This window comes from Faecalibacterium sp. An121 (genome assembly GCF_002160915.1).
Lineage (GTDB): Bacteria > Bacillota > Clostridia > Oscillospirales > Ruminococcaceae > Faecalibacterium > Faecalibacterium avium.
In genome coordinates this window covers 1-49443 of record NZ_NFLM01000019.1, presented here as the reverse complement: position 1 = coordinate 49443, position 49443 = coordinate 1, and the positions used below count along the sequence as shown (strand labels likewise).

Genomic DNA, 49443 nt, shown 5'->3' with positions numbered 1-49443 from the left:
CCCTGGAACCCCGAGCTGCCGCACTTGACACGGCAGCTCTTTTTGTGTCTAAAAGGATTAGAAAGTGCTGCTCTTATACTGATGGGATCTGCTGAGACGGGGGATTATGGGGCGGTTACCATATGTCCACTATTTGCCTTCGTTCAAAGCTGTTACAATGAAGATAAATGAATCCTACGCTTTATTGATCGCATCCTTTTTCCCAGCAGGCGAGATCGTCCATGGAAATGCCGATTTTCACCGTAAAGTTGTATGGATCGCTTTCCATTCCATTTTCTCGTAAAAAGTCCTTTGATCGACTCCCCACCGTTATCCTGTATCTCGCTCTGCAAGAGAGCCAGCCCCTCATCGCCCAGCTGTAGGCACTTTTAGACACCGGCAGCGCGCTTTTGATCTGAAACGTCACGAAAAAGGCGACAAGAGATCGATTCTCTTGCCGCCCTTTTCTACAAAATCCATCTTCTTTTTCAAAAATCGAACGGACCGCCCGCTGGCTCGGCTGGGTTTGCTATTTTAGACAATTCCCTTTATCCAAAATATCCATTCAAATAATCAGCCGTATCCTTGCTCACTTCAAACGTCATATCGAATCCGCCAATTTCAAAGCTGACATACGCTCCATTGTATAGGGTAATGGTAGCAATATCATATAGCGTTCCATCCGTATCCGTCTGCCCCAGTTTGATGGTTTCCTCTTGCGCCAAATTGAAAGAACCAATTTCCGCCGCATTATCTGGCAGCGTTTTTAATTCCCATTGGTCTAAATTCAGCGCCGAAACAAAATCTTCGATTTTCTCTGTGTCAGTAATCGTATCAACAACTTCCGATGTATCAGCGGAAATAACTGCTATTTCCTGCGCTTTTGCAATATCATCGCCATAATCAAAAGCACTTGTGTTTTCCTTGGCTTGACAGCCGCAAAGAAGCGTCAGTATTGCCACGAATGCAATCCATGTTTTTTTCATAATATTCTCACTTTCCTTTCTGTTGATAGGCTTCATTCATAATTAGCAGTCGATAGGCACGAACAAGACCAGACATATAAATACAGAAAAATATTCCAATTCCTGCAACAATCATTCCCGCAGCTAAAGAAATATTATTTTCTAAGGTTAATTCTGCTGGAACAATTAAAGGGAAAAACAGAAAGCCCAATGCAATGAAGGCAATTCCGATCAAGTTAAATAGTTGAAGAAATTTCTTTTTTTCTGCGTATGCTGTATTTAATTCAGCCTCTACGGCTTTGTCAAATAGTAGTGGCTCATTCCAGAGTTTTCTATATGGATTATCTGCTATTTTGACAGAGAATAAAAGAACGATCCCCACAATCCATACCAGCATAAACAGAAGTGTGAAAATATCTGACCACATAAACGAGAGTGAAAGGCTTCCGACCATGATACCTACGGCAAGTGCAATTCTAAGATGTTTCCACTTTTGGTACAAAAGAAAACCATTTGCCATTTCTCGACTGACATAAATTCCTTTTTCATCTGGGCTTATCTCTGGCTTTTCTGTATCTTCTTCGTTGAGAAGATAGTCCAAAGATACATGAAACAATTTACTCATTCGGACAATTTTTTCAGTTTCAGGGTATCCATTATCACGCTCCCATTTGCTGATTGATTGTCTGGATACTCCTAACTGATAAGAAAGTTCCTCTTGCGATAGTCCAGCTTCCTTTCTCAATTTTTGTATTTTTTCTCCAAAGGTCATTCTGTGCTCCTCCTGTCGCTATCAGTATACACTTTTTGCCGATAGAGCACCACCAACATACGGTTTCTTTTCCGCAACGTGCAGTTGCAACCATGCGTTGCATACGATTTTTCGCGTTTTTTCATTCTACATCTCAGCCGCAAGAGAGTGAACAGCTGCAACAAAGAAGTCATACAAGATTGTGGTCCGCTGTCTATTTTTCCTGTGCATTTCTTTACGGCATACCATCATTCGAGCCGGAGCCGTCGCCATCACCCCATTCCAGCGGCGTTCATTTTGTCCGCCCGCTGGCTCGGCCGGCTTTGCCGTCTCCCCTATAAACGGGAAGTTCGTTATCCCACTCATACGCCAGTTTTGGTCCGCCGCCAAATTGAATGAGACCACAATACGCAAATCCTTCTCGGACCAGTATGTGCTGCATTCCTTTGTTTTCATCTTGCGTATCCACTCTGATAGCATGGATATTCTTTGATAGACATAGCTCTTTTATCAAGTCAAACGCTTCCTTCGATCGTCCACCGCCTCTTGCCTTTTTATTGAAAGCCATTCTATGAACCACAGCATAGGGTCTATTCGTTTTCCAAGCCCCCTCTATTTGGCGATACGCAGGTTCATCGCCAATGATAATGCAACAATATCCAACGATCCCTTGTTCATCCACAAAGGTATATCCCATATTTTGAGCAATATCCTCGAGAATGGTCTCCCGCGTAGGATAATCAGGGCGCCACTGCTCAAACCCTAAAGATTTATGATAGGCTCTCGCGTCCTCTATACATTGATAACATATTTCAGCCTCATTTGCTTTAGCTTTCCTCAATTCCATTTCAGCAGACTCCTTTCTTCTCACAAATTTTCCTTCATCGCTCATTCCTGCCTGCGATTCATTTTAGCATCCTTGGAACGATATTTCTACCGGTCATCCACAAAATATTTTACGAAACAGTGGGGCGGCTGTCTGCTCTCTTATTTATGTTGCTTTAAAGAGCACTTGCGGACCCAATGCACGCCTGCAGCAATACCATGCCACCTACGGCCTGGTCTACATCGCGGTGTGGCTGCTGGCGTATGACTGGCGGCCGGTCATCGCCCATCGGATCCAACAGCAAAAGCCCCTGCAAAAGCAGGGGCTTTTCTTTCGATGTAGCATTCAGTTTTGGGCGCCGCCGTCCTTGCCCTTGCGGCCAAAGCGGTATTCTTTGCCGTCGCGGATGCGCTGGAGGTTGGAGCGGTGCATATAGAACACCATGGCTCCCATGATGGCCGCGCCGATGGTGGTCACCGCCAGGTCGCGGCCGGGCAGGCCGGTCAGCAGGCCATAGCCCAGCGTCAAAAAGGGATAGCTCACTGCCATGACGATGCTGCCCAGGGACACCATACCGGTGGGGATCAGGCAGGCCAGAAAGATCACCAGCAGGAAGGGGATCAGGGCCGGCTGCACAGCCAGGATGGCGCCGCCTGCCACCAGCACGCCCTTGCCGCCCTTGAAGCCGAAGTACAGGGGTTTGAGATGGCCCACCACCGCCAGGATGGCCGCCAGATACACCCCCAGGTAAGCCGAAAAAGTCTCCCCGGACAGGAAGGTAAACAGCCACCGGCCGATGCAGACCGCCAGGACGCCCTTCAGCACATCCCCTGCCGCCGTCATGGCCGCGGCCCGCTTGCCAAAGGTGCGCAGCATATTGGTCATGCCCGCCGCGCCGCTGCCGTGGTTGCGCACGTCATCGTGATAAATAAACTTGGACACCAGAATGCCGGTGTCGATGCTGCCCAGCAGGTATGCCTGCAGGGCCGCAGCCAGAACGATCGCCAGGTCCATCCACATGGAATTTTACCTCCTCATCTTGCCGCCGGGCCGGTATGCCCGGCGCCTGTCAGCCTTACCTTACCACAGTGCGCGGCTTTTTGCAAGTATCAGACATCTTTTGCGCCCACCTGGCCGGTGCCGCGCTCACGGACCACCAGGCGGATGGGGGTATGCTCCAGACTGAAGCTCTCCCGGATCTGGTTGATCAGATACCGCTGGTAGCTGAAGTGGAACAGGGGCTTGGAGTTGACAAAGGCCACAAACGTGGGAGGCCGGGTGGAGGCCTGGGTCAGATAGAAGATCTTCAGCCGGCGGCCCTTGTCCGTGGGCGGCTGCACCCGGGCCGTAGCCCGTGCCAGCATCTCGTTCAGCACGCCGGTGGGCACACGGGCGCCGTTCTGGGTATCCACATCCCGGATCAGCCGCATCAGCCGGTCGATGTTATAGCCGGTCTGGGCCGAGATGAAGAGGATGGGCGCATAGCTCATAAAGCTGAAGCACTCGGCATAGCCCCGGCGCTGCAGTTCCATGGTGTTGGTCTCCTTGCCCTCCACGGCGTCCCACTTGTTCACCACAATGATGCAGGCCTTGCCCTGCTCGTGGGCATAGCCCGCGATCTTGCTGTCCTGCTCGGTAAAGCCCACCGTAGCGTCCACCAGGATCAGAGCCACACGGCTGCGCTCCACCGCCGCCAGGGCGCGCACCACCATGTAGCGCTCCAGCCCCTCGCCGATGTTGGAGCGGCGGCGCAGGCCCGCGGTATCGGTAAAGATGAACTTGCCGAACTGGTTGTCCACCGGGGTGTCGATGGCGTCCCGGGTGGTGCCCGCCTCGTCGGCCACGATCATCCGGTTTTCCCCCAGGATGCGGTTGGTCAGGCTGGATTTGCCCACGTTGGGCCGTCCGATGATGGCCACCGGGATCCGGTCCTCCTCCACCACCGTCTCGGAGAAATCCAGGTGGGCGCAGACCGCGTCCAGCAGGTCGCCGGTGCCATGGCCATGGACGGCAGATACCGGCATCACCTCGTCAAAGCCCAGGTTGTAGAACTCGTACAGCTCCATCGGGGGATCGCCTACGCTGTCGCACTTGTTCACCGCCAGGATCACCGGCTTGCGGCTGCGGCGTAGCATATGGGCCACCTCCTCGTCCGAGGCGGTCAGGCCCGAGCGCACATCCACCACAAAGACGATGCAGTCGGCGGTATCAATGGCGATCTGGGCCTGCTGGCGCATATGGGCCAGGATGCCCTCGGTGGCCTTGGGCTCGATGCCGCCGGTGTCCACCAGCAGCAGTTCCCTGCCCTGCCACTCGCAGGGCGCAAAGATGCGGTCCCGGGTGATGCCCGGGGTATCCTCCACAATGGCCAGACGCTGGCCGCACAGTTTATTGAACAGGGTGGACTTGCCCACATTGGGCCGGCCCACCACTGCGACAATGGGTTTACTCATGGCTTGTTTCCTCCTTCTGGGGCTTTTTGCGGCGGGAGATATGCAGCCCGCTGCGCAGCAGGGCCCGGGCCTCTTTGCCGCCGTCGGCCGGCAGGATCTCCACCTTCACCCCCAGCCGCTGGGCCAGCTGCTCCACCGTGATGCTGTCCAGGAACATATCCCGTTCGCTGCGCAGCATCACTTCGGGCACCCCCAGCACATCGCTGGTCAGCTTGCCCGCGCACTGCTCGATGATGTCCGTGGCGGTCACCAGGCCCGCCACCCCCACGTTGCCGCCAAAAAAGCGGTTCCGGATGGGGTGCACCGTCACCGTGATCATGGGATACTGGTGGTGCAGCTCCTCCATCATGGCGGTGATCAGGGGCGCCGCCATGGTGCCGGTGACCACATCCATCTTCTTTTCCCGATAGACCGCGTGGGCGCGCTCCAGCTCAGCCCGGAAGCTGTCCTCATACAGCCGCCACATCCCCACGCCGTTTTCCAGCTGGGCAAAATCCTCATAGAACGACGCCGGCGGGATGGGCCGCCCGGCGTTCAGATACCACTCGTCGCTGGGATAGACGATACGGCTGCCATAGCGGGCTTTGGCCTGTTCGCCAAAGTCCTCCATCAGGTCGATCACCGCGGCGCTGGAAGGGCCGTCGTAGGGCGTCTGCGGGTACAGACCCTGGCGGTAGTCGGTGATGCCGCAGGGCACCGCCGCGATGCTCTGGACGGCAGGGCCCAGCTCGAGCAGGTCGGTCAGGGTGCGGCGCAGTTCTTCCCCGTCGTTGATGCCGCGGCACAGCACCAGCTGGCAGTTCACCGCGATGCCCGCCTCGGTCAGGCGGCGCAGATATTGCAGGGTCTCGCCGCCCCGGCGGTTGGCCAGCATCATCGAGCGCAGCTGGGGGTTGGTGGTATGCACCGAGATATTGATGGGGGAAATATGCATCCGGATGATCCGGTCGATCTCCCTCTGGTGCATATTGGTCATGGTGATATAGTTGCCGAACAAAAAGGACAGCCGCTCGTCGTCGTCCTTGAAGTAGAGGCTCTCCCGCATCCCCGGGGGCATCTGGTCGATGAAGCAGAAGATGCAGCGGTTGGCGCAGGAATGCTTTTTGTCCCCCAGGTAGGTGGCAAAATTGCACCCAAAGTCCTCGCCGGGCTGGCGGGCCACCTCCAGCTCCCGGATGGCGCCCTGCACGCGGGCGGTCAGGTGAAAGCCGGGGCTGTCGGTGTAAAACTGGTAGTCCAGCGCGTCGTTGATGGCGTTGCCGTCCACCGCCACCAGCTCGTCCCCCGGGCCCAGGCCCAGCGCCTGGGCGTCGCTGCCCGGGGCCACTGTGTCGATCTTGATGGCCATAGGCCGTCTCCTTTCTCGTCGCAAAACAGGGCGGGCACAGCGGCCCCCCGGAGCGAAAGCAAAGAAGAAGGGGAAGGCATAACACGCCCTCCCCTTCTGTCATACATCCATTATGCCACCAAGTAAAATGCAAATCAGCCCTTCTTGATGACTTCCTCGCCCTTGTAGTAGCCGCAGTTGCCGCAGGCCTGGTGGGGGAGCTTGAAAGAGCCGCAGTTGCTGCACTTCACCAGCGTGGGGGCCTCCAGCTTCCAGACATTGCTGCGACGATTGTCGCGGCGGGCCTTGGAAAGATGTCTCTTGGGTACTGCCATAGTTTGCACCTCCTTGGATGGAATATCAATTCAGCAGTGATCTCAGCACGCTCAGCCTCGCGTCCGGCTGTGCGCTTTCTTCCGGCGCAGCCGGGCAGGAGCAGGGACGTTTGCGCCCGCACTGGGGACACAGCCCCAGGCAGTCGGCACTGCACAGCAGCACCGTGGGGATCTGGAAGCAGAACTCCTGGTACAGCCAGTCGTCCAGATCAAGGCACCCCTCTGCGTTGAGGGGCAGCTCAAAATCAGGGTCGTCCAGGTCCCGTTCCCGGGCTGTCCACTCCGCGTCCACCTGCACGTCCAGGCAGACAGGGTCGAGACAGCGTGCGCATTCGCCATGCACCGATGCCTTGGCCCGCAAAGTCATATGCACCTCGTTCCCTTCCGCCCTGGCGGCAAAGCCGGCTGTGACAGGGTCCTCGATACGGGCGCCGGCAAAATCCCGCCCCGACAGATCGCAGTCGAATGTCTGCTGCCAGTCGGCGCGGCCGGACGCCATGAACCTCCTCAGGTCAAATTGCATAGTACACCTCTAAAAAGCTGCCTTGTAAGTATAGCGCCAAAGGGGGCTTGTGTCAAGCCCCAAATTGCGTACAAGTGGAGAAATTTTCTTGCCGGGCTCAAAACACGGCGAAAGCCGGCGCGCTGTCCGGCGCACCGGCTCCCGTCCCTGCTTTACAGAGCTTGCATCTTTTTTACAGATACTTCTTGACGTTGTGGGGCAGGGTCGCCTCGTCGGCGCTGACGGTGACGGTCACCCGCACCGAATCCCCTGCGATGGCGGCCATCTCGTCCAGCACCACGCCCAGACGGTTGACGTCGTGGTCCAGCACCTTCAGGATGCCGTCGATGTAGATATCGGTGATGTCATAGTTGCTGGCCATCAGACCTGCCACAAAGCCGTAGAGCATCTCGCCGCCCTGGATCTTGTACTCGTCGAGGTCGATGAGGCGTGCAGCCGAGGCGATGTCATAGGTGAGCTTCATGCCCTTTTCCACGACAACGACGCTGCCCTTGCTGGTGCGGACCGATTCGTTGATCATATCGATCATAGCCTTGGTCTTGCCCGAACCCTTGGTGCCAACAATCAGTCTAATCATAATAATGCCTCCTGTATTTTCCTCGCCTCGCGGCGGGAGAGTTCCTTTCGTTTGGCTTCGGCCGTTCCGCCAAAGCCGACCGGGGTGTTTACTTGAGCTTAGCCTCCAGCTCGGCGGTCAGGCTCTCATAGCCAGGCTTGCCCAGCAGCGCGAACATATTCTTCTTGTAGCTCTCGACGCCCGGCTGGTTGAAGGGGTTGACCCCCAGCAGATAGCCGCTGCAGGCGCAGGCACGCCAGAAGAAGTAGATCAGGTAACCCACATTGTAGGCCGACAGGTCGTCCACGTCGATCAGCAGCTGGGGCACGCCGCCGTCGGTGTGGGCCAGGATGGTGCCCTCCATCGCCTTGCGGTTGACCACGCTCATGTTCTGGCCCGCCAGGAAGTTCAGACCGTCAAAGTTGCCTTCCAGCTCCTCGATGTAAAGGTCGCGGGCCGGCGTCTTGACATTGACGATGGTCTCGAACATATTGCGGGTGCCCTCCTGGATGAACTGGCCCATGGAGTGCAGGTCGGTGGAGAAGATGCAGCTGGCGGGGAACAGGCCCTTGTTGTCCTTGCCCTCGCTCTCGCCGAACAGCTGCTTGTACCACTCGTTCATCAGCGCAAAGTTGGGCTCGTAGCACTCGAGGATCTCGATCTGCTTGCCCTTGCGGCTGAGGATGTTGCGGGCTGCGGCATACTTGTAAGCGTCATTGTCGGGGCTCAGCTGAGAGAAGCGGTCCATGGCGTCGGCGGCGCCCTGCATCAGCTCGGCGATGTCGATGCCGGCGGCGGCGATGGGCAGCAGGCCCACAGCCGACAGCACCGAATAGCGGCCGCCCACATCGTCCGGCACCACAAAGGTGGGCCAGCCCTGGCTGTCCGCCAGCTGCTTGAGGGTGCCGCGGGCCCGGTCGGTGGTGGCATAGATCCGCTTGTTGGCTTCCTCGGTGCCCACCTGGTCCTCCAGCAGCTTGCGCAGCACGCGGAATGCCAGGCTGGTCTCGGTGGTGGTGCCGGATTTCGAGATCACGTTGATCGAGAAGCGTTTCCCCTTGCACAGGGCGATGATATCGTTCAGCGCCGTGGGGCTGATGCTGTTGCCGCAGAAGTAGATCTTCAGGCCCGGCTCCAGCTCGTTGTGGTAGACGCCCTTGACAGCCTCCACCACGGCCCGTGCGCCCAGGTAGCTGCCGCCGATGCCGGCCACCACCAGCACGTCCGAGTCGCTGCGGATCTGCTGTGCAGCGGCCTGGATGCGGGCAAACTCTTCCTTATCATAGTCCCGGGGCAGGTACATCCAGCCCAGGAAGTCATTGCCAGGGCCGGTCTTGGATTCCAGCATCTGATGGGCCGCCGCCACCTGGGGATAGATGGCCGCAAACTCATCCTCTTTGACAAACGGAGAAAGGTGCCTGGTGTTAAACGAAACGCTCATGATCTATGGCCTCCAAACTGTTCCTTCCTGTATGTTCTTCGCTGCCGGCCGGCAGGGCCACAGGCCCCTGGCCGCTTACAGCAGAGATTCTTTCTCTAAGTGTACCGTTCCGCCCGGATAAAGTCAAGGCCAAAATCCCCGGGATTCATACAATTTTAACAAGCCCCCGCCGGACGTCCTTGTAAATTCTGTTAATTTTCGCGTCAAACTGCAATTTCCTTTTCCGCAGGCCGCGTCCCGGGGTGGGTTTGCCGTCCAAAACGCCCCGGCGGCCGGCGCCTGTCTTATAAAAAAGTCTCGGCCATCAGCCGCACCGCCCCCGCCAGATCCAGCACGGCGGCGTCTGCCGCAGCCCGGACGGGCCAGCTGCCCACAGGCTGTTCCCCGCTCAGGATGGTGACGCTGCCCACCTGGCTGCCCCGCTCCAGGGGCGCGCCGCTGACGGCGGGCAGGTCCACCCGGGCCGTCAGGGCCCCGGCGCCCCCTTTGGGCACCAGAAGGCTCTCGGGCAGGGCGGTATAGTCCAGGGGAACGTCCTCCACGGTGCTGCCCGTCACATCCAGGTAGAGGGGCCGGCCGCCCAGATCGGGCAGGGGCGCCGCCTCATAGGCGGAAAAACCGTAGTCCAGCAGGGTGGTGGCCGCCTCGAACCGCTCGGCGCTGGAGCTGGACCCCAGCACCACCGCGATGAGATCCAGCCCGTCCCGGCTGGCCGACGCCGAGATGCACACCCCTGCGCCCCCGGTGGTGCCGGTCTTGAGCCCGGTGATCCCCTCATAGCGGCGCAGCAGCTTGTTGGTGTTCACCAGCATGGTCTCGCCGCCCCGCAGCGTGTCGGTCCAGATGCCGCTGTAATGCAGCACCTCGGGGCACTCGTTCAGGATGGCCCGGCTCATGACGGCCACATCCCGGGCGGTGGACAGGTGTCCCTCGGTGTCCAGGCCGCAGGCATTCTTAAAGGTCGTATCCTCCATCCCCAGCTGGGCGGCTTTGGCGTTCATCTGGGCCACAAAGGCTTCCTCGCTGCCTCCCACCAGCTCGGCCACCGCCACGGCCGCGTCGTTGGCGCTGGACACACAGATGGCCCGCAGCATCTCGTCCAGGGTAAAATGCTCCCCCGGCTCGATCCAGATCTGGCTGCCTCCCATGCTGGCGGCGTGTTCGCTCACCGGCACCGGGGTATCCAGGGTCAGCCGCCCGTCATGGATGGCCTCAAAGGTCAGCAGCAGGGTCATCACCTTGGTGATCGAGGCGATGGGCACCCGCTGGCTGGCGTTTTTCTCATACAGCACCGTGCCGGTGCCCTGGTCGATCAGTACCGCCGCCCGGCAGGGCAGCGACAGCTCGGGCGCCTGCACGGCGGCCTGCTGCGCCGCAGCCAAAAGGGCGGGCGTCTGCGCGGCGGCGGACGGGGCAGCCATCCCCAGCCACAGACACAGCGCCGCCGCGCACCCAAGAGCCAAACTTCTGCAAACCATGCTTTCTGCCTCCATCCCGTTTTCCTGTGTCGCCGCACCCGGCGGCCTCTGGTGTGATTTTATGCGCCGGGACGACTGTCCAGCACGGCAGGATTGCATCTTGCCTTTTTCGCTCTGATTCGCTATACTCAGGTGTGTTTTATTCTGCCCTGTGTGTGAAAGGATCATCCATGCGTGTTTGTTTTTATACCCTTGGCTGCAAGGTGAACCTCAATGAGACCGAAGCCCTGGAGCAGCTGTTCCGGCGCAGCGGGTTCACGGTGGTGCCCGACGGCCAGCCCGCCGACGTCTACATCGTCAACAGCTGCACCGTCACCAATTTCGGGGACCAGAAAAGCCGCAAATGGCTGCGCCACGCCAAACGGGAGAACCCCGGCGCCGTCACCGTCCTCACCGGCTGCTACCCCCAGGCGTTCCCCGAGCAGGCTGCCGGCCTGCTGGAGGCGGACCTGGTCTGCGGCAACACCGACCGCCGCGCCATCCTGGACCATGTGATGCAGCTGCTGAACGGCCATGAGCGGATCGTGGCCGTCACCCCCCACACCCGGGGGGAGGCCTTCGAGGAGATGCCGGTGGACCGGTTCGAGACCCACACCCGCGCCTTTATCAAGGTGGAGGACGGCTGCAACCGCCGGTGCGCCTACTGCATCATCCCCAAGGCCCGGGGCCCGGTGCGCAGCCGTCCCATCTCCAGCATCCTGGCCGAGCTGCGCCAGCTGGCCGGCGCGGGCTACCGGGAAGTGGTGCTCAGCGCCATTTCCCTGCCCAGCTACGGCACCGACACCGGCACCGACCTCTACGAGCTGGTGGAGCAGTGCGCCGGGGTGGAGGGCATCCAGCGCATCCGCCTGGGCAGCCTGGACCCCGATATGCTCACCCCGGAGGGCATCCGCCGGCTGGCCGCCGTGGACAAGCTCTGCCCCCAGTTCCACCTCAGCCTCCAGAGCGGCTGCGACGCCACGCTGCGCCGGATGCGCCGGCCCTACACCACCGCCCAGTATCTGGACGTCGTCCGGCAGCTGCGGCAGGCCTATGCGGGGCGTCCGGTCAGCTTCACCACCGACTGCATCTGCGGCTTCCCCGGGGAGAGCGAGGAAGATTTTGTGCGCAGCTGCGGCTTTTTGGAAGAAGTGGGCTTTCTGCGGGTGCACGTTTTCCCCTATTCCCGGCGGGAGGGCACCCCGGCCTACGATTTCCCCCAGCAGGTCCACGAGCGGGAAAAGCAGGCCCGCAGCCGCCGGATGCACGACCGGGCCGAGGAGGTCCGCCGCGCCGTGCTGGCCGGCCTGGAAGGCTCCGAGGACCAGGTGCTGCTGGAGACCCCCGTCTCGGCCACCGTCTTCACCGGCTATACCCGGCTGTATGTGCCGGTCAGCGTGTCGGCGCCGGGCTGTGCCGCCGGGGATATCGTGCGGGTGCGGCTGGGCCGCTACGACGGCGCCCGGGTCCAGGCGGCGTTCCTGGGCCGGGTCTGAGGCAAGACGGCTTCACCCTTTGGATTCGTTATTTTCTTGACAGATTTTTCGGGCTATCCCTTTTCAAGGGGCGCAAAATGTGCTAGAATAAAATTGTATGAGGCGGCGCCGGGGGACGGTCTTTCCCCGCAGACAGGCGCCGCCACGACCCATGGCACGGGCACGGCCCGCAGGCCAGGTTTCTGCAAAGCAAAGGAGAGTTTGGAATGAGCTTCAGAGGCATCAATACCACCGTCATCCAGATCCGGCGGGCGGTATTCACCGAAGTCGCCCGGATGGCCTATGCCAATGTGAAGGGCGAGAAGGCCAACAGCATGATGCGCAAGATCCCCTACACCATCATCCCCGGTGAGGAAGGCAAGCTGCGCAAAGATATCTTCCTGGAGCGCGCCATCGTTGAGGAGCGCGTCCGCCTGGCCATCGGCCTGCCCACCCGCCGCATGGACGAGCACAACAGCGTGGTGTCCGGCCTGGAAGACGCCAACATCGCCGCCAAGTACTACGATCCCCCCCTCATCAACGTCATCAAGTTCGCCTGCAACCGCTGCCCCGAAAAGATGGTCAAGGTCTCCGACCTGTGCCAGGGCTGCCTTGCCCATCCCTGTATGGAAGTGTGCCCCAAGAACGCCATCGTGTGGGAGTCCGGCCGTTCCACCATCGACCAGGACAAGTGCATCAAGTGCGGCCGCTGTGTGGACGTCTGCCCCTACCACGCCATCGTCAAGACCGAGCGTCCCTGCTCGTCGGCCTGCGGCATGGGCGCCATCCACTCGGATACGCTGGGCCGCGCTGAGATCGACTATTCCAAGTGCGTATCCTGCGGCCAGTGCCTGGTCAACTGCCCCTTCGGCGCCATTGCCGACAAGGGCCAGATCTATCAGCTGATCCAGAGCTTCAACCGCGGCGACCGCGTGTATGCCCTGGTGGCCCCCGCCTTCATCAACCAGTTCCCCGCCCTGAACACCACCGCCAAACTGCAGGCCGCCCTGCAGCAGGTGGGCTTCTGCGACACGGTGGAAGTGGCCATCGGCGCCGACCTGTGCACGGTGGACGAGGCCCACGACTTCCTGAACGAAGTGCCCGAGAAGCTGAACTTCATGGCCACTTCCTGCTGCCCCGCCTGGAGCATGATGGCCAAGACCCTGTTCCCCGACATGGCCAAGAACATCTCGATGACCATGACCCCCATGGTCTTTACCGCGCGGATGATCAAGGCCGCCGATCCCGAGGCCCGGATGTGCTTCATCGGACCCTGCGCCGCCAAAAAGCTGGAGGCTTCCCGCCGGCATGTGCGCAGCGACGTGGATTTCGTGCTCACCTTTGAGGAGCTGGCCGGCGTCATGGAGGCCAGAGGCATCGACTATGCTTCCCTGCCCGCAGAGGAGGAGGAGCTGCACTACGGCTCGGCGGCAGGCCGCGGCTTTGCCCAGTCGGGCGGCGTGGCCAAGGCTGTGGCCGACAAGATCCACGAGTGGTATCCCGACCGCGAGGTCAAGATCGCCTCGGCCCAGGGCCTGGCAGAGTGCAAGAAGCTGCTGATGATGGCCAAAGCCGGCAAGTACAACGGCTACCTGCTGGAGGGCATGGGCTGCCCCGGCGGCTGCATCGGTGGCGCCGGCACCATTGCCGATCCCAACCGCACTGCGGTGCAGCTGAACAAGTACGTTTCCTCTGCCCCGTTCACCGACCCCGAGCAGAGCGCCTTCATCAACAACATCCACCTGCTGAAGGACGACCCCAACTTTGAATAATCCCTGATTTGCCCCGCCCCCGGCTTTCTTCCGCGAGAAGGCCGGGGGTTTTTGTGCCAAAAGCGGCCCCTGTCTCTGCCTGTACAGAGCCGGGGGCCGCTTCGTTTTGGGTGTTTGGGAAGGTATACAAAATGAAAGATTGGATTTGCTGTTTTTTACACATTCAGTATATAGGAAAATGCGCCGGCATGCAAGCGTTTTTCCGCAAACGGGACGATTGGTCCGCAAACTGGAAAGGTATACTTTTTTGTACACAGGAGGCAAATCATGCGTTTGAGACGGCCTATTGCGTTCATCCTGTCGGCGGCAGTGGCCGCCGGCGCTCTCACCGGGTGCAGCTGGGAGGAATTTTTGGAGTGGCTCAACAGCTCCTCCAGCAGTTCTTCTTCCAGCTCCTCCAGCCAGGCCAGCAGGCCCAATCACGACGACGACAACGACAGCAGCGCCCCTTCCTCCAGCAGCTCTCCCTCCAGCCAGCCGGACAGCTCCTCCAGCCAGGGCGCAACTACGCATACGGTAACCATCAATGGTGAACCGGTAACGTTTACAGAGGGCGAGACTAAGAAAGTCACTCTTGATGACGGCAGCACATTGGAGGTAACGATCAGCTCGGACGGCACTGTCTCTTGCTCGATCACGCCCAAACCTGGTATGGCCATAAAATCCATTAAAATTGGCGATGGTGATGTAGAAAAGATAACTGGAGATGAGAGAAATAAATACGAATTACCTGTTAAAAATATTACCGAGCTGTCCAATCTTGGCAATGTAAACGTCACTTTCGCAGCATGGCAAAGCGTCACTGTCAGCAAGCCAACCGAAACAGGATGCGAAATTAAAGTGTCCACAGATCAAGTGATTGAGGGTGACAAATTGTCCGTCAAAGTCACAGCCGGGCGCGGCTATGTAATCAAAAGCGTTACAGTCGGCGGTGAAACGACTAAAAGTACCAACGAACAGAAAAAATCAATGACCGTTTTTTACACCGTCCCAACCGCCGGCAGCGGCATGGCCGCGCTGTTTTCGTCGGGCAGCGCCGAGATCACAGTATCTGCCATATTTGAATCTGCTAGCGTTGTAGATGACCCCAATACATGGCCGCTTGACACAAATAACAATCTGGTCGCACCGGATACATTAAATGAGTTGCCAAGTAATATTAAGAACTATATTACGGATGAAACTCCCGGCATCGACCTGAGCAACACCCAGGTGACTACCATTCCCCATGGCACATTTTTACGGTGCGATAAACTGACCGAAGTCAAGTTGCCAAAGAATTTAGAGACCATTGCAGGAACGGATGAGTACAACAACGGCGCATTTGAGCTCTGCGACGGCCTGACAGAGATAACCTTTTACAATGTCCCAACGATTGAGAGGTATGCATTTTTCGGCGTCATTCTTGAGGACAGGACAACCCCGCTCATCATTCATTATCCCAGCTTGTGGAATGATGTTAAACTTCAAGAACTCAAGGATGCCCTATCAAACGGCGGTTTGACGCTGGATGAAAAACTAGTAAAGTTTGAGCCAGACCACAATCTCAACACCCTTACTTCTTTCCTTGGCTTCTGACCCACACAAAAGTCCCCTTTGCAACCCCCGTCCAAAGCAAAAACCGTATGCATCCAAGCGGGTGCATACGGCTTTTTTGTTGCGTTCTGCGGCGCTTTTGCGGGCCGGTCAATCCATTTCGGCCAGGATGGCGTCGCCCATCGCGGCGCAGCCCAGGCAGGTGCAGCCGGCGGACATATTGTCGGCGGTGCGCAGGCCCTTGTCCAGCACCCGGCCTACCGCCTGCTCGATGCAGTCGGCCTCAGCCGGCATCCCGAAGCTGTACCGCAGCATCATGGCGGCCGACAGGATGCAGGCGGTGGGGTTCACCTTGTCCTGGCCCGCAATGTCGGGGGCCGAGCCGTGGATGGGCTCATAGAGGCCCCGGGTGCCGTCCCCCAGGGAGGAGGAGGGGATCATCCCGATGGAGCCGGTGATCATGGACGCCTCGTCGGACAGGATATCCCCGAACATATTCTCGGTGACGATGACATCGAACTGGGCCGGGTTCTTGACGATCTGCATGGCGGCGTTGTCCACGAACATCTCACTGTATTCCACGTCCGGGTAATCGTCCTTGATGCGGTGCATCACCGCGCGCCACAGACGGCTGGTGTCCAGCACGTTGGCCTTGTCCACGCAGCACAGCTTTTTGCGGCGCTTTTGGGCGGTCTCAAAGCCGATGCGGCCGATCCGCTCGATCTCGTGCTCCGAATAGGGCATCACGTCCACCGCCTGCTTTTCCCCGCTGGGCAGGGTGTCGGTGCGGTGCTGGCCAAAGTAGACGCCGCCGGTCAGCTCCCGCACGATGATGAAGTCGATGCCCTGGGCCACGATCTCGGGCTTGAGGGGGCTGGCGGGTGCCAGCTGGGGCCAGATCTTGGCCGGGCGGCTGTTGGAATACAGGCCCATCCCGGCGCGCAGCCGCAGCAGGCCCTTTTCGGGGCGCTGGTCCCCGGGCAGGCCCTCCCACTTGGGGCCGCCCACCGCGCCCAGCAGCACGCTGTCGGCGGCCAGGCATTTGTCCAGCTCGTGCTGGGGCAGCGGGTCGCCGTACTTGTCGATGGCCTCGCCTCCCATCGCGGCGTCGGTGTAGTGGAAGGTATGGCCGTACTTCTCGGCCACCTTGTCCAGCACCCGCACGGCCTGCCGGACGATCTCGGGGCTGGCGCAGTCGCCCCAGATGACAGCGATGTTCTTTTCCATGTCGGACCCTCCCTTACTGCTTTTTGGCCTTGATGGAGTTCATCAGGCCGCCTGCGGCAATGATCTCCTGGATGAAGGGCGGGAAGGGTTCGGCCTGGAAGGCGGCGCCGGTGGTCTCGTCGGTGATGACGCCGGTATCGAAGTCCACGCTGACCACATCCCCCGCCGCAATGGCGTCGGCGGCCGCCGGGCACTCCAGGATGGGCAAGCCGATGTTGATGCTGTTGCGGTAGAAAATGCGGGCAAAGCTCTTGGCGATGACCACCGAGATGCCGCTGGTCTTGATGCACAGGGGGGCGTGCTCCCGGCTGGAGCCGCAGCCGAAGTTCCAGCCGCCCACCATCACGTCGCCGGGCTGCACCCGGTGCACGAAGGTCTTGTCGATGTCCTCCATGCAGTGGGAGGCCAGCTCTTTGGCGTCCTGGGTGTTGAGGTAGCGGGCGGGGATGATGACGTCGGTATCGACGTTGTCGGGGTATTTGAATACATGGCCTTTCGCGTTCATGGCAGTGTGCTCCTCTCGTTAGACCGTTCTGGGGTCGGTGATGACGCCGGTCAGGGCGCTGGCGGCGGCGGTGGCCGGGCTGGCCAGGTACACCTCGCTCTTTACATGGCCCATCCGGCCCACAAAGTTGCGGTTGGTGGTGGACACGCACCGCTCGCCCTCAGCCAAAATGCCCATATAGCCGCCCAGGCAGGGGCCGCAGGTGGGGGTGGAGACGATGCAGCCGGCGTCGATGAAGGCTTCGGTCCAGCCCCGGCGGATGCACTCCTTGTACACCGCCATCGTAGCCGGGATGATGATGCCCCGCACGCCCTTTGCGATGTGCTTGCCCTTGAGGATCTCGTAGGCGGCCTCCATGTCCTCCAGGCGGCCGTTGGTGCAGCTGCCGATCACCACCTGGTCGATCTTCACGCCGGCGCCCTCGCTGGCGGGGCGGGTATTCTCGGGCAGGTGGGGCCAGCTGACGGTGGGCACCAGCCGGCTCAGGTCGATCTCGATGGTCTGCTCGTACTCGGCGTCGGGGTCGGCCTCGTAGTAGACGGGGGTGCGCTGGCTGCGGCCCGCCAGGTAGGCTTTGGTCACGTCGTCCACCGGGAAGATGCCGTTCTTGGCGCCCGCCTCGATGGCCATGTTGCACACGCACAGCCGGTCGTCCATCGAGAGGCTGGCCACGCCCGGCCCGGTGAACTCCATCGACTTGTACAGCGCGCCGTCCACCCCGATCCGGCCGATGATGGAGAGGATCAGGTCCTTGCCCGACACCCGCTCGGGCAGGCTGCCGGTGAGGACAAAGCGGATGGCGGCGGGCACCTTGAACCAGGCCATGCCGGTGGCCATCCCGGCGGCCATGTCGGTGGAGCCCACGCCGGTGGAGAAGGCGCCCAGCGCGCCGTAGGTGCAGGTGTGGCTGTCGGCGCCGATGACGCAGTCGCCGGCGGTGACGATCCCTTTTTCGGGCAGCAGGGCGTGTTCAATGCCCATCTGGCCCACGTCGTAGAAGTTGAGGATGTCGTACTTGTTTGCAAAGGTGCGGCACTGCTTGGACTGGGCGGCGCTCTTGATGTCCTTGTTGGGCACAAAGTGGTCCAGCACGATGGCCACCCGCTCCTTGTCGAAGACGCTGTCAAAGCCGGCCTTTTCAAATTCGTTGATGGCCACCGGGGTGGTGATGTCGTTGCCCAGCACGATATCCAGTCTGGCGTTGATGAGCTGGCCCGCCTTGACCTGTGCGAGCCCCGCGTGGTGTGCCAGGATCTTCTGAGTCAGAGTCATTCCCATGATACGGTTCTCCTCCATTGGTATGATTTTGGCTGTTTATTTGTTGTTGATGGCCGACACCAGCGCCCGGATGCCCGCCACGATGATATCGGTATCGGTGCCGGCGCCCCAGGTGGTGGTGCCGTCGTTCCACACCAGGCCCACATAGCTGGCGGCCCGGGAGGTGGAGCCGCCGTCCAGGCTGTGCTCCGAATACTGGTCCAGGTGGAAGTCCATCCCGGTGGCGGTCTGGATGGCGTTGGCCACCGCGTCCAGACGGCCGTTGCCGATCGAGACCACCTCGCGGGTGGCGCCGTTCATCTCGAGGGTGACCGACGCGGTGATGCCGCTCTTCTGGATGAAGTGGGCCTCCTTGACGTTGAAGGGCTTTTCCTTGTTCAGATACTGCTGTTCAAAGATGCGGCAGACCTCTGCGGCGGACAGCTCCTTGTGGCTGTGGTCGGACACGGCCTTGACCTTGTAGCCCAGGTCCTCCCGCATCTTGGGGGGCAGGTTGTAGCCGTAGTTCTGCTCCAGCACAAAGCCGATGCCGCCCTTGCCGCTCTGGCTGTTGATCCGGATGACGTCGGCGTCGTAGGTGCGGCCGATGTCGTGGGGGTCGATGGGGATATAGGGGCAGGTCCAGCGGTGCTCGCCGGTGGCCTTGCGGTAGTTCATCCCCTTTGCAATGGCGTCCTGATGGCTGCCCGAGAAGGCCGCGAACACCAGCTGCCCGGCGTAGGGGGTCCGCTCATAGACGTGCATCCGGGTGACCCGCTCGTACACCTCGCAGATGGCGGGCATATCCGAGAAATCCAGCTTGGGGTCCACCCCGTGACTGTACATATTCAGAGCCAGGGTGATGGCGTCCACGTTGCCGGTGCGCTCGCCGTTGCCGAACAGGCAGCACTCGATCCGCTGGGCGCCCGCCAGCACCGCCAGCTCGGCGCAGGCTACGCCGGTGCCGCGGTCGTTGTGGGGATGGGTGGAGAGGATGACGCTGTCGCGGCTGTGCAGGTGCTTGGAGCAGTATTCGATCTGGCTGGCGTAGACGTGGGGCATACTCATCTCCACCGTCACCGGCAGGTTGATGATCATGGGGCGGTCGGGGGTGGGCTCCATGATGTCGATGACCGCATTGCACACCTCCAGCGCGTAGTCCGGCTCGGTGCCGGTGAAGCTCTCGGGGCTGTACTCAAACAGGAAATTGCCCTCGTACTCCTGGCTGAGCTGCTTGACCAGCCGGGCGCCGTCGGTGGCGATCTGCTTGATCTCCTCTTTGGACTTGTGGAACACCTGTTCCCGCTGGGCCACCGACGTGGAGTTGTAGAAGTGGATCACGGCCCGGGGCGCGCCCTTGACCGCCTCGAAGGTGCGGCGGATGATGTGGTCGCGGCACTGGGTCAGCACCTGGAGGGTGACGTCCTCCGGCACCATGTTCTGCTCGATCAGCACCCGCAGAAATTCATACTCGGTCTCGCTGGCGGCGGGGAACCCCACCTCGATCTCCTTGAAGCCGATCTTGACCAGCATTTTGAAGAACTCGATCTTTTCCTCCAGGCTCATGGGTACGATCAGGGCCTGGTTGCCGTCCCGCAGGTCCACGCTGCAAAAGGCGGGAGCCGTTTCGATATGATCCTTTTTGACCCAGCTGTCGTAGCCGGCAGGGGCGGGGTAGTATCCGGGTGCGTACTTGGTGGCGTCCATCATGGCAGGTTACCTCCTGTTTTCGAAAAAATGGATGGAAAAAGGCTCTCGTCGCTCAAAGGACCAAAGCCTTTGAGAGACGAGAGCCTGTAAGTCGATACAAGGCGGTCCCGTGGTACCACTCTCTTTGCCGCAGATGATGCGGCCACTCACACGATCAGCCGCCGGGGGCGAATCGCTGCCCCTGTAACGGTGGGCATCCGTCAGAGCCTACTGGGGAATGGCCGTTCAGCTCTGCCGCTCAGGGGCCAGTAACCGGAAACACCCGCGCCGCCTTACACCGACCGGCGGCTCTCTGCAAGCGGGAAGGACCCGTTTTATCCCCTTCAACGCATTTGTATTTTTGAAACTGGGTCTATTGTAGCACGCCGCCGCCCGCAAGTCAAGAGGAGGTTTGCGCACATGCCGTGCGGCCGGGACGGGACGGGCGGCGGTTTTTGGTCCTTATTTGTAAAGTTTGCATTAAAACAATCTGCTTTTGCTTGCAAGTGCAGGGCGATTTGTTGTACTATTAAAATAGAAGTAAAGCGCCCCCGGGCGCAAGGAATGGAAAGCGAAGGTGGTTGTTGTATGGAGCCCTTTGTCAGTTTTACCGATGTGTCAAAATACTACCAGACCGGCAGCGTCCGGGTGGCGGCGGCAGACCACATGACCTTCCATGTCAACAAGGGAGAGTTCTGCATCATCGTGGGGCCTTCGGGCGCCGGCAAGACCACCCTGCTGAATATGCTGGGCGGGATGGACCGCTGCGACGAGGGCCGCATCGTGCTGGACGGGGCACAGGTCAGCCGCTTCGATGAAAAGGAGCTGACCGCCTACCGCCGCTATGACGTGGGATTCGTGTTCCAGTTCTACAACCTGGTGCAGAACCTCACCGCGCTGGAAAACGTGGAGCTGGCCATCGAGATCTGCAAAAATCCCCTGGACCCGGCCCAGACCCTCGAGAGCGTGGGGCTGGGCCAGCGGCTGAACAATTTCCCCGCCCAGCTGTCGGGCGGCGAACAGCAGCGGGTGGCCATCGCCCGGGCCCTGGCCAAAAACCCCAAGATCCTGCTGTGCGACGAGCCCACCGGCGCTTTGGACTACAAGACCGGCAAGTCGGTGCTGGCTCTGCTGCAGAACACCTGCCGCGCCACAGGGCGCACCGTCATCGTCATCACCCACAACAGCGCCCTGACCGGCATGGCCGACCGGATCGTCCAGGTCCGCAGCGGCCAGATCATCTCCAATGAAGTCAATGAGCACCCCGTTCCGGTGGAAGAGATCGAGTGGTGATGCGCTGTGAAAAAGACCTATCGCAAAAATATGTGGCGGGAACTCGCCGCCAACAAAAGCCGCTTTGCCTCCCTGTTCGGCATCGTACTGCTGGGCGTCATGATGCTGTCGGGCCTGCTCAGCGTGGCCCCCGGTATGCGCCGGGCCGGCCAGACCTGGTATGCCCAGCAGAACGTCTTTGACATCCGGGTGGTGTCCACATTGGGCCTGGGGCAGTCGGACATCGACGCCATCGCGGCGGTGGAAGGGGTCGAGGCCGTGATGCCCGTCAAGTCGGTGGACTGCGAGGGCAGCTATCGCGGCGGCAGCACCCTGGCCATCCGGGTCCAGCAGCTGCCGGTCTACCCCACCCTGCAGGAGGACGCCAACATGAACCGCCTGGTGCTGGAGGAGGGCCGTCTGCCCGAAAGCGCCGGGGAATGCGCCGTCCAGGTGCTGGACCAGGGCGCGGCGGGCAGCATCCGGCTGGGGGACGTCATCACCTTCTCGTCGGGCGCGGACGACCTGTCCACCCAGACCCTCACGGTGGTGGGCTTTGTCACCGACCCCCTCTATTTCTCCACCGAGACCGAGAGCACCACCGCCGGCAACGGCGCCCTGGGCCTGGCGGCCTATGTGGCGGACGGCAGCCTGACGATGGATTACTATACCACCTGTTACATCAAGGCGGCGGGGGCCGGCCAGTACGACAACGATTCCGACGAATACCAGAACGCCGTACAGGCGGTGATGGACCGTCTGGAAGCCATTGCCGATACCCAGGCCCGGCAGCGCCGTCAGGACCTGATCCAACAGGCCCAGGACCAGCTGGATGACGCCCGGGCCGAGTTCGAGCAGCAGGCCGCCGACGCCGAAGCCCAGCTGGCCGACGCCCAGGATCAGCTGGACGAGGCGAAAGCCCAGCTGGAGGCGGGCGAGGCCGAATACCAGAGCGGCACGGCCCGGCTGGAAGCCCAGAAGGCCGCCCTGCCCGGCAATATGGCCAGCGGCGCAGACCAGCTGGTGGCCGCCCAGGCCCAGGTGCTGGACTTTGAAGCGCAGCTGGAACAGATCAAGCAGCTGGTCACCCTCAAGGGGGTGGCCGACCCCCTGCTGGGCTATGCGGAGGATATCCTGCACAACGCCGAGACTGCCCTGGAGGAAGCCGAGCCGGACGACGTCAACTATGTGGAGCTGCGGGACATCCTCAACCGGGCCCAGGCCCTGTACGATTCCACCTACCAGCAGCTGGCCGATTACCAGGCCCAGCTGGACGCGGGCAAACAGCAGATGTATGCCCAGGGGCTGATCTCCTCCCCCAACCTCTCCAACGAGGAGCTGGTGGCCGAAGCCGAAGCCGCCCTGCGTCGGATGAAGCTGCAGGTGCTGGAAGGGCAGCTGGCCCTGAACACCGGCAACGCAGAGGCCTTCACCGCCTTTGACGCGGCCCAGGCCCAGCTGGAGGCCGCACGCCAGCAGCTGGACGAGGGCTGGCAGCAGTACCAGGAGGGCGCGGCCGCCTTTGAGACCCAGAAGGCCCAGGCCGAAGCCCAGCTGGCCGACGCACGCAGGCAACTGGCCGACGCGGAGGAGCAGGTGGACGACATCGCATCCGGCGAGTGGTATGTGCTGGACCGCAACAGCGTGGTGTCCATTGTGTTCTTTGGACAGAACGCCGACCGCATCGAGTCCATCGCCCGGGTGTTCCCCGTCTTCTTCTTCCTGGTGGCGGCCCTGGTGGCCAGCACCACCATGACCCGCATGGTGGAGGAGAACCGCACCCAGATGGGCACCTTCAAGGCCCTGGGCTACACCGACCGGGAGATCACCGCCAAGTATCTGGTCTACGGCACCACCGCCGGCCTGCTGGGCTGCATCGCGGGTATGCTGCTGGGCTTCTTCGGGGTGCCGTCGGTCATCTGGTGGGCCTACTCCACCGTGTTCGACCTGCCCACCTTCCGGCTGCGGGTCTATCCCCTGCTGGCCGTCCTGAGCGTGGTCATCAGCATCGGCGTGGTGGGCCTGACCACCCTGGCGGCCTGCCGCGTATCCCTGCGGGAAAAGCCCGCCGCCCTGCTTCTGCCCCGCGCCCCCGCCGCAGGCAAGCGGATCTTCCTGGAGCGGGTCAAGCCCCTGTGGCGCCGGATGAGCTTCTCCCAAAAGACCACCGCCCGCAATATGTTCCGCTACAAAAAGCGCTTTTACATGACCGTGCTGGGCGTGGCGGGCTGCACCGCCCTGCTGCTGATCGGCTTTGGCCTGCAGGACTCCATCGTGGAGATCGTCAGCCGGCAGTACGGCTCCATCCAGAAGGCCGACCTGTCCATCTCTCTGAGCAGCGACAAGGCCCTCGAGCTGGAGGGCGGCCTCACCGACACCCTGGCCGCCCGGGATGAGGTGGAGAGCTGGGGCGCCTTCTACACCCGCACCGTCACGGTGGCGGAGGATGCCGCCGGCGCCGGCGAGCTGAGCGTCACCCTGGTGGCCGCCCAGGAGCCCCAGAAGCTGACCGAGTATTTCACCCTGCAAAACGGCGGCAGCCCCCTCACCTTCACCCAGGGCAGCGTGGTGCTGAGCGAAAAGACCGCCGAGCTGCTGGGCGTGGAGGCCGGGGACACCGTCTGGGTGCAGGGCACCGGCGCCTCCTATCTGCCCCTGACCCTGACCGGCGTGACCGAGAACTACCTGGGCGCTTACCTCTACGTCACCCAGGAGACCCTGGAGGCCCTGGTGGACTCCCCCGCCTGGAATACGGTGTACGCCGTCACCAGCTGCAGCTCGGAGACCCAGCGCCAGACCCTGAGCACCGTGCTGCTGGGCTGCAACTACGTCTCCAGCACCGCTTTCACCGCCGACAGCGCCGCCATGTACGACAGCACCATCGCCTGCATCAACTATGTGGTCCTGCTCATCATCGTCTGTGCGGCGGCCCTGGCCGCAGTGGTGCTGTACAACCTCATCAGCGTCAACATCGGCGAGCGCAAAAAGGAGCTGGCCACCATCAAGGTCCTGGGCTTCTTCGACAAGGAGGTCTACCGCTACATCTTCCGGGAGATCGAGCTGCTCAGCGTCATCGGCGCCGCTGTGGGCCTCGCCATTGGCGCGCCCATGCACCAGTTCGTCATCCGGACGGTGGAGTCGGAGCAGATGATGTTCATCCGCAGCCTCGAGCCCACCAGCTTTGTGTACAGCGTGGCGCTGACGCTGCTGTTCACGGTGGCCGTCTGCCGCATGATGCGCCGCCAGGTGCGGGCCATCAGCATGGTGGAGAGCATGAAAGCCCCCGAATAACCGCGTATGTGCGCTGTTTGGCGCCAAAGGAGAGTTTACAAAAGATTCATAGATTCAAAACAGTTTATGTATAAATCTTTGGTATCCTATACTCACAGGAACGGCGGGGCCGCAACCGCCCCCTGTAACACATGATTCCTCCTCATACCAAACCGAATACCGCAAAATGGACCGCCCTGTGCCGCCGCAAGCACGGGGCGGTTTCGTTTGAGCACGGGGCGATTTCGTTTGAGCACGGGGCGGTTTCGTTTGGGCCGGCCTTGCACCGATTTATCATTTGTAATACTCTTGCTTTTATGTTATACTAAGATGTATCGGATTCTTTCGGCGGCGGGGCCGGACAGCCTGGCCCTGCCGCAGACTTCAAAAATACACAAGGGAGGCTTTGGAATGTCCTACAAACCCAAAATGACCTATAAAGGCAAGCCCCTCGTCCGCAAGGACAATGAGCTCTATTACGGCTGGATGACCGATCCCTATGTCCTGCATCTCCAGATCCTGACCACCGCCCCGGTAGACGGGACGGAGCTGCCCGACAAGGTGCAGGTGACGCTTTTGTCCACCGACCTGTCCAAGTCCATCAAGGAGCGCACAGCCCGCCAGTCGGTGCGGCATGGGCTGTACAACGCTTTGGATATCGGCGCCATCTGGCTCGAAAAAGCCCTGGCCGCCCTCCGCTGACCGCGCCCACGCAAAAACCCCTGCAGAGCCATACGCTCCGCAGGGGTTTTGTTTTTGCAGTGTATGGGGCGGCTCAGTCCTCCTGGCCGGGCAGATCGATCTCCAGGGGGCGGCCGCAGCTGCCGCAGCGGGCCTTGCCCGACAGCAGGGTGTCCTCGTCCAGCACATTCACCGCGCCGCAGGCCTGGCAGGTCACCTCATACTGGGCCTGCTCCTGCCCGTCGCCGCCGGCTTCCTCGCTGTCTTCGGCCTCGTCCTCCAGGGCCACCTCAAAGGTGCAGCCGCAGTTCGGGCAGAAAGCCTCCCCTGCGTCCAGGTCCTCCTCGGTGACATACACCGTCTCGCCGCAGCCGGGGCAGTCCACCTCGTAGCAGGGCGCATCGGCGTCGTCCTCGTCCTCGTACACGTCGGACTGCAGCTCCTCCACGTCGCCGCGCAGCAGCTCCAGCTGGTCCTCCGCCTGGGTGATATCCTGCTCCATCGCCTTCATGCTGGCGGCCATCTCGGCCAGCAGATCGCCCATCGCGTGGAAGATCTTTCCCTCGCGGGTGGATTCGTCCACCCCCAGGCCCTCCAGCAGGCCCTGCAAATAGGCAGCTTTTTCAACAAGTTCCATACTCTATCCCTCCAGTCCGGGGCGCCGGGACGCCCGCCGATTCAAAAAGCCGGACCGGCGGCAGACGCCGCAAGCCCGGCTGCATTCTGGGTTCCGACTCAGACGCGCTCCATATACTCGCCGGTACGGGTATCGATGCGGATCACGTCGCCCTCGTTGATGAACAGAGGCACACGCAGGGTGGCGCCGGTCTCAACGGTAGCGGGCTTCAGGGTGTTGGTGGCGGTGTTGCCGCGAATGCCCGGCTCGGTCTCGGTGACGGTCAGCTCGATGAAGTTGGGGATCTCGACGCTGAACACCTTGCCCTTGTAGCTCAGCAGCTTGCACACTTCGTTCTCCTTGCAGAACTTGAAGTTGTCGGGCACGTCGCTGGCGTTGACGGGGATGTCGTCGTAGGTCTCGTTGTCCATGAAGTGGTACAGATCGCCGTCCTGGTAGCTGTAAGTCACCTCACGGCGCTCGATGAACGCCTGGGGGAACTTGGCGGTGGGGTTATAGCTGGTCTCGATGACCGCGCCGGTGATGACGTTCTTGGTCTTGGTGCGGACAAAGGCCGCGCCCTTGCCGGGCTTGACGTGCTGGAACTCAACGACCTGGAGAACCTGGCCGTCCTGCTCAAAGGTCACGCCATTGCGAAATTCGCCTGCAGAAATCATAAGGAATTCCTCCATCAATTTAGTATCTCATGCTCACGCATATCTATGAATATTGTACCCAATTGCGCATTGTTTGGCAAGGGGTTTCGGCAAAAAACAGGGCAAAAAGCGCTCTCACAGCTCTTTTTGCTCCCCGGCGCGCCACATCCGGCGCAGCGCGGCGGCGTCCTCAGCCTGGGTGCCGGCGCTTTCGCAGATGATGGTGGGGGCAAGGCCGCGCCGTGCCAGCAGCTCCATCAGCGGCTGCGGCTCGGGGCCGTACTGGGTGTCGGCCAGCGTCCAGTGGCGCTTTTCTCCCCCCGCCGAAAACTCGATGCGGGAGAAGTGGACATGGAACCGGCTGGCCCGCTCGTCCCCCAAAGCCTCGCCCATCCGGTCCAGGATGGCGGCGTAGTCCGCCTGGCTCCGGATGCCGCCCAGGGTGCGGGCGTTCAGGTGCCCGAAGTCGATGCAGGGCACAAGGCGGCGGTCTACGCTGCACAGGGCCAGCACCTCCTCCAGATCGCCCAGCTGGCCGATCTTGCCCATCGTCTCGGGGCAGAGGGTCATGTCCCCGTAGCCGGCCTCATCCAGGGCCTCCATCGCGCGGCGCAGGGTGTCCATCGCCTTGTCCAGGGCGTCGGCACGGCTCTGCTTGCCGCAGCTGCCCGGATGGAAGATCACCCGCCTGCCCCCCAGCGCCCGGCAGACCGCGCAGCTCTGGAGCAGATAGCGGATGCTGCCCAGGCGCTTTTCCTCCTCCAGGCTGGACATGCTGATGTAATAGGGGGCGTGCACGCTGAACAGCACCCCCTTTTCGGCCGCCAGGGCGGCCATCTGCCGGGCCTTGTCCTCTCCCAGACGCACTCCGTGCCCGCACTGGTACTCGAAGGCGTCCAGCCCGAACTGCGCCGTATAGGCGGGGATGTCCAGGCTGTTCTTGTAGCCCATGCCGGCAAAGCTGTCGCCCATGCCGGCGGGGCCAAAGCGGATGTGAGGCTGTGTCACAGCAGTTTTCCTCCTTTGTCGTAGTAGGCTTGCCAGTGGCGGCGCTCCCACTTGCGCTTGAGGCGCACCTGCGCCCCCAGGTCGGGGCCCCGGGGCACCACCATCAGGGCCGGGATGCCGTAGAGGGCGGCGGCCAGGCGGTCTGCGTACAGCTGGTCCCCCACCATCGCCATCTGCCGCCGGGACACCCCCAGACGGCGGCGGGCCGCCATCAGCCCAAAGGGCAGGGGCTTGGCCGAGCGGGAGATATACGCAAGGCCCAGGCGGCGTGCAAAGGGTTCCACGCGGCGGCGGGAACCGTTGGAGACCAGCGTCAGGCCCACCCCCGCCTGCCGCATAGCCTCCAGCCAGGCGGCCACGTCGGCGCTCAGCTCCTGGCTGCGGTCGCCGGTGAGGGTGTTGTCGATATCCAGCACCAGGGCCCGCACCCCCTTCTGCGCCAGAAAGGCGGGGGTGATGTGGGTGACATCCTGAAAGACATACTCGGGGGTGATCAGCATAGGGCTGCTCCTTCCGTGCAACAAAAATGGGAGAACCCGCACGGGGTTCTCCCACATCGGCGTTAGCAACGCAGCGGTCCTTTGGACCGTGGGCAAAGCTCAATTACTTGTACTTGCGCTTGCGGGCCGCTTCCGACTTCTTCTTGCGGCGAACAGAGGGCTTCTCGTAAGCCTCGCGCTTACGAACCTCTGCGAGCACGCCACTGCGGGCGGTGCTCCGCTTAAAGCGACGCAGTGCGCTTTCCAGCGACTCGCCCTCTTTAACACGAATTTCCGACATCTTATCCCTCCCTTGGACCGTGAGGCGGGAATTTCGTTGTTACAGAGTAACTAACAGAGACAGTATAGCGCATTTTCGCGTTTCAGTCAACCTTTTTATCAAAGTTTTTCCGGGCCGGTTTCTTAACAATTCGTGAAAACGCCAGGACCGCCGGGGGCGTTTTTCAGCCCTTGGCCGCCAGATTGACCAGGCGTCCCTTGACGTAGATCTCCTTGACCAGGGTCTTGCCGGCCAGGGCGGCGGCCACCGCCGGCTCGGCTTTGGCCTGGGCGATGGCGTCGGCGGCGGTGATGTCGGCGGGCACGGTCAGGCGCGCCTTGACCTTGCCGTTCACCTGCACGGCGATCTCCACCGTCGCCTCCACGCACTTGGCCTCGTCGTAGGCGGGCCAGGGGTAATAGGCCAGCTGCTGGTCGTGGGTGTGGCCCAGCTTCTCCCACAGCTCCTCGGTCATGTGGGGGGCAAAGGGGTTGAGCAGCTGCACCAGGGTCTCGAACTCGGCCCGGGTGGCGCCGCCGTTGTCGTACAGGGCGTTGACCAGGGTCATCAGCTGGGCGATGGCGGTGTTCATCTTGAGGCCCTCGATGTCGGCGCCCACCTTCTTGATGGTCTGGTGCATCAGGGTCTCGATGGCGGGACGGTAGCCCTCGCCCTCCACCAGCTTCTCGGACAGGCCCCAGACGCGGTCCAAAAAGCGGTTGCAGCCCGCAATGGCCGAAGTCTGCCAGGGCGCCGCCTGTTCAAAGTCGCCCATGAACATCTCGTACAGCCGCATGGTGTCGGCGCCGTAGGCAGCCACCACGTCGTCGGGGTTGACCACGTTGCCCAGGCTCTTGGACATCTTGACCACCGGGTGCCGGGCCATCTCGCCGTACTTCTCCTCCAGGGCGCGCTCGGCGGCCTTCTGGTTGCCGTACTGCTCCAGCAGGGCCTTCTGCTCGTCGGCGGGGAGGTTTGCAAAGTTGTGGGGGTTGAGTCCCAGGATCATGCCGTGGGAGGTGCGCTTCTGGTAGGGCTCTGCGGTGGGCACCACGCCGATGTCATACAGGAACTTGTGCCAGAACCGGCTGTACAGCAGATGCAGGGTGGTGTGCTCCATGCCGCCGTTGTACCAGTCCACCGGAGACCAGTATTCCAGGGCCTCTTTGGAGGCCAGGGCGTCCCGGTTGTGGGGGTCCATATACCGCAGGAAATACCACGAGGAACCGGCCCACTGGGGCATGGTATCGGTCTCCCGCACGGCGGGGCCGCCGCAGCAGGGACAGGTGGTCTTGACCCAGTCGGTGTGGCGGGCCAGGGGGCTCTCGCCGTCGGGGCCCGGCTCAAAGTCCACGATGTCGGGCAAAGTCAGAGGCAGGCTGCTCTCGGGCAGGGGCTGCCAGCCGCACTTGTCGCACTTGACCATCGGGATGGGCTCGCCCCAGTAGCGCTGGCGGCTGAACACCCAGTCCCGCAGCTTGTAGTTGACCTTCTTGTGGCCCTTGCCGTTCTCCTCCAGCCAGGCGGCCATCTTTTCCTTGGCGTCGGTGACCGACAGCCCGTCCAGGAAGCCGGAGTTGACCAGGGTGCCGGTGGCCACGTCGGTGAAGGCCTCTTTGTCCAGGTCGGAGGGCGTCTTGCCCTTGACCACCTCGACGATGGGCAGGCCGAACTTTTTGGCGAACTCCCAGTCGCGGCTGTCGTGGGCCGGCACCGCCATGATGGCGCCGGTGCCGTAGGTGGCCAGGACATAGTCCGAGATGAAGATGGGGATCTGCTTGCCGTTGACCGGGTTGATGCCCATGACGCCGTCCAGCCGCACGCCGGTCTTTTCCTTGTTGATCTCGGTGCGCTCAAAGTCGCTCTTGCGGGCGGCCTCAGCCTGGTAGGCCTTGACCTCGTCCGCGTTGCGGATGACGCCCTCCTCCATCCAGCGGGCCAGCAGGCTGTTCTCGGGGGACAGCACCATGTAGGTGGCGCCGAACAGGGTGTCGCAGCGGGTGGTGTAGACGGTCAGGGTGTCGCCGGTGGTGGTGCCGAAGTCGATCTCGGCGCCGTAGCTGCGGCCGATCCAGTTTTTCTGCTGGGTGACCACGCGGTCGATGTAGTCCAGGCCGTCCAGCCCGTCGATCAGCTTGTCGGCGTAGTCGGTGATCTTCAGCATCCACTGGCTCTTGACCCGGTGCACCACCTCGCTGCCGCACCGCTCGCACACGCCGTTGACCACTTCTTCGTTGGCCAGCACGCACTTGCAGCCGGTGCACCAGTTGACGTTCATCTCTTTCTTGTAGGCCAGGCCGTGCTTGTACAGCTGCAAAAAGATCCACTGGGTCCACTTGTAGTATTCGGGATCGGTGGTGTTGATCTCACGGTCCCAGTCGAAGGAGAAGCCCAGGCTCTTGAGCTGGGCGCGGAAGCGGTCCACATTCTTCTTGGTGACGATGGCCGGATGGATGTGGTTCTTCATGGCGTAGTTTTCGGTGGGCAGGCCAAAGGCGTCCCAGCCCATCGGATACAGCACATTGTACCCGCACTGGCGGCGGCGGCGGGCCACCACGTCCAGGGCGGTGTAGCTGCGGGGATGGCCCACATGCAGCCCGGCGGCGGAGGGGTAAGGGAACTCCACCAGGGCGTAGAACTTGGGTTTTTGGGGATCGATCTCGGCGTGGAAGGTCTTTTCGTCCTCCCAGACCTTCTGCCACTTGGCCTCGACGGCTTTGAAATCGTACTTCATCTTGCAATCAGCTCCCGTTTTACTTCACTTTATAAGACTTTCCCCACAGCGGTCACTGTGCGGTCCCGGCGTCCTCGTCCGTCCCGCCGGCCTCCTCCAGCCAGGCCGAGACGTCCACCGTCTCGGCGTCGGCCCACAGGTGCTCCAGGTCGTAATAGGTGCGGGTGCCCGGCACAAAGACGTGGACGATCACCCCGGAATAGTCCAGCAGGATCCAGTTTTTGGAGTCGAAGCCCTCGGTGTGGTAGGGCTCCACCCCCTGCTGGGACAGCTGGTACTGCACCTCGTCGGCCAGAGCGGCCACCTGGGTGGTGGAGGTGCCCGACGCGATGACAAAATAATCGGTCAGCACGGTCAGATCTTGCACCTTGAGCACCCGGAGCTGCTGGGCCTTTTTCTTGTCCAGGATCTTGGCAATGCGGATGGCAAGGTTCTTGCTGTCGTTCAGGTTTTCCATAAGCTCCCTTTCTTTGAACAGTTTCGTTTGGATCGGTCAGGCGGCCGGCTGCTGGCCCGCCCCTGCGGGCTGGCCGTCGGTGGTCACGGCGCCCTGCACATCGGTGTCACCTTCCAGGATGGCGTCGTCCGATTCCTTGTCCAGCTGGCCCACAAACTGGATGTTGGCGCTGGTGGAGATCGAGCCGTGCGGCCAGTCGTCGGTGACCAGGTTCAGTTCTTCTTCGCTCACCGGGCCGGTGTAGGTGCGGAAATAGGTGTTCAGCAGCTCGGCGATGGAGCCGGCGTCGGGCACCACGCAGGAGTAGCCCGCAGAGGTCTCGGTGGCCCCGATGTAGGGCACGCCGCCCGAAAAGACCGGCGTCTGGGCGATCATGATGTTGGCGCTGTCGATCCGCATGAAGGAGACCGCCAGCTTGCCCAGGGTGACCAGGTCCATATCCGTCTCGATATAATTGTTGAAAATAATGGGCATCTGGTTGAGGATATCCTGAATGCCCATCGAGCGGGCCCGCTTGAACAGGGCCGCATAGAAATACCGCTGCATGTTCAGGCGGTCGATGTCCGAGTTCTCGTACCCTTTCCCGTGCCGGTTGCGCACAAAGAACTCGGCCGACGCGCCGTCCAGGTTGCGGTAGCCCTTGGCCAGGTAGCTGCCGTTGTACTCCATATCGTGGGGGATATACACCTCGATGCCGCCGAAGTTGTCCACCACTTCGGTGAGGGCCTGCATATTGATCGAGACGTAGTAGTCCACCGGCAGCTTGTACTGGTCGTAGATCACCTCGGCCAGGGCGGCGATGCTGCCGCCGTTGGACAGGGCCACCGAGTTGATCTGGTAGTTGGAGGCGCGGTAGGTCTTGCCGCTGGAGAGGGTGACGGTGCGGTTCTCGGTGGTCACCAGGGTGTTGCGGGGGATCTGCAGCATCCGCAGCGCGCCGTTCTTGATGTCGAACTGGCAGTAGAGGATCATGTCGGTCATGCCGTCGTTGCTGCCGTCGGCGCCGTAGCCCCGGCCCTCCTCATAGTCGATGCCGCAGACCAGGATGTTCACCACATCCCCCTTGTACTCCTCCAGCGTCTGGATCTCCTCCACGATGGAGGGGGCGTCCGACTCGGGGCGGATGCTCTCCTGGATCCGGCTGACGTAGTTCACCGCGTAGATCACCCCGCAGCCGATGAGGGCCATACAGCCCAGCACCACCGCCAACGGCAGCCACAGGGGGGAACGGCGGCGCTTTTTCTTTTTGCCGCCGCCCTTTTTGCCCCCGGATGAATGGCGGGGCGGCTCCTTGCCGCGCGGCGGGTCCTGGTCCGGGGCGCTGTGCGCTGGCTCCTGCCGGGGCCGGGGCACGGCATCCCCGGGCTGGGGTCGGAAAAAGCTCTGGCCGTCGTCCTCCTGGGGTGCGTCTGCCTGGGGCGGCACGGGGGGGCGGGGCGGCACGCCGCCGCCACTGGCGCTGCCCCCCGGAGAAGGCATGCCCAGTGAACGGTCTGTATTGATACGGCGGGGCGTTCCACTCATAGTCCAGTCTCCTTCAGAGGCCTGTATGCACAGGCTGTGTGTCGTTGCCGCCCAAGCGGGCGGCACAGTCTTTTAGTAGTATAGCATTCTCGGGCGGAATCTGCAATCCGTTTTATCAAACCTTCACCTTTCCGTCCTTTTGGGCCGCCGTCTTCCGGATGTCCTCGAGGGTGGCGGCGGACATGGGGTCCAACGGCCGCCCCCCGTGCCGGACAAAGCCCACCGACTGCTCCAGGGCGGCCAGCATGGCCTGGTCGATGTCCTCGAACTCCAGCCGGCGCAGCTGCTCCACCCCTTCAAAGTCCCGCTCGGCGCAGGTCATGTCGGCCAGGTAGAGGATCTTGTCCAGCAGGGACATCCCCGGCTTGCCGGTGGTGTGGCAGGCCACCGCCGAGAGGATCTCGGGGTCGGTGACCCCCCACTGGGTCTGGGCCAGGATGGCGGCGCACACCCCGTGCCACACGGGGGTGGGGCGGTTCTCGGTGTCGCCGGCGAGATCCGGGTACTGGCGCAGCAGCTCCAGCTGCCGGGCGGTGGGCATCTCCTTGGCGGTATCGTGCAGCAGGGCGGCCAGGGCGGCCTTGTGCGGGTCGGCCCCATAGCGGGCGGCCAGCCGGACGGCCATCTCCTCCACGTTCAGGGTGTGCTGATAGCGCTTGTTGCCCAGGTGTTTGCGGGCCAGGGCCTTTGCTTCCTCAAGATCCATAGAGCAGCCTTCCTTTCCTATACACAGTGACGCGTTTTTACGACTCCCCGGGATGGCGGCAGCGGCGGGGCGGAGCGGGCGGCTCGAAGCTCTGGTACAGCCCCTCCCGGCTTATCACCTGCCGCACCTGCAAAGGCAGCGCGGCGGCGCAGTCCTCACCGGCAGCCAGGCGCCGGCGTATCTCGCTGCTGGCCATCGGCACGGCCCGGGCCGGCGCCATCAGGATGCGGCTGCCGGACGGGTCCAGGGCGCGGGCCGCCTGGTGCAGGGCGGGGTCGTCCCCGATCTCGCGGCTGACCACCACCAGGCGGGCCAGGCGCAGGATATCCTGCCAGCGGTACCAGGTCCGGAACGATTCCAGCATATCGCTGCCCACCGTCAGATAGAGGGTGGCGCCGGGACAGCGCGCCGCCAGCATCTCCAGCGTCAGGACGGTGTAGTTGCGGCGGCCCTCCCGGGCCTGGCACACTTCCCAGTCGCTGACGGTCAGCCGGGGCAGGCCGGGCGTCCCTTCCAGCGCATAAAAGCAGCGGCACATCTCCAGCCGCAGCTCGGCCGGGGTGGCGCTGGCCGCCTTGTGGGGGGGCACCCCGGCGGGCATCACCACCACCAGGTCGGGCCGGACCCGCCCGGCCGCGGCGCGCAGATTGTTCAGGTGGCCGTTGTGGGGCGGGTCGAAGGTGCCGCCGTACAGCAGCAGTTTCATTTCAGCAAGTCAGCGTAGGCGCTGTCCTTTTTCTTTTGCAGATACAGCACGAACTTGGAGCCGATGACCTGCACGCAGTCGGCGCCGGTGGCCTCGGCCAGCAGCACCGAAGCCTCCCGGGCGTTGTACATGCTGGTCTCCAGCACCTTGAGCTTGATCAGCTCCCGGGCGTCCAGGCAGTTTTTCACCGCGTCGATGAGGGGCTGGTCGATCTCCCCCTTGCCGATCTGAAAGACCGGGTCCATGGTATTGGCCTTGCCGCGCAGGATGGCGCGCTGTTTACTTGTAAGCATGGTGTCTCTCCTTTTATGTCTCGCTCAAAAATGCGGGCAGACGCTTTTCCAGCTCCTCCAGGGCGCGGCCCCGGTGGCTGATGGCGTCCTTCTCTTCGGGGGTCAGCTGGGCGTAGCTGTCGTGTTCGGTGTTGGGCCGCTTGCCGCCCCCCGGCACGCCCCGCTCGTCGGGGATGAACAGGGGGTCGTAGCCAAAGCCGTAGTCCCCGGGCTGCCGGGCAAACGCCACCCGGCCGGGGCACTCCCCCATGCAGGTCAGGGCGCGGCCGTCGGGCATCATCAGGCAAACCGCCGAGACGAATCTCGCCCCCCGCTTTTCCGCGGGCAGGTCCTGCATGACCCGCAGCAGCTTGTCGTTGTTGGCCTCGTCGTCCCCGTGACGGCCGCAGTAGCGGGCGCTGTACACGCCCGGCGCGCCATCCAGCGCGTCCACGCACAGGCCCGAGTCGTCGGCGACGGTGGGCAGACGGCTGGCGGCCGCAAAGGCGGCGGCCTTGATGGCCGCGTTTTCCGCAAAGGTGGAGCCGGTCTCCTCCGGGTCGAGGTCGAGGCCCAGCTCCTTCTGGCTGAGCACCTGGTGGCCCTGGGCCTCCAGGATCCGGCGCAGCTCCCTGAGCTTGCCGGGATTGCCGGTGGCTGCACAGATCTTCATGGTCAGCTCCTCCATTTCCGGGGCAGCAGCTCCTCCACGAAGCCCGCCGCGTCAAAGGGCAGCAGGTCGTCGATGGCCTCCCCCACCCCGATGAACCGCACCGGCAGGCCCAGCCGCTGCTTGACCGCCACCACGCATCCGCCCTTGGCGGTGCCGTCCAGCTTGGTCAGGATGACCCCGCTGGCGTCGGCGGCGCGGCAGAATTCCCGGGCCTGGCTGATGGCGTTCTGGCCGGTGATGGCGTCCAGCACCAGCAGCGTCTCCAGGCTGGCCTCGGGGGCGGCCTTGCGGACGCTGCGGCTGATCTTGGACAGCTCGGCCATCAGATTGGCCTTGTTGTGCAGCCGTCCGGCCGTATCGGCGATGACCATATCGTAGCCCCGGGCCTGGGCCGACTTGACGGTGTCAAAGATGACCGCCGCCGGGTCGGCGCCCTCCCCCGCCTTGACGATGGGGACGCCGGCCCGTCCGGCCCAGATGTCCAGCTGCTCGCTGGCGGCCGCACGGAAGGTGTCGCCGGCGGCCAGCATCACCCGGCGGCCCTGCTCGCGGTAGTAGCTGGCCAGCTTGGCGATGCTGGTGGTCTTGCCCACCCCGTTCACCCCGATCACCAGGATGACGGCGGGATGGCCGTCCAGCTGCATCTCGCACTCCGGCTCCATCTCCTGGCGCAGGATCTCCCGCAGCGCGTCCATGGCCTGGTCGCCGGTCTTGAGATGCTGGGCTTTCACCTCTTCCCGCAGCCGCTCCACCAGGTGCAGGGCCACTTCGGCCCCCACGTCTGCCAGGATCAGCTGCTCCTCCAGCTCGTCGTAGAGATCGTCGGTGATCTCCGCGCCGGTGAGGGTGTTGATGATGCTGCCCCAGAAGCCGGTGCGGGTCTTTCTGAGGCCGTTTTCCATTTTCTCTTTGGTTTTTTCCTTGTCTTTCTTTCTGCCGAACAGGCCCATAGGGGAACCTCCTGCTGTTTTGTGGGATGTATGTGCGTTCAGGACACCAGGCTGGCGTCCACATGGTCCAGATCCAGCCGGAGCAGTTTGGACACGCCGTCCTCCTGCATGGTGACCCCATACAGGACGTCGGCGGCCTCCATGGTGCCCCGGCGGTGGGTGATGACGATGAACTGGGTCTTGTCGCTGATCCGCCGCAGATACTGGGCGAAGCGGGTGACGTTGGCGTCGTCCAGGGCGGCCTCGATCTCGTCCAGGATGCAGAAGGGCGAGGGGTTGACCGCCAGGATGGCGAAGTAGATGCTGATGGCCACCAGCGCCCGCTCCCCGCCCGAAAGGGCTTCCAGGTTCCGGATCACCTTGCCCGGCGGGCTGACCTGGATCTCGATGCCGCTGCCCAGCACGTCGCCGGGGTCTTCCAGCGCGAGGGCGGCCTGTCCCCCGCCGAACAGCTGGGCGAAGGCCTGGCCGAAATGCCGGTTGATGGCCGCAAAGTTGCGGCTGAAGATCTCCCGCATCTGGCCGTTCAGCTCCCCGATCATCCGCACCAGGCGGTCCTTGCTCTGCTGCACGTCCTCCACCTGGGCTTTCAGGGTCTGGTAGCGGGTCTGTACCTCCTGGTACTCCTCCACCGCCCCCACGTTGACGCTGCCCAGGGCGCGGATCCTGCCCCGCACCTCGGCCACCTGGGCCCGCAGGGCGGCCATGGACGAATAGTCCACGCACAGCCCGGCCGCGTCGGTGGGGGTCAGCTGGTACTCGTCCCAGAGCTTGGCGGCCAGCTGGTCGTACTCCCCTTCCGCCGCGCTTTTGCGCTCGGACAGGCGGGCCATCTCACGGCCGGCCTCCTCCCGCTGCTCGGCGGCGGCCCGGGCGGCGGCCTGGGCCCGGGTCTCGGCGGCCTGCTGTTCCAGCCGGCGGTCCGCCGCATCCCGGATGGCGGCCTCTTTCTGGCGGATGGCCTCCCGGCTGCGGGCCGTCTCGTCCTGCACCTGGCCGATGGCCTGGGCAAGGCGGGCGTCCTGCTGTTCCAGCTGCCGGATGTTCTCCTCCAGCTCCCGGCGGCGTGCGCCGGCATCCGCAAGGCGGGCTTCCCAGTCCGCGACGCGGCTGCGGCACAGCTCGGCGTCCTTTTGGCGGGCCAGCTGTTCCAGGCGGGCCGCTTCCAGCCGGCCGGACAGTTCCGACTGCCGGGCCGCAAAGTCATCGTCCCCGGCGCTCAGCTGCTCCAGCTGCCGGGTCAGACCGGCGGCCAGGGCTTCCTGCTGCTGCCTGCGCCCGGACGCGGACGCGGCGTCCTTTTGCCGGGCACGGATCTCCTCCTCCAGCGCTTCGGCCCGGGCGGCGGCCTGGGCGGCGGCCTCCCGGCCCTGCTGCACCGCCTGTTCCAGACGCCGGCGTTCGGCGTCGGCCCGCAGCCGGTCGTCGGCGGCGGTGCGCTCTTCGGCCTGGGCGGCGGTCAGGTCGGCGGACACCGCGTCCACCTGGCTCTTGCACTGGGCGGCGCGGACGCCGGCCACCGTGCAGTCCTGCTCCAGGGAGGCGATCTTCTTTTCCAGGTCCCGGATCTCCTGGCGCCGGGTGAACAGCCCCGCCGACCGCTGTACGCTGCCGCCGGTGAAGCTGCCGCCCGCGTTGACCACCTGGCCGTCCATGGTGACCACCCGGCTGCGGTAGCCCAGGCTCCGGGCCGCCTTGCCGGCGGCGTGGATGTCCTCCACCACCACCACCCGGCCCAGAAGGTGGGAAACGACGTCCCGGTAGCGCGCGTCGGCCTGCACCAGACTGCTGGCCAGCCGGGCCGAAAGGGGCAGTTCCCCCCGGAACAGCCCGGGCTGGACGGTATCCAGGGGCAGAAAGGTGGCGCGGCCCGCGTTCTTTTGGCGCAGCAGGGCGATGGCGGCTTTGGCGGCCGCCTCGTTTTCCACCACGATGTTCTGCATGGCGGCCCCCAGGGCGGTCTCCACCGCCACCTCGCACCCCGGCTCCACCGTCAGGATGGAGGACACCGGCCCGATGATCCCCCGCAGCCGTCCTCCGGCGGCCGCCTGCATGACGGCGCGGACCGAGTGCTGGTAGCCCTCCATGTTCTTTTCCAGTTCCTGCAATACGGCCAGGCGCTGGGCGGCGGCGTCCCGGCTGCGGATTGCCGTCTGCTGCTCCTCCCGGGCGGCGGCCAGGGCCTTCTGGCGGCTGGCCAGCTTGAGGGAAAGGCCCGCCCGGACGTTGGCCAGCTGCTTCTGGCTTTTGTCCAGCATCTCCAGATAGTGCACCGTATCGGTCAGGCTGGCCTGGTCCTCCGCAAGCTTCGCCTGCTGCTGCCGGGCGGCGTCCTGCGCCTCGGGCAGACGGCCGGCGGCGGCCTGCCGGGCGGCTTCGGCGGCGGCCTCCTCCACACGGGCGGCGGTCTGCTGTGCCGAGGCCTCCGCCAGCCGGCGGCGCAGCTGTTCCTCGAGGGCGCTGGCCGCGTCGGTGCGGCTTTGCAGCTGGGCCAGCTGCTGTTCCAGGCTGTCGATCTGCCCGGCGAGGGCTTCGGCCTGCCGGCCGGCTTCGTCGGCGGCGTCCTTCTGGCGCTGGAGCTCCCGGGCGGCGTCCTGCTGGCCGGACACCCCCTGCTCCAGCTCCTGCCGCAGGGCTTCGGCGCTCTGGCGGCCGTGGGCGCGGTCGTTTTCCAGCACCGCGATGCGGCTGCCGCTGGTGCTGATCTGTTCGGTGATACTGCGGATATCCCCATTCAGGCGCTCGATCTCCACCGTGAGGCGCTGCGCCTGCATACGGATCTCCTCAGCCTCCCGCTGGGCGGCCTTGTCCGCCTGGTCCTGGCGGTCGTAGGCGGCCTGGGCGGTCTCGCAGTCCCGGGCCAGCTGCTGCATGGCCGCGCGGGCGGCCCGGATGCCCTCCACCCAGAGCGTCACCTCCAGGCTCTTGCGCCGGGCGGCCAGCTCCAGGTAGGCGCGGGCCTTTCCGGCCTCCTTTTCCAGGGGGCCCACCCGGCTTTCCAGTTCCTGCAAAATGTCCCGCAGCCGCTCCAGATTGGCTTCGGCCCCGGCCAGCCGGTGTTCGGCCTCGGTCCTGCGGTAGCGGTACTTGGCGATGCCGCAGGCATCCTCAAAGATCTCCCGGCGCTCGCTGCCCTTGGCGGCCACGATCTCGGCGATCCGGCCCTGGCCGATGATCGAGTAGCCGTCCCGGCCGATGCCGGTATCCAGCAGCAGCTCATAGATATCCTTCAGCCGGCAGGCCTGGCCGTTGATGGTGTACTCGCTGTCCCCCGAGCGGTAATACCGCCGCCCGATGGTCACCTCGCCGGCGTCCAGGTCCAGGGTGTGGGCGGTGTTGTCCAGCGTCAGCCGCACCGACGCATAGCCCATGGCCCCCCGCCGGGCGGCGCCCCCGAAGATGACGTCCTCCATCTTGCCGGCGCTGCGCAGCTGGCGGCTGCTGGTCTCCCCCAGCACCCAGCGCACCGCGTCGGACAGGTTGCTCTTGCCCGAGCCGTTGGGCCCCACCACCGCGGTGACGCCCGGGCCGAAGGCGATTTTGACCTTGTCGGGGAAGCTCTTGAACCCCTGGATCTCCAGCTCCTTCAGTACCATGCGTTACTTTTCCTGCAGCACGCCCAGCAGCTTCAGGGCCTCCCGGGCGGCGTGCTGTTCGGCGGCCTTCTTGCTCTTGCCCTCGCCCCGGGCCACGCAGTCCGAGTTGAACCGCACCGCCACCACGAAGTGCTTGTCGTGGTCGGGGCCGGTCTCCTTCTCCACCACATAGCTCAGCCGTTCCTCGGGGTTCTGCTGGACGATCTCCTGCAGGCGGGTCTTGTAGTCGGCCTCGGCGTGCTTGCCCTCGGTGATGAAGGGCAGGATGAACCGGCGGGCCGTCTCCATCCCGCCGTCCAGGTAGAGCGCGGCGATGAGGGCCTCAAAGGCGTCGGACACCACGCTGGGCCTCTCCCGGCCCCCGCAGCGCTCCTCGCCCTTGCCCAGCCGCAGATAGTCCCCCAGGTGGATCTCCTGGGCGAACTGGAACAGGGCCCCCTCGCTGACCAGGCTGGAGCGGATGCGGGTCAGATCGCCCTCGGGGCGGTCGGCGTAGGCGTGGAACAGATAGTCTGCCGACACGATCTGCAGCACGCTGTCCCCCAGGAACTCCAGCCGCTCGTTGTGGGCCACCGGGGTCCGGCTCTCGTTGGCGTAGCTGGTGTGGGTCAGGGCGGTCAGCAGCAGGCCCGGGTCCTTGAAGGTATAACCGATGATCTTTTCAAGCGGATGCGCCATCCGTGCGCCCTCCTTCCGGTTCATTCTTCCGCCCCGCCGGCGGCTTTGGCGGCGGCGTTGGCGGCGGCCACATCGTCCAGGGCGGCCTGCATGGTGCCGCACAGATCGTTCTCCACGCAGATCTTGGCCTGGCGGATGGCGTTCTTGACCCCCTTGGCCTTGGACGAGCCGTGGGCCTTGATGACCGGCTGCCGTGCCCCCAGGAAGGGCGCGCCGCCGTATTCCTCGCTGTCCATCTGCTTTTTCAGTCCGGCGATGGGGCCGCGCAGCAGCAGATAGGCCAGCTTGGTGGTAAGGCCGGACAGGAACATCTCCTTGATCATCCCCATGATCATCTTGGCCACGCCCTCGGTCAGCTTGAGCACCACGTTGCCGGTGAAGCCGTCGCAGACCACCACGTCCGCGCTGCCGGAGGGCACGTCCCGGGGCTCGATGTTGCCCACAAAGCGGATGCCGGGGGTGGTCTTGAGCTGCTGGTGGGCCTCACGCAGCAGCGGGGTGCCCTTGGACTCCTCGGCGCCGTTGTTCACCAGGGCCACGGCGGGGTCCTTCCGGCCCTCCACCCGCTGCATATAGCAGCTGCCCATGACGGCGAAGGCCTCCAGCATATCCACCCGGCACTCGACGTTGGCGCCGGCGTCCAGAAGCAGGTAGGGCTTTTTCTGGGCGGGGATGAGGGTGGCCAGGGCCGGGCGCTTGATCCCCCGCAGGGTGCGCACGATCAGGCTGGTGCCCACATGGAGCGCGCCGGTGCTGCCGGCCGAGACGAAGGCGTCCCCCTTGCCCTCCTTGAGCATATTCAGGCCCACCACGATGGTGGAATCCTTCTTCTGGCGGACGGCGCGGGCCGGCTCGTCGCACATCTCGATGTTCTCGGAGCAGTGGACCAGCCGGATGCCGTCCAGGGAGATATGGTTGTCGGCGGCCATCTTGCGGATCAGGGCCTCATCCCCGAGGCCGATGATCTGCACGCCGTATTCCTTGACCGCCTGTGCGGCCCCGTCCAGCGGGGCCAGGGGGGCGTTGTCGCCGCCCATCAGATCCACGATGATTTGCATAGTCTTGTTCCTTTCTGCCTGTTTGCAGGCTCATGCCTGGGCATCCACCCAGCGCTGCATACTGGCCGCCGCCCGCTGGGCCTGGGCCAGGTAGCGCAGGCGCTTGTCCCGGGGACGGTCCTCCAGAGGGGGCAGGATGCCCATATTGGCCCCCATGGGCTGGAAGTGCTTGTTCTCTGTGGTCAGATAGCGCACCAGAGCCCCGCACATGGTATCGGGCGGGGGCGGCGTATAGGGCCGGCCGTTCAGCCTGGCCCAGATGCTCCGGGCGGCCAGCAGGCCGCAGGCCGCGCTCTCCATATAGCCCTCAAAGCCGGTGATCTGCCCGGCGAAAAAGACGTCGGGGTGCTCTTTCAGGCACAGCTGGGCCGTCAGCACCCGGGGCGCGTCCAGGAAGGTGTTCCGGTGCATCACCCCATAGCGGACGAACTCCGCCCGCTCCAGGCCGGGGATCATCGAGAACACCCGCTTCTGCTCGCCCCACTTGAGGTTGGTCTGGAAGCCCACGATGTTGTACAGGGTGCGCTCGCGGTTCTCGGCCCGCAGCTGGACGTTGGCCCAGGGGCGGTGGCCGGTGCGGGGGTCCACCAGGCCCACCGGCCGCAGCGGCCCGTAGCGCATGGTATCGGCCCCCCGGGCCGCCATCACCTCGATGGGCATACAGCCCTCGTACACCGTCACCGTGTCGGCCTTCTTGCCCACCGCGTCGGGGTCGGGGGCGGCGCACCCCTCCCGGTCAAAGTCGTGGAGGGGCGCCCGCTGGGCGGTCACAAGGGCCTCGTAAAAGGCCTCGTACTCGGCCTTGCTGAAGGGGCAGTTGAGGTAATCCGCCTCCCCCCGGCCGTAGCGGGAGGCCGCGAACACCTTGTCGTAGTCGAGGCTCTCGGCGGTGACGATGGGGGCCACCGCGTCGTAAAAGTGGAGCCGGCTGTCCCCGGTCAGGCGGGCGATCTCGGCGGCCAGGGCCCCTTCGGTGAGGGGGCCGGTGGCCACCAGCACCGGACGGCCCTGGGGGATCGCGGTCGCCTCCTCGCGGCGGACGGTGATGTTGGGGTGGGCCTCCACCCGGGCGGTGACGGCGGCGCTGAACGCGTCCCGGTCCACAGCCAGGGCGCCGCCGGCCGCCACCCGCACCGACTGGGCCGCCGGCAGAAGGCTCGAGCCCAGCTGCCGCATCTCCTCTTTCAGCAGGCCGGACGCCGAGTCCAGCCGCTCGGCCTTGAGGCTGTTGGAGCAGATCAGCTCGGCAAAGCCGGGGTTTTGGTGGGCGGGGGAAAAGCGGACCGGCTTCTGCTCCCAGAGGGTGACGGCCACCCCCTGCCCGGCCAGCCAGAGGGCGGCCTCGCAGCCGGCCAGGCCCGCCCCCAGGATATCGATGTGAAATGGATCCATGGTGTCTCCTGTCAGGTGTTTTTGGGCGCCGGCATCGCAAAGCCGCAGCCCTCTTTGGCGCAGTAGAGCCGGGAACCGTGGCGGAACAGGGTGGAGCCGCACTTTTCGCACTTCTGGGCCACCGGGGTATCCCAGGTCATGAAGTCGCAGTCGGGGTAGCGCTCGCACCCGTAGTAGATCCGGCCCCGGGCGCTCTTGCGCTCCAGGATGCGGCCCTGGCCGCACTTGGGGCAGATGCCGCCGGTGTCCTTGACCAGGCGCTTGGTGCCCCGGCACTCGGGGAAGCCGCTGCAGGCCAGGAACTTGCCGTACTTGCCCACCTTGATGACCATGGGCCGGCCGCACAGGGGGCAGACCTCGCTGGAGGGCTCGTCGGGCACCTTGATCTTTTTGCCCTCCATATTCTTTTCGGCGGCCTGGAGGCTGGCGTCAAAGCCCTTGTAGAAGGCGTCCACCGTCTGGCGCCAGTCGGCCTTGCCGCTCTCGATCTTGTCCAGGTTCTTCTCCATCTGGGCCGAGAAGTCCACGTCCACGATGTGGGGGAACTGCTCCAGCATCAGCTTGTCCACCGTCCGGCCCAGGGGGGTGGGCTTGAGCTTTTTCTGGTCCCGCTCCACATAGCCCCGGTCGATGATGGTGGTGATGATGGGCGCATAGGTGGAGGGCCGGCCGATGCCGTTCTCCTCCAGGGCCTTGATGAGGGAGGCCTCGGTGTAGCGGGCGGGGGGCTGGGTGAACTTCTGCTCGCTCTTGAGCTGGACCAGATCCAGCCGCTGGCCCTGTTCGAGGGGGGGCAGGGCGGTCTCCTTCTTCTCCTTCTCGTCGGCGGCCTCCTCGTACAGGGCGGTGAAGCCGTCGAAGGTGACCGTAAAGCCGCTGGCCTTGAACCGGTAGGCCCCGCCGCAGACCGTCACCGACACGGTATCCATCTGGCAGTCGGCCATCTGGCTGGCCATGAAGCGGCTCCAGATCATCCGGTAGAGCTTGGCGGTATCCCCCGAGATGCTCTTATCCACCTCGTCGGGGGTCAAGGCCGGCATCGAGGGCCGGATGGCCTCGTGGGCGTCCTGGGCGGCGGTGGCGCTTTTGGTCTTCCAGGTGCGCTTGTACGGGCAGATATACGGCTGGCCGTAGGCCCCTTCGATATAGGCCCGGGCGGCGGCCACCGCCTCGTCCGAGATCCGCAGGCTGTCGGTACGCATATAGGTGATGAGGCCCACCGTGCCGTATCCGGCGATGTCCACCCCCTCGTACAGGGTCTGGGCGGCCCGCATGGTGCGGGTGGCGGTGAAGCCCAGACGCCGGGACGCCTCCTGCTGGAGGGTACTGGTGATGAACGCGGGGGTGGGCTGCTTGCTGCGCTTGCCCTTTTTGAGTTCCCCCACCGTGTAGACGGCCCCTTCCAGCCCCTTCTCGATGGCGCGGGCCTCCGCTTCGGTGTGGGGCAGCAGCTTTTTGCCCTTCTCGTCGGCGGCCAGCCGGGCGGTGAACCGCTTGCCGTGGCTGCTCAAGGTGAGGTCCACGTTCCAGTATTCCTCGGGCACGAAGGCCTCGATCTCCTTCTCCCGGTCGTCGATCAGACGGACGGCCACGCTCTGGACCCGGCCCGCCGACAGGCCCCGGCGGATCTTCCGCCACAGAAAGGGGCTGAGCTTATAGCCCACCAGCCGGTCCAGCACCCGGCGGGCCTGCTGGGCGTTGAACAGGTCCTCATTGATGGGCCGGGGATGGGCCATCCCCTCCTTGACCCCCTTCTTGGTGATCTCGTCGAAGGTGACCCGGTTGGGCTGGCTGGGGTCGATGCCCAGCAGCCCGGCCAGATGCCAGCTGATGGCCTCCCCCTCCCGGTCCGGGTCGGTGGCCAGCAGCACGCCGTCGGCCTTCTTGGCCTTGGCTTTCAGCTCCCGGATCAGCTTCTCCTTGCCCTTGATGTTGATGTACTGGGGCGTATAGCCGTGTTCCACATCGATGCCAAGCTGGGAGGTAGGCAGGTCCCGGATATGGCCCATGCTGGCCGTCACCTCGTAGTCCTTGCCCAGATATTTGCCAATGGTCTTCGCCTTTGCGGGCGATTCCACAATAACCAGTTTTGCCATTTCTTACACTTACCTCGGTCTGCCCCCGGCGGCGGGGGCTTTTGTTTCAGGTTCTGCCATTTCAGAGCGAAATATACCGCTGGCCCGGCAGCGGCCCGACTGCGCCGTCCAGTTCCAGCCCCATCAGCAGGGCCAAAAGCTCGGCCGTACCGGCCCGGCAGCAGGCGGAAAGCTCCTCCACGCTGGCCGGACCGCGCTCCAGGCGGTCCAGCACGGCCCGCTCCAGCGTCCCAGCGGCGGCCTCCTTCCGGGCGGCTCTGGGCCGGGCGGGCGCGGGCTTTTGGACCGGGGGCGCAGGCTTCTCCCCATTCATCCGGCGGAGGATGCCGGCGCCGTCCATCACCAGTTCGGCGCGGCCCTGGGCGATCAGGAGGTTGGAGCCGCGGGAGAGCGTCCGGTCCATCCCGGCGGGCACGGCGTAGATCTTCCGGCCGTACCGCTCGGCGTGTTCCACCGTGGACATGGTGCCGCTCTTTTCCCCGGCCTGCACCACCACCAGCGCCCGGGACAGCCCCGCGATCAGGCGGTTGCGCAGCAGAAAGCCGTTCTTGCCCACGCCGTCCTCACCGGGGGCGTACTCGCCCACCACGCAGCCATGCTCGATCGCCGCGCGGCGCAGCTCGATGGTGCTCTTGGGATAGGGCTTGTCGATGGGCACCCCCTGGACCCCGATGGTGGGGGCCTTCTCGTCCACCGCCGCCTGATGGCAGGCGCCGTCCAGGCCGGCGGCCAGGCCGCTGACGATGACCGCGCCCTGCCGGGCCAGCTGCCGGCCCAGCTCGGAGGCGGCCCACAGGCCGTACTCGTCCGGATGGCGGCTGCCCACCATCCCCACCAGGCTGCCGGCGTTGAGCCAGGACGGGTCCCCGATGCAGTAGAGCACCATCGGCGGGTCGGGCAGGTCCAGAAGGGAGCGGGGGTAATCGGGGCTGCCGTAGGGCAAAATGGCGATCCCCTGCCTGGAGCACTGGTCCAGGCGCCTGCGGCAGACCGCCAGGGCCTGCTCGGTATCCCGCAGCCGCTCCTGCTGCCGGGCTCCGCCGCCCAGCATCCGGCCAAACTCCTCGTTGTTCCGGCTCCGCCAGACGGTGATGGGGTCGGCGCCGTACCAGCGGAGGAGATTGCGGGCGCGGGGATGCCCCGGGCCCAGAACGTAAGCCAGCCACAGCCAGCACAGCTGGATATCGGCCTCCGTTGCGCCGGCCTGTCTTGCTTTTTCAACGGTATCAATGGAACGGCTCATACTTCTACCTCCCGGAAATGCCACAACAGGATGCTGCCGGCGATGCCGGCGTTCAAGCTCTCCACACGGTCGGTCATGGGGATACGGACGGCGGCGTCACAGGCCGCGATGGTATCCCCCTCCAGACCCTGGCCCTCGCTGCCCACCACCACGCACACCCCGGCGGGGTGTTCGGCCGGGACCGGGCCAAGGGGTTCGGAATGCTCCAGCGCTGCCGCCAGGCACCGGATGCCCAGCTGCCGCAGCCGCGCCAGCGCCGGGGGCAGCGGCCCGGTCTCGATGACCGGGACCCGCACCGCCGCGCCCATCGAAGCGCGCAGGGTCTTGGGCGCATAGGGCGAGGCGCAGCCCTCCGAGAGGATCACCCCGTCGAAGCCAAAGGCGGCTGCGCTGCGGATGAGGGTGCCCACGTTGCCGGGGTCCTGCACCCGTTCGAGGGCCAGATACCGCCCCCCGCGCCGCACCTCGTCCAAGGTGTGCTGCGGGGTACGGAACACCCCGAACACCCCCTGCGGGGCGGGCACGCCGGCCAGCTTTTGGGCCACGTGCTCCTCCACCAGAAAGTGCTGCCCGGGCAAGCCGGCCAGTTCCGGGCACTTTTGGGCGGCTGCGGCGGTATAGAACAGCTGCTCCAGCGCCGCGCCCCTGGCCAGCTCGGGGCAGAGTTTGCGCCCCTCCGCGAAAAACCGGCCCTCGCTGCGCCGGAAGCCGGGGCTGTCCGCCAGCTTGCAGGCGTACTTGACCTTCGGGTTGTCGCGGCTGGTGATCTTCTCGTCCATGGTCTCTCCTTTCGGTCCAAAAGCAAAAACAGAGCCGTCCCGGCCGCGCAACGCGGCAGGGCACCGGCCCTGTTCTGTCTGCCTGCCAGGCGTTCAGGGCCTTGCATTCCAACACATACAAAATCGACGCCCGCGTGTGCGCGCGGGCGTCTTGGGAAACTTTATCAGGCGTTCTTGACCGACTCCACCAGAGCGGCAAAGCTCTTGGGGTCGTTGATCGCCATCTCGCTGAGCATCTTGCGGTTCAGCTCGATGCCAGCCTTCTTCAGCCCGGCCATGAAGGTGGAGTAGTTCATGCCCAGAGGACGGACTGCGTTATTGATGCGGCAGATCCACAGATTGCGGAACTGACGCTTCTTCATGCGGCGGCCGGCCAGAGCGTAGTTGCCGCTCTTCATGACCTGCTGCTTGGCCATCTTGAAATGCTTGCTCTTGGAGCCGTAGAAGCCCTTGGCCAGCTTGAGCATCTTCTTGCGACGTTTGTGGGTCATGGTTGCGCCTTTGATACGTGCCATTTTTTCTTATCTCCTTTTAACGATACAAACGAAATCTCGATCCTGTCACACAAGGGGGCCGATCAGCCGTAGGGCAGCATCCGCTTCAGGGTGGCGGCGTTGGTGCTGTCCACATAGCAGGGCTGACGGTAGCCGCGGGTGGTCTTGGTGGTCTTCTTGGTCAGGATGTGGCTGCGGAAGGCGTGGCCGCGCTTGATCTTGCCGTTCTTGGTGAGCTTGAAGCGCTTCTTTGCGCCGGAATGGGTCTTGAGTTTCATCTTAGCCATTTTCGGTATCCTCCTAGAATCAATCCTTATTGGGTTTTGGTGTCAACAGAATGGACATGGTGCGCCCTTCCAGCACCGGCGGCTTATCCATCGACGCCTGGGGCAAAGCGGCCGCAAAGCGCTTGAGCACGTCTGCGCCCAGGGCGCTGTGGGCCATCTCGCGGCCACGGAAACGGATCGAGGCCTTGACCTTGTGTCCTGCGGCCAGGAACTTGGCCGACTGGGTCACCTTGGTGTTGAAGTCGTTGGTGTCAATATTGAGCGAAAGGCGGGTCTCCTTGACCTCGACCACTTTCTGGTTCTTCTTGGCTTCCTTCTCCTTCTTCTGCTGCTCAAAACGGTATTTGCCGTAGTCCAGCAGCTTGCACACGGGGGGCTTGGCCTGGGGCGCGATCTTGACCAGATCCAGCCCGGCCTCCTCTGCGGCGCGCATGGCGGCCTGAATGCTGACGACGCCCTTTTGTGCTCCGTCCGCACCGATCAGGCGGACTTCCCGATCACGGATCTGACCGTTGATCTCCAGTTCCTTCGTTTTCCCAGTGGTAGCGATTGTCGATGCACCTCCAAACAATAATGTCAACAGAAAACGCGGCCGCCTCATCCAAGGCAGCCGCGCACAGATACACACTCAGCACGCCCTCCTTGCAGAGAGCTTGCGTCCTGTATAGCCCGGGGCCTCTCAAGGGACCCGCAAGGCGAGCGCGGCATGGCCGTAGCTGCTTTCTTTACCCGATGATTGTACCACACCCCCGCGGCGCTGTCAAGGGGGAATGTGGGGCTTTTTTCACGACTTCGCCGCGACACCCGACGCATTTTGACGCTTTTTGCCCTCTTGACAAACTGCGCCGTTTGTTCGATACCCGACGAACTGCATGATTTGAATGAAATGCATGATTTACACGAACGGCGACCGCGTCCTGCGGACGAAACAGGGAGCCGTGAGTGGCGCCGCGCTCCAATTTTTACAAGCATCATCCTTGATGCGCCGGAAAAATTGGCTAAGCGCAAGAGGATTCATTTTCTCTACCCTGAGAAAATCATTCAAATCATGCAAATCATGCACTTTGTAAGGGAACTAACAAAACGCAGGGTCTGCGGACGCTGCCCGCTCTGGACGCTGCCCGCTGGGGCCAGAGGGGGAGGGCGGGACTTTCGACGGTCCCGCCCTACCCCCTCTGGACTCCCTACCCACCCTCGACGACCAGGGCAGCCGCGTCGAGCGCGTCCTGTGGACGAAGCAGCGAAGATGCGGCTGGCGCAGCGCTCCGATTTTCGCAGAGCGGGCCAAGCCCCGCTTGCGAAAACCGGCTAAGCGCAAGAGGACAGGACGCGCTGAGCGCGGCCCCCTGGACCCAAAAGAAGAAGTCGCTCTAGTCGGCTGGCTGAAAAAGCGTGTAAGAGTGCATTAGAGGAATTGCACAACGCTTTTTCCGGGCGCCAGCCTCCCGCCGCTCCGATCCTG

At 63.4% G+C, this 49443-nt stretch carries 44 protein-coding genes and 1 other annotated feature; of the genes, 6 read left to right on the top strand and 38 right to left on the bottom strand.

Annotated features, from left to right (window positions below; translation table 11 throughout):
* Nucleotides 1-527: 527 nt before the first annotated feature.
* The 11 genes from B5E66_RS10215 to B5E66_RS10165 form a co-directional block, all read right to left on the bottom strand.
* The gene (locus B5E66_RS10215) at nt 528-965 is read right to left on the bottom strand and encodes a hypothetical protein (RefSeq protein ID WP_087232445.1); all 438 of its coding nucleotides are present in this window, start codon (nt 963-965) and stop codon (nt 528-530) included.
* Between the two features lie 7 nt (nt 966-972).
* Entirely contained in the window at nt 973-1716 is a 744-nt protein-coding gene (locus B5E66_RS10210) for a helix-turn-helix domain-containing protein (RefSeq protein WP_087232442.1), read from the bottom strand.
* Nucleotides 1717-1987: 271 nt separating this feature from the next.
* Complete coding sequence (locus B5E66_RS10205) at nt 1988-2542, bottom strand: GNAT family N-acetyltransferase (protein WP_206393066.1); 555 nt, start codon at nt 2540-2542, stop codon at nt 1988-1990.
* A 324-nt stretch (nt 2543-2866) separates the two neighbouring features.
* Nucleotides 2867-3541 carry a glycerol-3-phosphate 1-O-acyltransferase PlsY gene (gene plsY / locus B5E66_RS10200; RefSeq protein WP_342395002.1) on the bottom strand — a complete coding sequence of 225 codons (675 nt, stop codon included), beginning with the start codon at nt 3539-3541 and terminating at the stop codon, nt 2867-2869.
* Between the two features lie 89 nt (nt 3542-3630).
* Nucleotides 3631-4974: a ribosome biogenesis GTPase Der gene (der, locus tag B5E66_RS10195; RefSeq protein ID WP_087232436.1), complete on the bottom strand. Its 1344-nt coding sequence runs from the start codon at nt 4972-4974 to the stop codon at nt 3631-3633.
* Nucleotides 4967-6322: a DUF512 domain-containing protein gene (locus tag B5E66_RS10190; RefSeq protein WP_087232433.1), complete on the bottom strand. Its 1356-nt coding sequence runs from the start codon at nt 6320-6322 to the stop codon at nt 4967-4969. Before B5E66_RS10190 ends, der begins: the two co-directional genes overlap by 8 nt.
* Before the next feature lie 134 nt (nt 6323-6456).
* Nucleotides 6457-6636, bottom strand: coding sequence for a 50S ribosomal protein L32 (rpmF, locus tag B5E66_RS10185; protein ID WP_087232430.1), 180 nt, complete (start codon nt 6634-6636; stop codon nt 6457-6459).
* A gap of 25 nt (nt 6637-6661) precedes the next feature.
* The gene (locus tag B5E66_RS10180) at nt 6662-7159 is read right to left on the bottom strand and encodes a YceD family protein (RefSeq protein ID WP_087232427.1); all 498 of its coding nucleotides are present in this window, start codon (nt 7157-7159) and stop codon (nt 6662-6664) included.
* Nucleotides 7160-7331: 172 nt separating this feature from the next.
* On the bottom strand, nt 7332-7736 hold the full coding sequence (locus B5E66_RS10175; protein WP_087232424.1) for an ATP-binding protein: 405 nt from the start codon (nt 7734-7736) through the stop codon (nt 7332-7334).
* A gap of 88 nt (nt 7737-7824) precedes the next feature.
* A complete protein-coding gene (locus B5E66_RS10170) occupies nt 7825-9156 on the bottom strand; it encodes a glucose-6-phosphate isomerase (RefSeq protein ID WP_087232421.1) in 1332 nt (443 codons plus the stop codon).
* A 284-nt stretch (nt 9157-9440) separates the two neighbouring features.
* Nucleotides 9441-10634, bottom strand: a complete 1194-nt coding sequence (locus B5E66_RS10165) for a D-alanyl-D-alanine carboxypeptidase family protein (protein WP_087232457.1) — start codon at nt 10632-10634, stop codon at nt 9441-9443.
* Between the two features lie 170 nt (nt 10635-10804).
* Here B5E66_RS10165 and mtaB point away from each other — a divergent pair, with 170 nt between their 5' ends.
* From mtaB to B5E66_RS10150, 3 genes are all read left to right on the top strand, one after another.
* Nucleotides 10805-12109, top strand: a complete 1305-nt coding sequence (mtaB, locus tag B5E66_RS10160) for a tRNA (N(6)-L-threonylcarbamoyladenosine(37)-C(2))-methylthiotransferase MtaB (RefSeq protein ID WP_087232418.1) — start codon at nt 10805-10807, stop codon at nt 12107-12109.
* A 206-nt stretch (nt 12110-12315) separates the two neighbouring features.
* Entirely contained in the window at nt 12316-13860 is a 1545-nt protein-coding gene (locus B5E66_RS10155) for a 4Fe-4S dicluster domain-containing protein (RefSeq protein WP_087232415.1), read from the top strand.
* 267 nt (nt 13861-14127) lie between these two features.
* Entirely contained in the window at nt 14128-15438 is a 1311-nt protein-coding gene (locus tag B5E66_RS10150; RefSeq protein WP_087232412.1) for a leucine-rich repeat protein, read from the top strand.
* Between the two features lie 108 nt (nt 15439-15546).
* Here the strand turns inward: B5E66_RS10150 and leuB are convergent, their stop codons facing one another.
* From leuB to B5E66_RS10130, 4 genes are read right to left on the bottom strand one after another with little or no spacing between them, the layout of a single operon-like run.
* Entirely contained in the window at nt 15547-16623 is a 1077-nt protein-coding gene (leuB, locus tag B5E66_RS10145; RefSeq protein WP_087232409.1) for a 3-isopropylmalate dehydrogenase, read from the bottom strand.
* Nucleotides 16624-16636: 13 nt separating this feature from the next.
* Complete coding sequence (gene leuD / locus B5E66_RS10140) at nt 16637-17128, bottom strand: 3-isopropylmalate dehydratase small subunit (RefSeq protein ID WP_087232406.1); 492 nt, start codon at nt 17126-17128, stop codon at nt 16637-16639.
* Nucleotides 17129-17146: 18 nt separating this feature from the next.
* A complete protein-coding gene (gene leuC / locus B5E66_RS10135) occupies nt 17147-18406 on the bottom strand; it encodes a 3-isopropylmalate dehydratase large subunit (protein WP_087232403.1) in 1260 nt (419 codons plus the stop codon).
* Between the two features lie 36 nt (nt 18407-18442).
* Nucleotides 18443-20095, bottom strand: coding sequence for a 2-isopropylmalate synthase (locus B5E66_RS10130; RefSeq protein ID WP_087232400.1), 1653 nt, complete (start codon nt 20093-20095; stop codon nt 18443-18445).
* Between the two features lie 69 nt (nt 20096-20164).
* Nucleotides 20165-20431, bottom strand: a binding site (T-box leader).
* Nucleotides 20432-20662: 231 nt separating this feature from the next.
* On the opposite strand from B5E66_RS10130, the gene B5E66_RS10125 reads away from it, so the two are divergent.
* From B5E66_RS10125 to B5E66_RS10115, 3 genes are all read left to right on the top strand, one after another.
* Nucleotides 20663-21367 carry an ABC transporter ATP-binding protein gene (locus B5E66_RS10125; protein WP_087232397.1) on the top strand — a complete coding sequence of 235 codons (705 nt, stop codon included), beginning with the start codon at nt 20663-20665 and terminating at the stop codon, nt 21365-21367.
* Nucleotides 21368-21373: 6 nt separating this feature from the next.
* Nucleotides 21374-24637 carry an FtsX-like permease family protein gene (locus B5E66_RS10120; RefSeq protein WP_242958152.1) on the top strand — a complete coding sequence of 1088 codons (3264 nt, stop codon included), beginning with the start codon at nt 21374-21376 and terminating at the stop codon, nt 24635-24637.
* Between the two features lie 390 nt (nt 24638-25027).
* Nucleotides 25028-25318, top strand: a complete 291-nt coding sequence (locus B5E66_RS10115) for a hypothetical protein (RefSeq protein WP_087232394.1) — start codon at nt 25028-25030, stop codon at nt 25316-25318.
* Nucleotides 25319-25391: 73 nt separating this feature from the next.
* Here the strand turns inward: B5E66_RS10115 and B5E66_RS10110 are convergent, their stop codons facing one another.
* The 23 genes from B5E66_RS10110 to infC all read right to left on the bottom strand — a co-directional run bounded on the left by B5E66_RS10110 (nt 25392) and on the right by infC (nt 48552).
* On the bottom strand, nt 25392-25934 hold the full coding sequence (locus tag B5E66_RS10110; protein ID WP_087232391.1) for a CD1247 N-terminal domain-containing protein: 543 nt from the start codon (nt 25932-25934) through the stop codon (nt 25392-25394).
* Nucleotides 25935-26032: 98 nt separating this feature from the next.
* Complete coding sequence (gene efp, locus B5E66_RS10105; protein WP_087232388.1) at nt 26033-26590, bottom strand: elongation factor P; 558 nt, start codon at nt 26588-26590, stop codon at nt 26033-26035.
* 114 nt (nt 26591-26704) lie between these two features.
* Entirely contained in the window at nt 26705-27541 is an 837-nt protein-coding gene (locus B5E66_RS10100) for a TIM barrel protein (protein WP_164474876.1), read from the bottom strand.
* A gap of 32 nt (nt 27542-27573) precedes the next feature.
* Nucleotides 27574-28077 carry a YqeG family HAD IIIA-type phosphatase gene (locus B5E66_RS10095; protein WP_087232383.1) on the bottom strand — a complete coding sequence of 168 codons (504 nt, stop codon included), beginning with the start codon at nt 28075-28077 and terminating at the stop codon, nt 27574-27576.
* 103 nt (nt 28078-28180) lie between these two features.
* Nucleotides 28181-28357: a 30S ribosomal protein S21 gene (rpsU, locus tag B5E66_RS10090; RefSeq protein WP_087170910.1), complete on the bottom strand. Its 177-nt coding sequence runs from the start codon at nt 28355-28357 to the stop codon at nt 28181-28183.
* A 163-nt stretch (nt 28358-28520) separates the two neighbouring features.
* Nucleotides 28521-31070, bottom strand: a complete 2550-nt coding sequence (gene leuS / locus B5E66_RS10085) for a leucine--tRNA ligase (protein ID WP_087232380.1) — start codon at nt 31068-31070, stop codon at nt 28521-28523.
* Between the two features lie 52 nt (nt 31071-31122).
* Nucleotides 31123-31527 carry a ribosome silencing factor gene (rsfS, locus tag B5E66_RS10080; protein ID WP_087232377.1) on the bottom strand — a complete coding sequence of 135 codons (405 nt, stop codon included), beginning with the start codon at nt 31525-31527 and terminating at the stop codon, nt 31123-31125.
* A 36-nt stretch (nt 31528-31563) separates the two neighbouring features.
* Complete coding sequence (locus tag B5E66_RS10075) at nt 31564-33051, bottom strand: LCP family protein (RefSeq protein ID WP_242958151.1); 1488 nt, start codon at nt 33049-33051, stop codon at nt 31564-31566.
* A 115-nt stretch (nt 33052-33166) separates the two neighbouring features.
* Nucleotides 33167-33757, bottom strand: a complete 591-nt coding sequence (gene yqeK / locus B5E66_RS10070; protein ID WP_087232374.1) for a bis(5'-nucleosyl)-tetraphosphatase (symmetrical) YqeK — start codon at nt 33755-33757, stop codon at nt 33167-33169.
* Between the two features lie 37 nt (nt 33758-33794).
* Nucleotides 33795-34463 (bottom strand): nicotinate (nicotinamide) nucleotide adenylyltransferase, encoded by a 669-nt coding sequence (gene nadD / locus B5E66_RS10065; RefSeq protein WP_087232371.1) that lies wholly within the window; start codon nt 34461-34463, stop codon nt 33795-33797.
* Nucleotides 34460-34756: a YhbY family RNA-binding protein gene (locus B5E66_RS10060; protein WP_087232368.1), complete on the bottom strand. Its 297-nt coding sequence runs from the start codon at nt 34754-34756 to the stop codon at nt 34460-34462. Before B5E66_RS10060 ends, nadD begins: the two co-directional genes overlap by 4 nt.
* 13 nt (nt 34757-34769) lie before the next feature.
* Nucleotides 34770-35408 carry an RdgB/HAM1 family non-canonical purine NTP pyrophosphatase gene (gene rdgB, locus B5E66_RS10055; protein ID WP_087232448.1) on the bottom strand — a complete coding sequence of 213 codons (639 nt, stop codon included), beginning with the start codon at nt 35406-35408 and terminating at the stop codon, nt 34770-34772.
* 2 nt (nt 35409-35410) lie between these two features.
* Nucleotides 35411-36358, bottom strand: a complete 948-nt coding sequence (gene ftsY, locus B5E66_RS10050) for a signal recognition particle-docking protein FtsY (RefSeq protein ID WP_087232365.1) — start codon at nt 36356-36358, stop codon at nt 35411-35413.
* Between the two features lie 38 nt (nt 36359-36396).
* Nucleotides 36397-39954: a chromosome segregation protein SMC gene (gene smc, locus B5E66_RS10045; protein WP_087232362.1), complete on the bottom strand. Its 3558-nt coding sequence runs from the start codon at nt 39952-39954 to the stop codon at nt 36397-36399.
* A gap of 3 nt (nt 39955-39957) precedes the next feature.
* Complete coding sequence (gene rnc / locus B5E66_RS10040) at nt 39958-40632, bottom strand: ribonuclease III (protein WP_087232359.1); 675 nt, start codon at nt 40630-40632, stop codon at nt 39958-39960.
* 20 nt (nt 40633-40652) lie between these two features.
* A complete protein-coding gene (gene plsX, locus B5E66_RS10035) occupies nt 40653-41690 on the bottom strand; it encodes a phosphate acyltransferase PlsX (RefSeq protein WP_087232356.1) in 1038 nt (345 codons plus the stop codon).
* A gap of 30 nt (nt 41691-41720) precedes the next feature.
* On the bottom strand, nt 41721-43082 hold the full coding sequence (trmFO, locus tag B5E66_RS10030) for a methylenetetrahydrofolate--tRNA-(uracil(54)-C(5))-methyltransferase (FADH(2)-oxidizing) TrmFO (protein ID WP_087232352.1): 1362 nt from the start codon (nt 43080-43082) through the stop codon (nt 41721-41723).
* A gap of 11 nt (nt 43083-43093) precedes the next feature.
* Nucleotides 43094-45178: a type I DNA topoisomerase gene (topA, locus tag B5E66_RS10025; RefSeq protein WP_087232350.1), complete on the bottom strand. Its 2085-nt coding sequence runs from the start codon at nt 45176-45178 to the stop codon at nt 43094-43096.
* A 61-nt stretch (nt 45179-45239) separates the two neighbouring features.
* The gene (gene dprA, locus B5E66_RS10020) at nt 45240-46421 is read right to left on the bottom strand and encodes a DNA-processing protein DprA (protein WP_087232347.1); all 1182 of its coding nucleotides are present in this window, start codon (nt 46419-46421) and stop codon (nt 45240-45242) included.
* On the bottom strand, nt 46418-47200 hold the full coding sequence (locus tag B5E66_RS10015) for a TrmH family RNA methyltransferase (protein ID WP_087232344.1): 783 nt from the start codon (nt 47198-47200) through the stop codon (nt 46418-46420). Before B5E66_RS10015 ends, dprA begins: the two co-directional genes overlap by 4 nt.
* A 164-nt stretch (nt 47201-47364) precedes the next feature.
* Nucleotides 47365-47715 carry a 50S ribosomal protein L20 gene (rplT, locus tag B5E66_RS10010; protein WP_087232341.1) on the bottom strand — a complete coding sequence of 117 codons (351 nt, stop codon included), beginning with the start codon at nt 47713-47715 and terminating at the stop codon, nt 47365-47367.
* 62 nt (nt 47716-47777) lie between these two features.
* Nucleotides 47778-47981: a 50S ribosomal protein L35 gene (rpmI, locus tag B5E66_RS10005; protein WP_087232338.1), complete on the bottom strand. Its 204-nt coding sequence runs from the start codon at nt 47979-47981 to the stop codon at nt 47778-47780.
* Nucleotides 47982-48000: 19 nt separating this feature from the next.
* Nucleotides 48001-48552, bottom strand: coding sequence for a translation initiation factor IF-3 (gene infC, locus B5E66_RS10000; RefSeq protein WP_087232335.1), 552 nt, complete (start codon nt 48550-48552; stop codon nt 48001-48003).
* Nucleotides 48553-49443 lie beyond the last annotated feature (891 nt).

Coding starts and splice junctions, on each gene's coding strand:
- rnc (WP_087232359.1), bottom strand. CDS start 40,632: ATGGCGCATCCGCTTGAAAAGATCATCGGTTATACCTTCAAGGACCCG.
- nadD (WP_087232371.1), bottom strand. CDS start 34,463: ATGAAACTGCTGCTGTACGGCGGCACCTTCGACCCGCCCCACAACGGC.
- B5E66_RS10075 (WP_242958151.1), bottom strand. CDS start 33,051: ATGAGTGGAACGCCCCGCCGTATCAATACAGACCGTTCACTGGGCATG.
- rplT (WP_087232341.1), bottom strand. CDS start 47,715: ATGGCACGTATCAAAGGCGCAACCATGACCCACAAACGTCGCAAGAAG.
- rpsU (WP_087170910.1), bottom strand. CDS start 28,357: ATGTCGGAAATTCGTGTTAAAGAGGGCGAGTCGCTGGAAAGCGCACTG.
- B5E66_RS10180 (WP_087232427.1), bottom strand. CDS start 7,159: ATGCAATTTGACCTGAGGAGGTTCATGGCGTCCGGCCGCGCCGACTGG.
- rpmF (WP_087232430.1), bottom strand. CDS start 6,636: ATGGCAGTACCCAAGAGACATCTTTCCAAGGCCCGCCGCGACAATCGT.
- efp (WP_087232388.1), bottom strand. CDS start 26,590: ATGATTTCTGCAGGCGAATTTCGCAATGGCGTGACCTTTGAGCAGGAC.
- trmFO (WP_087232352.1), bottom strand. CDS start 43,082: ATGGATCCATTTCACATCGATATCCTGGGGGCGGGCCTGGCCGGCTGC.
- B5E66_RS10165 (WP_087232457.1), bottom strand. CDS start 10,634: ATGGTTTGCAGAAGTTTGGCTCTTGGGTGCGCGGCGGCGCTGTGTCTG.
- smc (WP_087232362.1), bottom strand. CDS start 39,954: ATGGTACTGAAGGAGCTGGAGATCCAGGGGTTCAAGAGCTTCCCCGAC.
- yqeK (WP_087232374.1), bottom strand. CDS start 33,757: ATGGATCTTGAGGAAGCAAAGGCCCTGGCCCGCAAACACCTGGGCAAC.
- B5E66_RS10110 (WP_087232391.1), bottom strand. CDS start 25,934: ATGGAACTTGTTGAAAAAGCTGCCTATTTGCAGGGCCTGCTGGAGGGC.
- topA (WP_087232350.1), bottom strand. CDS start 45,178: ATGGCAAAACTGGTTATTGTGGAATCGCCCGCAAAGGCGAAGACCATT.
- rdgB (WP_087232448.1), bottom strand. CDS start 35,408: ATGAAGATCTGTGCAGCCACCGGCAATCCCGGCAAGCTCAGGGAGCTG.
- B5E66_RS10175 (WP_087232424.1), bottom strand. CDS start 7,736: ATGATTAGACTGATTGTTGGCACCAAGGGTTCGGGCAAGACCAAGGCT.
- leuB (WP_087232409.1), bottom strand. CDS start 16,623: ATGGAAAAGAACATCGCTGTCATCTGGGGCGACTGCGCCAGCCCCGAG.
- plsY (WP_342395002.1), bottom strand. CDS start 3,541: ATGTGGATGGACCTGGCGATCGTTCTGGCTGCGGCCCTGCAGGCATAC.
- B5E66_RS10215 (WP_087232445.1), bottom strand. CDS start 965: ATGAAAAAAACATGGATTGCATTCGTGGCAATACTGACGCTTCTTTGC.
- rsfS (WP_087232377.1), bottom strand. CDS start 31,527: ATGGAAAACCTGAACGACAGCAAGAACCTTGCCATCCGCATTGCCAAG.
- B5E66_RS10100 (WP_164474876.1), bottom strand. CDS start 27,541: ATGGGCGACAGCTTTGCCGGCATGGGCTACAAGAACAGCCTGGACATC.
- B5E66_RS10210 (WP_087232442.1), bottom strand. CDS start 1,716: ATGACCTTTGGAGAAAAAATACAAAAATTGAGAAAGGAAGCTGGACTA.
- B5E66_RS10125 (WP_087232397.1), top strand. CDS start 20,663: ATGGAGCCCTTTGTCAGTTTTACCGATGTGTCAAAATACTACCAGACC.
- mtaB (WP_087232418.1), top strand. CDS start 10,805: ATGCGTGTTTGTTTTTATACCCTTGGCTGCAAGGTGAACCTCAATGAG.
- B5E66_RS10130 (WP_087232400.1), bottom strand. CDS start 20,095: ATGATGGACGCCACCAAGTACGCACCCGGATACTACCCCGCCCCTGCC.
- dprA (WP_087232347.1), bottom strand. CDS start 46,421: ATGAGCCGTTCCATTGATACCGTTGAAAAAGCAAGACAGGCCGGCGCA.
- leuC (WP_087232403.1), bottom strand. CDS start 18,406: ATGGGAATGACTCTGACTCAGAAGATCCTGGCACACCACGCGGGGCTC.
- B5E66_RS10015 (WP_087232344.1), bottom strand. CDS start 47,200: ATGGACGAGAAGATCACCAGCCGCGACAACCCGAAGGTCAAGTACGCC.
- B5E66_RS10060 (WP_087232368.1), bottom strand. CDS start 34,756: ATGCTTACAAGTAAACAGCGCGCCATCCTGCGCGGCAAGGCCAATACC.
- B5E66_RS10170 (WP_087232421.1), bottom strand. CDS start 9,156: ATGAGCGTTTCGTTTAACACCAGGCACCTTTCTCCGTTTGTCAAAGAG.
- rpmI (WP_087232338.1), bottom strand. CDS start 47,981: ATGGCTAAGATGAAACTCAAGACCCATTCCGGCGCAAAGAAGCGCTTC.
- ftsY (WP_087232365.1), bottom strand. CDS start 36,358: ATGGGCCTGTTCGGCAGAAAGAAAGACAAGGAAAAAACCAAAGAGAAA.
- leuD (WP_087232406.1), bottom strand. CDS start 17,128: ATGAACGCGAAAGGCCATGTATTCAAATACCCCGACAACGTCGATACC.
- B5E66_RS10115 (WP_087232394.1), top strand. CDS start 25,028: ATGTCCTACAAACCCAAAATGACCTATAAAGGCAAGCCCCTCGTCCGC.
- B5E66_RS10155 (WP_087232415.1), top strand. CDS start 12,316: ATGAGCTTCAGAGGCATCAATACCACCGTCATCCAGATCCGGCGGGCG.
- B5E66_RS10150 (WP_087232412.1), top strand. CDS start 14,128: ATGCGTTTGAGACGGCCTATTGCGTTCATCCTGTCGGCGGCAGTGGCC.
- B5E66_RS10095 (WP_087232383.1), bottom strand. CDS start 28,077: ATGCTGATCACCCCCGAGTATGTCTTTCAGGATGTCACCCACATCACC.
- der (WP_087232436.1), bottom strand. CDS start 4,974: ATGAGTAAACCCATTGTCGCAGTGGTGGGCCGGCCCAATGTGGGCAAG.
- leuS (WP_087232380.1), bottom strand. CDS start 31,070: ATGAAGTACGATTTCAAAGCCGTCGAGGCCAAGTGGCAGAAGGTCTGG.
- B5E66_RS10190 (WP_087232433.1), bottom strand. CDS start 6,322: ATGGCCATCAAGATCGACACAGTGGCCCCGGGCAGCGACGCCCAGGCG.
- B5E66_RS10205 (WP_206393066.1), bottom strand. CDS start 2,542: ATGGAATTGAGGAAAGCTAAAGCAAATGAGGCTGAAATATGTTATCAA.
- plsX (WP_087232356.1), bottom strand. CDS start 41,690: ATGCAAATCATCGTGGATCTGATGGGCGGCGACAACGCCCCCCTGGCC.